Source organism: Rhodococcus sp. H29-C3 (assembly GCF_030063405.1).
GTDB lineage: Bacteria > Actinomycetota > Actinomycetes > Mycobacteriales > Mycobacteriaceae > Rhodococcoides.
This window is the reverse complement of sequence record NZ_JASITC010000007.1, coordinates 170032-219374: the sequence shown is the minus strand read 5'-3', so window position 1 is coordinate 219374 and position 49343 is coordinate 170032. Positions and strand designations below refer to the sequence as shown.

Annotated in this window: 41 protein-coding genes and 1 pseudogene (1 of these 42 running past the window's edge); 24 read left to right on the top strand and 18 right to left on the bottom strand. The window is 61.7% G+C overall.

Annotated features, from left to right (window positions below):
- Positions 1-316: 316 nt before the first annotated feature.
- From QMK32_RS17500 to QMK32_RS17485, 4 genes are all read right to left on the bottom strand, one after another.
- A complete protein-coding gene (locus tag QMK32_RS17500) occupies positions 317-703 on the bottom strand; it encodes a hypothetical protein (protein WP_283476411.1) in 387 nt (128 codons plus the stop codon).
- Between the two features lie 239 nt (positions 704-942).
- Positions 943-3321 (bottom strand): PEP/pyruvate-binding domain-containing protein, encoded by a 2379-nt coding sequence (locus tag QMK32_RS17495; protein ID WP_283476410.1) that lies wholly within the window; start codon positions 3319-3321, stop codon positions 943-945.
- Complete coding sequence (locus QMK32_RS17490; protein ID WP_283476409.1) at positions 3318-4316, bottom strand: TIGR03617 family F420-dependent LLM class oxidoreductase; 999 nt, start codon at positions 4314-4316, stop codon at positions 3318-3320. Before QMK32_RS17490 ends, QMK32_RS17495 begins: the two co-directional genes overlap by 4 nt.
- Before the next feature lie 9 nt (positions 4317-4325).
- Positions 4326-5441: an Rv3169 family protein gene (locus QMK32_RS17485; protein ID WP_283476407.1), complete on the bottom strand. Its 1116-nt coding sequence runs from the start codon at positions 5439-5441 to the stop codon at positions 4326-4328.
- A gap of 49 nt (positions 5442-5490) precedes the next feature.
- Between QMK32_RS17485 and QMK32_RS17480 the strand changes: the two genes are divergently transcribed.
- Complete coding sequence (locus tag QMK32_RS17480; protein WP_283476406.1) at positions 5491-6099, top strand: TetR-like C-terminal domain-containing protein; 609 nt, start codon at positions 5491-5493, stop codon at positions 6097-6099.
- 96 nt (positions 6100-6195) lie between these two features.
- On the opposite strand, the gene casG is transcribed toward QMK32_RS17480, so the two are convergent.
- From casG to QMK32_RS17460, 4 genes are all read right to left on the bottom strand, one after another.
- Positions 6196-7848, bottom strand: a complete 1653-nt coding sequence (gene casG / locus QMK32_RS17475; protein ID WP_349307570.1) for a steroid-24-oyl-CoA synthetase — start codon at positions 7846-7848, stop codon at positions 6196-6198.
- Between the two features lie 198 nt (positions 7849-8046).
- A complete protein-coding gene (locus tag QMK32_RS17470; protein WP_283476403.1) occupies positions 8047-9567 on the bottom strand; it encodes an acyl-CoA carboxylase subunit beta in 1521 nt (506 codons plus the stop codon).
- A 134-nt stretch (positions 9568-9701) separates the two neighbouring features.
- Positions 9702-10289, bottom strand: coding sequence for a TIGR03086 family metal-binding protein (locus QMK32_RS17465; protein ID WP_283476401.1), 588 nt, complete (start codon positions 10287-10289; stop codon positions 9702-9704).
- 290 nt (positions 10290-10579) lie between these two features.
- Entirely contained in the window at positions 10580-11308 is a 729-nt protein-coding gene (locus tag QMK32_RS17460) for a dienelactone hydrolase family protein (protein WP_283476399.1), read from the bottom strand.
- Positions 11309-11572: 264 nt separating this feature from the next.
- Between QMK32_RS17460 and QMK32_RS17455 the strand changes: the two genes are divergently transcribed.
- Complete coding sequence (locus QMK32_RS17455) at positions 11573-12175, top strand: dihydrofolate reductase family protein (RefSeq protein ID WP_283476397.1); 603 nt, start codon at positions 11573-11575, stop codon at positions 12173-12175.
- A 45-nt stretch (positions 12176-12220) separates the two neighbouring features.
- Here QMK32_RS17455 and QMK32_RS17450 read toward each other — a convergent pair whose 3' ends face one another.
- Both QMK32_RS17450 and QMK32_RS17445 read right to left on the bottom strand, forming a co-directional pair.
- The gene (locus QMK32_RS17450; RefSeq protein ID WP_283476395.1) at positions 12221-13381 is read right to left on the bottom strand and encodes an Rv3169 family protein; all 1161 of its coding nucleotides are present in this window, start codon (positions 13379-13381) and stop codon (positions 12221-12223) included.
- Complete coding sequence (locus tag QMK32_RS17445; protein WP_283476394.1) at positions 13378-14565, bottom strand: phosphotransferase family protein; 1188 nt, start codon at positions 14563-14565, stop codon at positions 13378-13380. The genes QMK32_RS17450 and QMK32_RS17445 overlap by 4 nt, the downstream gene beginning before the upstream one ends.
- A 122-nt stretch (positions 14566-14687) precedes the next feature.
- Between QMK32_RS17445 and QMK32_RS17440 the strand changes: the two genes are divergently transcribed.
- From QMK32_RS17440 to helR, 3 genes and pseudogenes are all read left to right on the top strand, one after another.
- Positions 14688-15338, top strand: coding sequence for a TetR/AcrR family transcriptional regulator (locus tag QMK32_RS17440; protein ID WP_283476393.1), 651 nt, complete (start codon positions 14688-14690; stop codon positions 15336-15338).
- Positions 15339-15670: 332 nt separating this feature from the next.
- The gene (locus tag QMK32_RS17435; protein WP_269305887.1) at positions 15671-16258 is read left to right on the top strand and encodes an FKBP-type peptidyl-prolyl cis-trans isomerase; all 588 of its coding nucleotides are present in this window, start codon (positions 15671-15673) and stop codon (positions 16256-16258) included.
- Positions 16259-16595: 337 nt separating this feature from the next.
- Positions 16596-18464: pseudogene (helR, locus tag QMK32_RS17430) on the top strand (RNA polymerase recycling motor ATPase HelR); the annotation flags it as partial.
- Here helR and QMK32_RS17425 read toward each other — a convergent pair.
- Positions 18461-18706, bottom strand: a complete 246-nt coding sequence (locus QMK32_RS17425) for a hypothetical protein (RefSeq protein ID WP_283476390.1) — start codon at positions 18704-18706, stop codon at positions 18461-18463. The pseudogene helR and the gene QMK32_RS17425 sit on opposite strands and share 4 nt — an antisense overlap.
- A gap of 102 nt (positions 18707-18808) precedes the next feature.
- Here QMK32_RS17425 and QMK32_RS17420 point away from each other — a divergent pair, with 102 nt between their 5' ends.
- Together QMK32_RS17420 and QMK32_RS17415 are read left to right on the top strand one after the other, a co-directional pair.
- Positions 18809-19606: a HugZ family pyridoxamine 5'-phosphate oxidase gene (locus QMK32_RS17420; RefSeq protein ID WP_502943666.1), complete on the top strand. Its 798-nt coding sequence runs from the start codon at positions 18809-18811 to the stop codon at positions 19604-19606.
- Between the two features lie 198 nt (positions 19607-19804).
- Positions 19805-21193, top strand: a complete 1389-nt coding sequence (locus QMK32_RS17415; RefSeq protein ID WP_283476388.1) for an NAD(P)/FAD-dependent oxidoreductase — start codon at positions 19805-19807, stop codon at positions 21191-21193.
- A 28-nt stretch (positions 21194-21221) separates the two neighbouring features.
- Here the strand turns inward: QMK32_RS17415 and QMK32_RS17410 are convergent, their stop codons facing one another.
- From QMK32_RS17410 to QMK32_RS17400, 3 genes are all read right to left on the bottom strand, one after another.
- The gene (locus QMK32_RS17410; RefSeq protein WP_283476387.1) at positions 21222-21605 is read right to left on the bottom strand and encodes an ArsR/SmtB family transcription factor; all 384 of its coding nucleotides are present in this window, start codon (positions 21603-21605) and stop codon (positions 21222-21224) included.
- Positions 21606-21704: 99 nt separating this feature from the next.
- The gene (locus tag QMK32_RS17405; protein WP_269306090.1) at positions 21705-22106 is read right to left on the bottom strand and encodes a PaaI family thioesterase; all 402 of its coding nucleotides are present in this window, start codon (positions 22104-22106) and stop codon (positions 21705-21707) included.
- Between the two features lie 289 nt (positions 22107-22395).
- Entirely contained in the window at positions 22396-23157 is a 762-nt protein-coding gene (locus QMK32_RS17400; protein ID WP_502943665.1) for a hypothetical protein, read from the bottom strand.
- A gap of 200 nt (positions 23158-23357) precedes the next feature.
- Between QMK32_RS17400 and QMK32_RS17395 the strand changes: the two genes are divergently transcribed.
- From QMK32_RS17395 to QMK32_RS17385, 3 genes are all read left to right on the top strand, one after another.
- Complete coding sequence (locus tag QMK32_RS17395) at positions 23358-24833, top strand: iron chelate uptake ABC transporter family permease subunit (RefSeq protein WP_283476386.1); 1476 nt, start codon at positions 23358-23360, stop codon at positions 24831-24833.
- Positions 24834-24937: 104 nt separating this feature from the next.
- Positions 24938-25933, top strand: a complete 996-nt coding sequence (locus tag QMK32_RS17390) for a FecCD family ABC transporter permease (protein WP_502943663.1) — start codon at positions 24938-24940, stop codon at positions 25931-25933.
- Positions 25930-26796: an ABC transporter ATP-binding protein gene (locus QMK32_RS17385; protein ID WP_269305895.1), complete on the top strand. Its 867-nt coding sequence runs from the start codon at positions 25930-25932 to the stop codon at positions 26794-26796. Before QMK32_RS17390 ends, QMK32_RS17385 begins: the two co-directional genes overlap by 4 nt.
- Here QMK32_RS17385 and QMK32_RS17380 read toward each other — a convergent pair.
- On the bottom strand, positions 26793-29327 hold the full coding sequence (locus QMK32_RS17380) for a bifunctional lysylphosphatidylglycerol flippase/synthetase MprF (RefSeq protein WP_283476428.1): 2535 nt from the start codon (positions 29325-29327) through the stop codon (positions 26793-26795). The genes QMK32_RS17385 and QMK32_RS17380 overlap by 4 nt on opposite strands.
- Before the next feature lie 104 nt (positions 29328-29431).
- Positions 29432-30733 carry an alpha/beta hydrolase gene (locus QMK32_RS17375; RefSeq protein ID WP_283476384.1) on the bottom strand — a complete coding sequence of 434 codons (1302 nt, stop codon included), beginning with the start codon at positions 30731-30733 and terminating at the stop codon, positions 29432-29434.
- 197 nt (positions 30734-30930) lie between these two features.
- On the opposite strand from QMK32_RS17375, the gene QMK32_RS17370 reads away from it, so the two are divergent.
- From QMK32_RS17370 to gnd, 4 genes are all read left to right on the top strand, one after another.
- A complete protein-coding gene (locus QMK32_RS17370; RefSeq protein WP_269305897.1) occupies positions 30931-31347 on the top strand; it encodes a BlaI/MecI/CopY family transcriptional regulator in 417 nt (138 codons plus the stop codon).
- Positions 31348-31373: 26 nt separating this feature from the next.
- Entirely contained in the window at positions 31374-32336 is a 963-nt protein-coding gene (locus tag QMK32_RS17365; RefSeq protein WP_269305898.1) for a M56 family metallopeptidase, read from the top strand.
- Positions 32337-32615: 279 nt separating this feature from the next.
- A complete protein-coding gene (locus QMK32_RS17360) occupies positions 32616-34277 on the top strand; it encodes a DEAD/DEAH box helicase (protein WP_502943662.1) in 1662 nt (553 codons plus the stop codon).
- Between the two features lie 195 nt (positions 34278-34472).
- Positions 34473-35924 (top strand): NADP-dependent phosphogluconate dehydrogenase, encoded by a 1452-nt coding sequence (gene gnd, locus QMK32_RS17355; protein ID WP_283476380.1) that lies wholly within the window; start codon positions 34473-34475, stop codon positions 35922-35924.
- Between the two features lie 90 nt (positions 35925-36014).
- Here gnd and QMK32_RS17350 read toward each other — a convergent pair whose 3' ends face one another.
- Positions 36015-36515, bottom strand: coding sequence for a DUF4262 domain-containing protein (locus QMK32_RS17350; RefSeq protein WP_283476379.1), 501 nt, complete (start codon positions 36513-36515; stop codon positions 36015-36017).
- Positions 36516-36653: 138 nt separating this feature from the next.
- On the opposite strand from QMK32_RS17350, the gene QMK32_RS17345 reads away from it, so the two are divergent.
- The 10 genes from QMK32_RS17345 (at position 36654) to QMK32_RS17300 (ending at position 49192) form a co-directional block, all read left to right on the top strand.
- Complete coding sequence (locus QMK32_RS17345) at positions 36654-37949, top strand: DEAD/DEAH box helicase (RefSeq protein ID WP_283476378.1); 1296 nt, start codon at positions 36654-36656, stop codon at positions 37947-37949.
- A complete protein-coding gene (locus tag QMK32_RS17340) occupies positions 37946-38812 on the top strand; it encodes a DMT family transporter (RefSeq protein WP_283476377.1) in 867 nt (288 codons plus the stop codon). The genes QMK32_RS17345 and QMK32_RS17340 overlap by 4 nt, the downstream gene beginning before the upstream one ends.
- An 18-nt stretch (positions 38813-38830) precedes the next feature.
- Positions 38831-40267, top strand: coding sequence for a GuaB1 family IMP dehydrogenase-related protein (locus QMK32_RS17335; RefSeq protein WP_283476376.1), 1437 nt, complete (start codon positions 38831-38833; stop codon positions 40265-40267).
- Between the two features lie 124 nt (positions 40268-40391).
- Positions 40392-40610, top strand: a complete 219-nt coding sequence (locus QMK32_RS17330; protein ID WP_269305904.1) for a hypothetical protein — start codon at positions 40392-40394, stop codon at positions 40608-40610.
- Between the two features lie 3 nt (positions 40611-40613).
- Entirely contained in the window at positions 40614-41996 is a 1383-nt protein-coding gene (locus QMK32_RS17325) for a hemolysin family protein (RefSeq protein WP_283476375.1), read from the top strand.
- Complete coding sequence (locus QMK32_RS17320) at positions 41989-43110, top strand: hemolysin family protein (protein WP_269305906.1); 1122 nt, start codon at positions 41989-41991, stop codon at positions 43108-43110. The genes QMK32_RS17325 and QMK32_RS17320 overlap by 8 nt, the downstream gene beginning before the upstream one ends.
- A gap of 20 nt (positions 43111-43130) precedes the next feature.
- Positions 43131-44060: a 3-methyladenine DNA glycosylase gene (locus QMK32_RS17315; RefSeq protein ID WP_283476372.1), complete on the top strand. Its 930-nt coding sequence runs from the start codon at positions 43131-43133 to the stop codon at positions 44058-44060.
- 63 nt (positions 44061-44123) lie between these two features.
- Complete coding sequence (locus QMK32_RS17310; protein ID WP_283476371.1) at positions 44124-46298, top strand: malate synthase G; 2175 nt, start codon at positions 44124-44126, stop codon at positions 46296-46298.
- A 20-nt stretch (positions 46299-46318) separates the two neighbouring features.
- Entirely contained in the window at positions 46319-48049 is a 1731-nt protein-coding gene (locus QMK32_RS17305; RefSeq protein WP_283476369.1) for a substrate-binding domain-containing protein, read from the top strand.
- A 3-nt stretch (positions 48050-48052) separates the two neighbouring features.
- On the top strand, positions 48053-49192 hold the full coding sequence (locus QMK32_RS17300) for a metallophosphoesterase (protein WP_283476368.1): 1140 nt from the start codon (positions 48053-48055) through the stop codon (positions 49190-49192).
- 2 nt (positions 49193-49194) lie between these two features.
- On the opposite strand, the gene gcvP is transcribed toward QMK32_RS17300, so the two are convergent.
- Positions 49195-49343 carry the end of an aminomethyl-transferring glycine dehydrogenase gene (gcvP, locus tag QMK32_RS17295; RefSeq protein ID WP_283476366.1) on the bottom strand. 2752 nt of this gene lie beyond the right edge of the window, so the window shows 149 of its 2901 coding nt (coding positions 2753-2901); the start codon falls outside the window, past its right edge — the gene reads right to left on this strand; it ends in the stop codon at positions 49195-49197.

The following is a 49343-nucleotide window of genomic DNA, read 5'->3' as shown; positions in this document are numbered from 1 at the left end:
ACACTATCGAACCGCGGTAAGAGTTCGCGCATTTTCGAAGCATGCGATCGCTGCCCGACATGCCCAGTTTCGTCCCACCTCGGACCGACGAATAAGTCCAGCCGCTATAGCGGACTTACCCAGTGATATGTTGGATGTTGTCCCCCGTCGAGAACTTTTCCACTTCGTGTACCAGTCGATACAACTCGCGCACTCTGCGTGACACATGCAGACCCGTCAGCCGACGGTCGGCGGACCATCGGTGTGTGGCCGCTGCGCGATGGTTATACCAGGCACCGGGTCAGTCGGCGCAACGAATCGATTCGCTGCGCCTGTTTCACTGCGGCCGTTCGGGGTCCGTCGGGTTCTTCATTCTGGGCCGCAGATTGTAGCCGCCGTACCACTGGTGCACTGCTTGCTTGCTCATGCCGAGAACGTCGCCGATCTTCGACCACGGCACCGGCGGGCTTGCACTGCGCAGTCGCTCGATGATGGCGTAGCGGTCGGCGATCATCGTCGAAGCCAGGAACGCGTTGATCTCGAGCGCATCGAAATCAGAGACGGCCTCAATGCGACGCCGCTCGGCGTCGGTGATCCACTTTTCAGCATCCTTACGCCCCAGATTGCGTACACCTTCAGCGAGCTCGACCGCTGCGAGGGCGGCGTTGTATTCGTCGTACATCGCGGACAGTTCGGCCGCGGTGAGTTTCTTCATGGAATTCATATCGTCAACATATCTTGACGACTTACATTCGCCAAAACATCTTGACGTCGGCAAGCAAAAAGGATCTCTCACTGGAGCGGCACGGCCGCTTCCTACGGGACGAGATAGCCGGTCCTGGGAAAACCTGGTGCCCCGAGCATCGGAACCCGCGTGCAGGCACCGAATTACCAACCTACGCCACTGGTGTGGCGGGCAATCGAAGTCACCCACTGGCCGTCCACACGTAACCGAGGGTGGGGTCAGGGATGATCGAGTTTGGTGACCAGACCTCGGTCCCCGTCCACACGAACCCGGTCGCCGGTCTCGAGCACCTGCGTTGCCACCAAGGTATTGACGACGCACGGTAGCCCGTACTCCCTCGCCACCACAGCGCCGTGAGAAACGGAGCTGCCGATATCGGTGACCAGCGCGGCGATGACGGTGAAGTACGGCGTCCATCCCACGTCGGTGACCGGGGCGACAAGAATTTCACCACGCTGCACTTCACGCGCATCGACTATCGACTTCGCAACACGCACAAAGCCTTCGACCGTACCCCGACTGGCGGGCCGTCCGACGATCTCGTCGTCGGTGAAGCTGCGCTCCGTCCGAGCAATGAGAGGCGACGGCCTCCCCACAGACACATCGTCGAACTCGAGGAACCCCTGGAACGCGAGTGCTTCACGACGCTGGAGACCGCGCAGCACGAGATCGGCAACGTCGTGCGGACCGACGATGTGGTTCAATTCTGTGCGGTCGAAGAAGAACACCAGATCAGGGTCGGGTAGCCGTCCAGTACAGGCCAGCAACTCCCCAAGGTGGCGGTAGCCCAGCTTGAGCGCATGGGCCATCAGAGCCATCTTCGATTTCGTCTCCTCGCGTCCCCGCGCGCCGCCCTGCGCCAGGCGGGCGAGAAGTCTGACGGTCGACGATGTGGGCGTCCGAACCCGAGAGAACATCGGTCCGCGAACAGCCTGATCGAGAGATGAGCGCAGCATGACCTGCATCATCGATCCCAGCCCTTCCGGGTCCTCGGCCCAAGATGGGTCTCGCATGCACAGCTCACGGTATCCGCGGTGACCGTAGCGAATCAAGAACTGTCGCAAAGCTATACCGCCGGCGCTGTCTGTAGTCCGCAATCCGTCGACCGCATTGCCCGGCTCCGCGGCCAAGAATCTCGTGGTGGCCTCGTCGTCGGTGGCGACGGTGTTCACTACCGAGTCGAGATGCTCGAGCATGAGCGCGCTCTCGACATCGGAGGCGCCGGCCAGAAGGCGGGTTGCTTCGGCTCTCCCCTCGTCCTCACTGCCTCCCTTCCTGACCGCCTGCTTCATCAGAACGCTTTCGAGGATGTTGGCTGCAACCGCTGCGCGTGACGACGACCTCACATGAGTCAGCGTGACGTCACAGTACTGCTCGACGCCGAATTCCAACTGCCGCATCACGTCCCGTGGTTCGTCACTGGTCGGTACCCGGAATCCGGCGATCTGGTCGCCCAGGCGTCTGATCGCGGGACCGGCGGATAGTGCATACGCGGTGAGCCGGACCGTATTGCCAAGTTTGCGAAAGAAAGGTTTCGTCGGCTTGGGCTTCAATTCGTCGACCACCCGACCGCAGATCGATGTGGAGAACTGCTCCAGCGAATTTCCGAGTAGGCCCGAGCTCAGCGCCGTGCCTTCGGTCAGGTTCAGGAACATGTGTCCATAAAAGTATCCGACCTGAAGCCACGGTTTCTCGTAACTCGGTTGTGCACGCGCGACCACTTGCAGCCTTTGCATCGCGTGGTCGATGGCGTAGCCGGATACCGATGCGGTCAGCGGGCAGAAGGCACCCGGCATCATCTCCCCTATGTTGCAGCGCGTGTACACGTGATCGGCGCCCGCAAGTGGCGAGTCCATCTCGTCGAGTTCACCGGGCAGGCTGGTGATCGGCCTGCCCTGCAGCCACCACAGAGCGCCGGACCGGTCGATCGCCCACTCGAGATCCATAGGCCTCCCCCAGTGTTGCTCAGCGCGTAAAGCATCGGCACGAATGTCGGCGATCTCCCGGGGCGACAGAACCGGCACCTCGCCAACCTCGTGGACGACGGGGATTCCGCGGGAATCCAGGAGTATGTGGTCAGGAGACGCCGTACCGTCGACGAGCGCGTCACCGAGTCCGGCGATGGCGTCGATAACCATGACGTCGCGTCGGCCGGTGGTCGGATCCGCAGTGAACACGACACCGGCGGCGCGCGCGTCGACCATCTGCTGAACCACCAGATGCATGATGGCCGCTGACTCCCCGCTGTAGGACGAGGCTCGTTCGGAATTCACCGAGGCGGTGCACGTGCACACTGCCTCGGTGAAGTCATCGACGGAGTCGACACCGAGCACAGTGTCGTATTGCCCGGCGAAGGACTGCTTGTCACCGTCCTCCCCGACGGCCGACGACCGGACTGCCACGGGGGTCGTGCCGTCGGCAGTCATCTGCAAGAACCGCTGTGCCGCAACAACAACGGAGCCGTCCGAGGAGGCATCGGCGATGACGAATCCCACTGGCACCGATAGGCCGAGACGACGCAGTTCAGCGAGCCCAGCGGCCTTACCGCCGTAGCGGTCGTCGCTGACGTCATCGAACTCGACAGTTCTCAGCGTCATGGTTTTCCTCCCAACGAGTCTACGATCTCGGCGAGCGCGTCAACCTCGATGGGGCCCGGTTGATACAGGCAGATTCGGTCCGACACGCCGTCGACACGGTCGCGGATGTGCGCGGCAATTTCGGCTGGGGTGCCGCAGGCGGCGATGGTGTGCAGTATTTGATCATCGATCAATGTAGCCATCTCCTGCCACCGGCCCTGCTTGGACATAGTGTTGAGTTCCGGCTGAAGATCGCCCCAGCCGTGGGCGTCGAGCACCGGCCGGTAGGCCGGGGTGGAACCGTAAAACGCCAACAGCATTCGAGTCGAGGCATGGTCGTCGTCTCTTCCGGTGTCGACCGACACGATGATCTCGGGCACCACCTCGAAGTCATCCTCGCTGCGGCCGGCAGCAGCGAGCCCTTCACGTACAGCCGGCATCGTCCTCTCGTGAAGGAACCGCTTCGACCCGAAAGGCATCACCAACAGACCGTCGGCCACTTCTGCGGTGGCTTTCGTCAACCGAGGCCCGAGTGCGCCGAGGTAGATCGGCGGCGGACCGAACGGGTTCGGACCCGGTACGAAGGTCGGCGTCATCAAGGTGTGTCGGTAGTATTCACCGCGGAAGTCCAGGCGTTCACCGTCATTCCACGTTGCGAAGATCGCTCGCAGCGCCCCCACCATTTCCTTGATCCGCGCGACCGGCCGATCGAACTCGGCCCCATAGCGCTTCTCGATCTGCGCGCGCACCTGCGTGCCGAGCCCTAGGATGAAACGCCCCTCACTGAGTAGTTGCAGATCGTTGGCTTGGTGGGCGAGCTGAATCGGGTTGCGGGGAAACGCGATCGCGACGTTCGACATCACGTCGAGACCCTTCACCGACGAAGCCAGCACCAGAGGGGTGAACACGTCGAAAGGTCCTTCGAAGGTGAACACACCGCATGCACCGGCTTCCTGCAACACTTGTGCGCGCTCGACCGCGTCAGTGGGCCCGAACAGCGCTGTCATGATTTTCATTGACGTCGCCTAGTTCGCTACGTCTGTCCAGTCGGAAAAACCTGACGGGTGGTGCGGGCCGATCACCCCGTGCTCGAACAAACCCGCGCCCTCACGGGTAGTCCCATCTGCTTCCGTGCACACGGCATGGCCGACATGGTCGATGAGACTGAACGGCGCGCGGGCGATCACCTCTGGGTCCGACAGGTCGAAGCTGACGCGTTCGGCGAACGGCCCGTCCTTCCAGCTGCCGTGTGACCACGAGGAGTCCCCACCGTAGCCCGACCCGAAAGCGATGGGCGCAAACAGCTTCGATTCGACGTCCAGTCGGATTTGGTCTCCGGCGCGATTCATGAACTCGACTTGGACGCCCTTCGGAATCCTCGTCCCGGACAGATAATCGACGGTGGCGCGCACTCCGTCGAAATGTTCGACGCGGCCGTCTCGCCAGCGTCGCGTGCAGTCGTACAGGTTGCGATGGCCATCGGGGTCCTCTTGCAGGATCAGGAACAGTTGGTAGTCGTCGAAGGCCAGCGGAAGGTAGAGCCACCACAGTCCGCGGAAAGTGGCGTCCGGACGACCGGACGGCTCGGTCTCACCGACAGGCCGGATCCCCCAGGATCGGTCGCGACTGGCCACACTGCTGTCATGATCGACTTCCAACCGTTCGCCGTCGACATCGATCCAGCCTTGCCAGGAGCCGACCTGCGCGAAGCGGCACGCCTGCAACGTCACTCGCCGCTCGGTGAGCATCTCGTGCGGCTTTTCCAGGGCAGCAGGGAAGAGCCCGCGCCACGTGAGATCTGCGGAAATGCCCTCAGTCGGCGCCAGTGTCAGGTGCATCTCCTGCAACGGCTCGATGACGTCGAGACGGTAGCCGTTGACGTTCTGGTGAAGGCGGTCATCGTCGATGCTGTCGCTGAGATGTACTGCGGTCTGAGTCTCGCCGCGCCGCACGACGAAGTAGGCGTCCTTGACGCCCAGTCGCGGGTAGTAGCCGATTCCGGTCAGAGCCATGAAGCGGCCACTTCGGTCGAGCACGTTGAAGTACGAGCGATCGTAGAAGTTTCGATCGGATGTGGCCGGCCAGGTCATCGGCGCAGGGGTTTGGTGAATTGGATATTCGTCGAGCGGGCTCAGTTTCACAAGTCTCCCTCAAATACGATACGCACTGTATTGGAACTATGCTGAAGTCATGACAGCAGGAAACCGCATGGAAGGCAATAGCGCAGCGCAGATCGCACCGGGTCGTCCGCGCGACGGCAGGATCGATGCCGCGATCATTGCGGCGACCCGCGAATTGATACTCGAGACGGGCTATTCCGCGTTGTCACTGTCGGCGATCGCCGCCCAAGCCGGGACCACCACTGCTGCCATCTACCGGCGGTGGTCGGGCAAGGCACAGCTTGTCCACGAGGCAGTGCTACCCGCCGAATCCATCCCCCCGCCGAACGGTTCCGGCGATATTCGTCAGGATATTCGGGCGTTGGTCGAAACGATCCGCACGATGTTCGACGCTCCTGAGGTGCGTATGGCGTTGCCGGGTCTGATTGCTGACACTGTCGCCAACCCTGAAGTGCACAGCACGATGATCACCCGGTTGGCCGGCAATCTGACAGCTTTCGAATCTCGCTTCCGTCAGGAGCGCCGAGGCGATGACGAGCTACCGATGCTCGCCGAGGTTGTGGCGGGCACTGCGATCTTCCGCATCCTCATTCGCCGCGACTCCGCTCTAGACGAGACTTGGGTGGACGAGATGACCGAGATGATCACCGAGCGCTGGCCCTCCGGCGAGACGTCCTAGCCGCTGGTGTCGGCAGGTCGTCGCTCGATGGTCAGCGGTTGGCCATCGAGCGACTGCACAGGCTGCGTCGGACGCGCCCTATCGAGTCGAGAATCCTTATATCGTGGACGGCGCAAACGCCTCCAGCCCGCGCCGCACGATTTTGCCTGTGGCGTTGCGCGGCAACTCGACCTGAGTGAGAACCCAGCGAGTTGGGACCTTGTAGCGCGCAATGCGATCGGACATGAACGCCTTCAGGTCTGCTTCCGTCGTGTCGGTCGCTGTCACAACTACGGCAACCACCTCTTGACCAAAGTCTTCGTGCGGCGCGCCCAACACTGCGCATTCCTGCACAGCGGGGTGCTCCGCGAGTGCGGCTTCGACCTCAGCTGGATAGATGTTCTCGCCGCCTCGGATGATGAGGTCGGATCTTCGACTGCGCAGTCGGAGATGCCCGTCGAGCATCACTCCGATGTCCCCCGTGTGCAGCCATCCGTCAGCATCGATAGCAGCATCTGTCGCCACGGCGTTGTTCCAGTACCCCAGCATTACCAATGGGCCTCTCAAGCAGATTTCGCCTTCGACACCGTCCGTCACCTGGATTCCGCTGATCTCCTGGATCTGCACCTGCATGGTCATAACCGGGGTGCCTACAGAGTCCTCGTAGAGCGCTATGTCGGCGGCGGTCGCGATCGTCGCCGCTGAACTGGATTCGGTGAGCCCGTAGGTGGTACCCAGCGATTTCGCTGCGTCAGGAAGAACTTTGCGAAGCGCAGTTTTCAGTGACGGAGAGGACGGTGCCGACCCCAGGGAAATAGTGGTGAGAGAGGACAGGTCGTAGCCCGAAAGATCACTGTGCTGGACCAGGCGGTTGGCCATGGTCGGAACCATTCCCCACTGGGTCACATGCTCCGTTTCGACCAGTTGGAGTGCCTTGTTTATGTCGAACCTTCCAAGGTAGATCACCACCGCATCCCCGAAGACCAATCGGGGCACCACTAGATTGTGCAGTGACATCATGTGGAACAGCGGCGCGGCGAGAAGTACGCGGCGTTGTTCCGGACGCGAAATTCCCATCTCGGTCGCTGCCGCGTCATTGACGGCGAAGTAGTCGGCCGCAGCAATCACGTTGCGGTGCGAATGTGTAGCTCCCTTCGCCCTACCTGTGGTGCCACTCGTGAAAATGATGATGGCGGGGTCGTCCTCTTCGACCACAGCAGGCGGCAGCTCGGCACCCGAGAATTCGAGGCTGAGTCGAGGAATGTCCTCCTCGATCGTCAGCACGGGAATTTTCGGATCATCGAGCATTGCTCGACGTTTTTCATCGGCTACGACGAGCATGGGTGTGCAGAGTTCGATGGCATCCGCGGTTTCGCGCGCCGACCACATCGAGTTCATCCCGACGGCTATCGCGCCAAGTGCGGTTACAGCCCAGAACGAGAGAACCCATTCCGCGCTGTTGGCCGCCAAGAGCGCCACTCTGTCGCCCTTGCCGACCCCGTACTTCTCCTGCAGTGCCCGACTCAGCGAAGCCACCCGGTCATGGTGCGCGGAAAACGTCAACCGACCGTTACCGCATATCAGGTACTCGCGATCACCGTAGGCCGCCGACGCAGTGAGAGCCTCGCTCAGCGATCGCGCCCGGTTTTTGAACACCTGCATTCGATGCCCGCGAACGTCCTCGTAGACAAGCTCGAATTGCCGCCCCGGGGCGGTGACCGCCGCAAGTGCCTGCGTTCGTCGCTCTTGGATGGTCAACTCTGTAGTCATCATTCGTCCTCTTTTGAGATGTTCACGCTCGATCCAACGACCGATTGTCTGATAACGCCCGGTCCATCGACTGGATCCGTATTCCGCCAAACAAAATTCACTCGCACCTCGTGTATGTATATCAACAGCCATCACCGGCGACCGACCGTCACACGCGGCACGGGCGAAATTCACCTCGTGCTAGTTCGGCCACTTCGCTCAGGGCAGATAGCCGATGTGCCGAATTGGTTCGACCGGTGCGGGCTCACGACCTCGGGCCATTCGCAGACCTCCCAGCAATGCGTTGCGCAACTGGCGCGGATCGATAACCTCGTCGTAGGTGACCGTGCCGGCCAAACGCCAGGGGCCCGAGTTTTCGTTCTCGATCAGTGCCGCTCGTGTCTGCTCATCTTCCTTGGCAGTATCGCCGCCGATACCGGCCGGAATCCCACCGAGCATGGCACCGGGAAAAGCCAGCGAAACAGTTTGCCCGCCGAACGCGTTCTGCCCCATCACCGAACTGCCGAAACCGAAGGCCTTACGCACAGTCACATGCAGCTTTGGAACCTGCGCACGATGCTGAGCGGCGAACATCCGGGCCGAGGCCCGGAGGATTCCGGCGCGCTCCGACACGCTTCCGGCCAGTACGCCCGGATTATCCGCCAGCTGCACCAGTGGTAGGTGGAATGCGCTGGTCATCGAAATGAATCGAGCCGCTTTCTCTGCGGCCGCCCTGTCGATCGCACCGGCAAGTACCAGTGGCTGGTTGGCGACGATCGTTACCACCTGTCCGCCGATGCGGGCAAGGGCTGTGATGATCGAACCACCATGCTCGGGCTGGATCTCCAACAGTGATCCAGCGTCTACAAGCCGCTCCAGCACTTCCCGCATGTCGTAGCTTTTCCGCGGATTCGGCGGGATGATGTCCAACAAGTCATCGAGATCGCGCTCGTCGAGATCGTGCCCGGATACCGCTGTCGTCGCGGGCGGTCGATTCCAAGCGCTGCTCGGGAAATACGACAAATAGCGTCGTACCAGCGCGAGTGCCTCTTCCACGTCCGCAACAACGTTGTGGACGACTCCACTCTCCACCGCGTGTACTGCGGGCCCACCTAGATCGCTCTTGGTGACCTGCTCGCCTGTCGACGCCCGGACCAGTGGAGGACCCGCGGTGAACAGCGCGGCATCCGCGTCGACCATCACCACGAAGTCAGACAGGGGCGCGGTCAGCGCCCCATGCCCGGCGGACGGGCCGGTAACCACCGCCACAGTGGGAACCAATCCAGCCAATTCGCTCATCGCCTGTAGATCATTGGGTGCCGGTCGGTGCGGGAAGAGTCCGTTGACGGCTCGGTGCCCCGCACCCTCGAGCATCATGACCAAAGGAAGACGCTCCTGCTTTGCGAGCACTGCGATTCGAGCGCGCTTCGTGGCGGCGGCGGTGCCAATGGAACCACCGCTGACCGAGAAGTCTTCGGACCCGACCAAAAGAGGCCGGCCATCGATCAAGCCAGAGCCTGCGACGAAAGCGTCCGCGGGAGTGGATCCGTCGCCGGCGAGGGTGCCGATTTCGATGAAGCTACCCGAATCGAGCAGTTCCTCGATTCGGGTGCGGGCGTCGACTCGACCGGCGGCGCGGTGGCGGGCGAGTTTCTCGGGACCGCCCATGGACCGTGCAGCTTCATGGCGTCCGGCCAGCGATTGCAGGAGCGGGGCCCAATCCTGGCGGTTCTGAGACATTACGCCCAACTCCCGTCGACCACTTCACACATGGTTCCATCCTCTCAGCGAAACCCCTATTTCCCGCTATCGGGGTTCACCATTCGGGTGAGTGTCGTCCACGAACGGACCATCGAGATAGGCTCCACAGATGGTCAGCGACCCGGCAACGAAATATTAGGCCACTTCGGATCTCGCCCGATGAAGCCGGCCAGTCGCGTCACCGGGTCTGCGTCGGCAGCCACGGCGACAGCTGGACCGTATTGGCCGGAGGACCGCAGTAGGTCTTCTATTCCGGCCATACCGTCGAGCAACTGTGCGGCGAATGCAGGGTCTAGGTTCGGCGATCGACCGATGGCGGTTGCCAGGTCCCAGGTATGCATGAAGATATCCGAGGTGTAGAACTGGTCGATCGCGTCGGCGAGTCGGTGGGTGCCTACCATCGGGTGGCTGAATTCGCTCTCGTCGGTGGCTTCGGCGAGCAGGGCCTGCACACCCTCGACGTGCGCCTGCCAAGCGGCTGCAGGATCGGACTGTGTATCCGGTCCAGGTGGTAATTCCTGCCCGCCTGCACTGAGGAAGTCAGTGAACCAGTTGACCAGGTGCGCAACGATGTCGCGGACGACCCAGCCCTCGACCGGAGTGGGCAAATCCCAATCATGCACCAGTGCAACGTTTTCAGTGAAGGCGGCAGCTATCGCTCGGTGTCGATCGGCGGGGGGCAGATCAGCGAGGGGCGTCATCGAGTTCATCGCGCGCCAACGACCGCATCGAGCTTGCCGAAACAATCCCCCGATGACCGGACGGGACTCTCGAACCCCACCGTCGTGAGTGAGGCACGATCAGGCCTGTCCTCGAAGGTGTACGGCAGCAGTGTGTTCATGATGAGGTGCCCTTTCGTTGGTTCGACAAGTGTGCATCCCCGGCCTACTGGTCGCCAAGCATGAGGTCATGGCAAGCGAGGAAAACCCCATCCCGCACCCGTTCCCGGCACCTGGTCACGGGCGTAGCTACAGGTGCCGGGAACGGCCGATCAACTCGAGTGGCGGGCGAAGAACCGGGCCCCACCGGTGACCTCGGATTGTGGTACTCCAGCATGCCCGCCCATGTTCGCGTGCAACGCCTTTTCCTCGGAGCCGAAGGCGTCGAACAGATTCAAACTAGCCTGCCGGTCGTTCGTTTCATCGTCCCACTGCAGGAGAACCTGTAGCGGAATGGTGACCTGACGGGCCTCGTCGAGCGTGGCGGCGGGCACGAAACTACCCGCGAACAACACGGCGGCAGTGATACGCGGCTCGACCACCGCCAACCGGATACCGATGGCTATCGGTCCTCCCGAGAACCCGACCGGTCCGCGAACTTCAGGTAGCGCAAGAAGAGCATCCAAAGCGTCCTGCCACTCCGGGACTGCCTTGTCCACCAGCGGAAGTACAAGCCGATCGACTATCTCGTCGACCGGCTCACCGGTCGCCAGCGCCCGCCGCAGATCACTGCGGGCCTGCTCCGCGGCGGCGGAACGGGTCCGCTCACCGCCGCCAGGAAGCTCGATGGTGGCCGCGGCAAAGCCGTGCTCCAGAACCGAAGCCCGGGCCCGCCCTGCCAACCGGGAATGCATCGCGTGCAATCCCCCAGGGTGGCCGAGCAAAACCAGCGGCACCGGCCCGGGCGCGGACTCGGGCGCCCAGAGAATGCCGGGGATCCCGTCGAGGGTGAAAGAGCGCTCGACAACGCCGCCGTCAAGCCGTGTAAAAGTGAATTTCATGGTCGAACCTTTCGGGAGTGCTCGCGAACGGCGCTCCCGGACTATCTTTTCGTCCGACCGCAATAAGAGGAAAGAGCACCCATGTCGATACAGCGTTCACAGGTACCACCTCCTTGTTCTCGTGCACGGTCTCCGGCAACGTAGCAGGGCTGATCCGAATCCAGCAACGGGTTTTCTGGCAACTCCATAGCTTGGCTCGACCACAAGCAGATTGCCTTTGCGATGAAGGCGATGAGTTTCGATCGCGGTGGCAGTCTGAACGACATGACTCGAACTACCGCACATGTGTCGATCTCCCTTGACGGCTTCGTCGCCGGCCCTGATCAGGACAAGGACAACCCCTTGGGTGTCGGAGGCCTCCAACTGCACACATGGCATATCGGTGAGGCCACGAACGAGGCCGATGCCGCGCTCACCGCTGAACTACTGCGTCCTCGCGGAGCATTCATCATGGGTCGCAACATGTTTGGTCCCATCCGCGGTGAGTGGGATGAGGACTGGAGCGGGTGGTGGGGTGACAATCCTCCGTACCACGCACCGGTGTTCGTACTCACCCACTATCGACACGATCCAATCGAGATGGCGGGTGGCACCACTTTTCACTTTGTGACCGATGGTTTCGATTCCGCGTACGCCCAGGCCAAGGCCGTGGCCGGCAAAAACGACATCTCCATCGCCGGCGGCGCGTCGACCGTTCGTCAAGCCCTCGCCGCCGGCGTGATCGACGAACTCGTCCTCGACATCACACCAGTCTTGCTCGGAAGCGGTGAATCACCGTTCGATGGCCTGACAAACTCGAGCCTCGAACCGATCGAAGCCATTCACTCTCCGTTCACGACGCACGTGCGGTATCGCGTAAAGCACTGACCGGGACGTCGACGACGGCTCCGAAGTCGGCCGACGCCCGGATGATCAGATGGCGACGTCACCGACCCCGGTGAACCCGTATTGCTTGTGGGGTCCGATGACCGCTATCTCGAAGAGTCCTGCGCCAGTGCGGGTGACGCCGTCCTCGATGATGGTGAATCGAGCGAGATTGTCGACTGGGCAGAGCATTTTCTTCCAGGGTTCGATCTCGGAGACCTTCTCGCGACACCTCTGGACCACCATCTCGCCCTGCCACATTCCGTGACGCCAATCCTGCTCGAGGCCATACCCGGTGCCGACCCCCAGGTAGTGCGGAAGCACTGGTTCGCATGTGACGGTGAGGACGTGATCCGGCTGGCCGGGCGAACCCGGTCTGCGGAAGTACAGTGTCCCGGTCTCGACTTCGCGGGTACCTGGAACGAAGTTCAACTCGTGATCCGGTCGGCCCAGCCATTCCCGCTCCCGGGTTCGATCGGCGAACACCCGCGTCGAGTCCTCGACGATTCGCCGACCGTGCCGGTCCTCCTGAATGACCGTGACGATAGAGAAATCTTCGAACTGCATGATCGAATAGATCCAAAAGAAGTTCTGCTCGGCAGCAATGGCTGGATCGGCCTTGCGTCCAGGTGGTTCCGCTTCGCCCACTGGCCGTACGCCCCAGGAACGATCACGGTTGCCGCGCCACGTGTCCGGCGTGACGGACATGGCCTCGCCGTCGAGCGTCAGTGTCCCCGCCCACGTCCCGGTTTGGACGAACCGCTGGGTGTCGAAGGTGACCCGCTCGAGTTGCCGATGGAAGTGCCTCGCCTCGAGGTTCGCCGGCACGTCGGACTCGAATTCGAGATCGAAACTGAGATCGGGGGCCTCCGGACTCGGTTCGAGAACGACTCGCAGACGGTGCAATCCCTCGATGATCTCGATGCGCAACGGCCCGACGGACAGATCCATGCGGTCCTCCCCCAGTGCTCGGGAAGCTCGAAAGACGAGGTGATCATCTCCGCGTCGCAGCACCGCGAACCCGTCGCACACACCGAGATTGGGATACTGACCAAGTCCGATGATGAGGAACAGTGGATCGGCCCCGTCGACCCCGGCGTGACAATTGAAGTAGTACCGGTCGTAAAAATTGCGGTCCGGAGTGCCGACATGTCGGATCGGCTCGGCGATCTGGTGGACTGGGTAGTCGTCGAGCGGAGATAGAGTCATAGCGCGGCTCCTGCCGTGACGACGGCCCAGTAGGTGCCGTCGAGCATGGCTTCGAGACTCGCTCGGTGCATGATCATGTCATCTGGGTTCTCCGGTAGCTGAGCTTGACCGAAAGCGACGGCACGGCTCTGTACTCGAAACATGATGACGGCGTGACGAACAGCCGCGTACAGCGTGTAGAAGTCGAGATCGGCCGGTCGGTGCCCGGTCAGCTCCCGATACGTGTCGGCGACGTCCTCGCGACGGAGAAGGTCCGGTAGCCCGGGGAGCCCGGCCATCGTGGCGAGATCCTCGAAGAACCTGTGCAAGTAGATCATCCAGCCGAGGTCCAACTCGCGCGGACCGAGCGTGGCCATCTCCCAATCGAGTACCGCTGCAGGCCGGAAGTCCTGGTACATGACGTTGCCTATGCGGGAGTCGCCCCAACACAGCACCGCCGGTCGGTCGTCGGTGGGCAGGTTCGCCTCGATCCAGTCGAGTCCGCGTTCGATCAGCGGAGACAGTGGTCCGTCAGCGGTGGCCCACTCGTAGTAGCGCCGTTGACCCGCCACATGCGCACGCAACGCCGCCTCTCCGGAGGGCTCTTCGTCGCTGTCGGTACATCTCAAACTCGGGCAGACGCGGTGGGGCTCGGCGATGGCATGCAGGTCGACGAGAACCTGGATAGAGGAAAGCTGGAGTCGGGAACGTTCTTCCACCGTCCCCTCGGACAGCCAGGATCCGAAGTTGTACGGCATCACGTCGGGAGGGACGTCGCCCTTGATCCGCTCCATGACGAAGAATTCGCCACCGAGTACCTCAGGCGAGGACTCCGACCAGTAGACACGGGGAATCGGCACCGACGTGTGTTCCGCAACCGCCCGCATGACATGGAACTGCTGGTCCAAGTTGTAGGTCGGGAAGATCGGCACCCCGATGGCGGCGGGCGCAATCCTCGCTACCAGCTGGTGCTCCGAGCGGCAACCGTCCTCGGTCCACACAGCGTCGAACAGCACCGTCTCGTTGGACATCCCTGTCCCGGCGGGAACTTCGGTCGAGGTCACCTCCGGCTGGGACTCGGCGTCGAGAACTGTGGCCAGCCAGCGCTCGAGTCGCGCCCGCAAGACAGCGGGATCGCTGCGCGACTCAACTGGTCTGGCGAGTTCGGCAAAGTCGGGATCTGCTCCCGTGGTTTCAGAAGTCATAACCACTCCTAGTGGCTTGGGAGACAGTGATGACACGCGCTAGTCGTTACACTTCGTATCGACTGAAGTCGTGACAGAATGTAACGGACGTCACACCGAAACCGCAAGGGGCCCGTAGAAGAATGCCGAAGGAACCCGAGGCCCAGCATCGGCTCGGCCCGCAGCGGAACCCGACGATCGACGCAGCCGTGCTGGATGCCACCCGCCAATTGCTGACTGAGAAGGGCTATGCCGGCACCACGATCGACGCGATCGCCGCCCTCGCGGGCGTCGGACGCCCCGCCATCTATCGTCGTTGGCCTTCGAAGGCCCACATCGTCAACGAGGCCGTCAACCCGGTTCTGGACACCGATCTGGGGGCCGACATCGACTCGACACTCGGCGTCACCGGCACGATGGCCGACCAAGTCCATGCACTGGTGCAGGGCGCGGTCGCACTGTTCGCCTCCCCTGCCACCCGGGCAGCAGTCCCAGGGCTGATGAGCGAGGTGCGTACCGACGGAGCGTTACGTGAAGTACTGGTCGTACGCCAGCTCGCGGGAGTGCGAGCGGAGCTGGAGCGCCGAATGGCGGTGGGCCGCGAACAGGGCGAAATTCGTGCAGGTGTCGACGTGGACACTCTCCTCGACATACTCGCGGGTGCCGCGATCTTCGCGATGTCGGTCCGCGATATAGACGATCCGGGGCCGGTCGCCGACGCGTTGGCCGACATCGTCCTGCACGGCATTCTCCCCCACGAGCAGTCGGAGGACGATACGCGGAATACCGAATAGGCCGGGTCCGATTGCGACCCCGTGCCAGATAGGAATCGCGGCCGCGGATCGACTGTCGCTTCAGCGCACCACAGCGGCCGGAGCCGTCCCGGTACAGCCAGGGCTGCGAGCGTCTCCCCCATCTGCGTTATTTGTTCGACGCCGACAGTGGCTTCCCATCGCCGGTAAACGGCGAGAGCGGACTACTCTGCAGCTCTGGTGGCACGTATTCCTTTGGCTGTCAGCATGATGAACGTCGATCGCTTGTCCCGAGGATTCTCGACGCGCTCGAGATTCGCAGGTGGCGGCGGGGAGCAGCTCTCACGCGCAACGAAGTCTGTAGCGTGGTCGACGTGAATTATTCTCGCGCAACCAAATCCGGCATACTCGCGGCCTGCGCCGCGTCGCTCGCTGTGGTGCTCGCAGCATGCGGCTCCGATTCGACTACCTCATCGGTCAGCGAATCTGCACCTGCATCCACCGCATGCCCGTCCCAAGCGCCCGAGGCCGGCACCACACCCGAATGGACACTTCCCGGATCCACCGGCAGCGTGGCAGTCGCCGGATCAACCGATACGACGGCGCCCCTCGTCGAGGTCACGACACCGTTCGCTGTGACCGAAACCCAGGTACACACCCTGCAGACCGGTGACGGACCGGTCGTGGCCGATGACGCGACGGTCTCGGTCTGCTACATGGGAGTCAACGGCCGCGATGGTTCGGTCTTCGACAGCAGCTACGAACGTGGCGCACCGGTCGAGTTCCCGCTTGCACGAGTCGTACCTGGCTTTCAGAAGGCGATCGCGGGGCAGACTGTCGGGTCGAAGGTTGCCGTCGCGATGACATCCGCCGACGGGTACCCCAGTGGTCAGCCGTCAGCTGGCATCGAGCAAGGCGACACCTTGGTTTTCGCGATCGAAATCATCGACGTCTCGGGCTGATACGCCGTCTCGGCAGATACACCGTCTCGGCAGATACACCGTCTCGTCTGATACATGGGGGCCGGTAGCAAGGCCATTCTCGACCTTCACCGAGCCGCTTACAGCGTGCAGCAGCTTCCCTTCCCTTTTCAACGTATAGCGCACCCGGGGGCTTGTGGCAAGACCCCGGGTGCGGCGCAGAATTACCGGCTGAAGCCGAAAGCTGCAGAAAGGGAGGGAAACTCATGTATCTACCTGTGCCGGATTTACCACCTACTTCGATCCCATCGCGAATCGAGCCGTGGGAGGCGGCAGCGTGAGCCCTGTGACCGAAAGTGCCTTCGATCTCTCGGATCGACTCATCGCCAAAGCCCACCACGCGTTGATCGCCGACTGGCGCTCCCCTTCAGCCGAGCCGTACTTCGGCGCAACACAGGCCAACCCGATGGGGCTGGCGCGTCGGCGTCGGTATCGCTGGACTCGTGGCCGTGTGAGCGACTATTGGGACGAGGTTTTCACTGCTGACGAACTCGAAAGCGAGAATGGGGTGCGCCGGCACGCAGCACTCGACGATCACTCGGCATTCATAGCGAGTCTCGGCAGCGACAGGTCGCACCGGATGCGCGATGTGCTGGGGACGATCCAAGCCGATCAGGATGCGATCATTCGAGCAGGATCGCGCGGTGCGCTCGTCGTCGACGGGGGTCCAGGCACGGGGAAGACGGTCGTCGCTCTACACCGTGCCGCGTACCTTTTGTACGCCGACGCCCTGGTCGGTCGCCATCGAGGTGGTGTGCTGTTCATCGGGCCGCACGAGCCCTACCTGACCTACGTCGCCGACGTCCTACCGAGCCTCGGTGAGGAGGGCGTCCACATCTGCACCTTGCGGGACTTCCTGCCGGAAGGTGGGTCCGCCGCACTCGAGGTAGACGCTTCGATCGCCCGCCTCAAAGCGTCGCGACATCTCGTGACGGCCATCGAGTCGGCCGTCGGATTCTACGAGCAGCCACCGACCACCGGAATGACCGTCGAGACCGACTGGGCCGATCTTTGGATCGGTCCCCAGGACTGGGTCGAAGCGTTCGGTGCACCCGAACCTGGCATTCCGCACAACGAGGCCCGAGAACAAGTCTGGGAGTTGCTTCTCACGATCCTGACCGACAAATACGACGGTGAAGCTTCGGTCACGACTATCCGAAGGTCGTTGCACGAGAACGAAGAGTTGCGTGCTGCTCTGGAGAAGGCGTGGATCTTGGTCGAAGCCGCCGACCTCGTCGCAGATCTGTGGTCGGTACCCGCTTACCTTCGGACATGTGCACCCTCGCTCAGCGAGGACTACATCACAACACTGCAGCGTCCGAACCCCAAGGGTTGGACAGTCTCGGACCTTCCTCTCCTCGATGCCGCGCGTAGGCGCCTCGGCGACCCCAACCTGTCCCTCCGGCGCCGCCGCCGAACTGCAGCCGCAGCGGCCGAACGTAAGCGGATGGACCAGATTTTGGACGAGCTACTTCGATTGGACGACGACGAAGGAATGATCGCCCAGCTTCGCCAAGAGGGCATGCGAGATGCCCTCGTCGACGACGTGGTCCTTGACGATGACGAATTCCTCGACAGCGGTCACGCCGCGTTAGCAGGTCCGTTCGCGCGCATAGTGGTCGACAAAGCTCGAGAACTGACCGATCCGGAGTGGCAGATGTTGTTGTCGCGCTGCCCATCCCGGAGCTTCACCATCGTCGGAGATCGCGCCCAAGCTCGCCGAGGGTTCACGGAGTCGTGGCAGGAGCGGCTGCGACGAGTCGAGTTCGAACACGTCGAGGTGGCGTCGCTGACCATCAACTAGCGAACACCCGAGGAAATCATGACGGAAGCCGAACCGATCATTCGAACCGTTCTGCCGGACGCCAACGTGCCGACCTCCATTCGTCGGAGCGGCATCCCCGTCGTGCACGGACACACGTCAGAGTTGACTTCGATTATCGAGTCATGGTTGGCCCAGCACACCGAAGGGATCGTCTGCATCATCAGCGTCGATGCCACCGGCAGTATCGAACTCCGGGCGAATTGACGCGTTCGCGTGCTGACTCCAGAAATGTCCAAGGGCCTCGAATCTGATCTCGTGATTCTGATCGACCCCGACGCATTCGGTACAGACACAGAGGGAGCGGTAGACCGCTATGTCGCGATGACGCGTGCGACGCAAAAGTTGGTCGTGCTCGTGAGCTAGCCGTCGTGTTCGCTCTTACGTCGTCGAGCCCGCAAGCGACCGAACTTGATGCCGAAGGCCCCCAGAATCACCAACCACCCGAGTGCGAGGACACAAAGCCCCACCGTGGTCGCGGACATGGTCTTGTGGTCATCTGCATATACATATCCGACACCCGCCCATATCGCAGCTACCACAACGAACAACCCCATCGCAGCCACCACAGCCCGGACCGTTCGGTTCGTGCGCATTACCTTGATCACCGGAAGAGTATGCCCGCGATTCGCGCGGCGAAACGAATTTTCCGAGTCGCCTGGGCCACACGAACGTTCACGATGACCGAGCACGCTACGTAGACTGCGATGATGGCACTCGATCATGGCGATCCCGGCGACGCTCCTTCCGTCCCTCCCCCATTTGGCGCCTTCGAGCCTGCCCGACGGATGTCGGCAGCCGAAGAGGCTCGAACCGTCGCAGCATCGACCAACACAGGCACCCTCGCAAGTTTGACTGTCGAGGGCGACCCGTGGGCGTCTTACATCACCTATGGCCTAATGGGAGGCTCACCGGTTCTGTGTGTTTCGAACATGGCCGAGCACGGACGGAACCTCGATCACGACCCTAGGGCGAGTTTGTCGGTGGTCTCCCCGGCATCGGTCACCGATCCGCTCGCGACGTCGAGGATCACCTTGGCAGGCGTGGTGGAACGACCATCTGGAGATGAGATGGCCGCTGCGCGGCAGGCGCATCTATCGGCTGTCCCCGCCGCCAAGTACTACATCGACTACAGCGACTTCTCGGTGTGGATTCTGCGTGTGAATCGAGTCCGCTGGGTAGGCGGATACGGCCGGATGGATTCTGCACTCGGTGACGACTACTCATATGCGACAGCAGACCCGGTGGCAACGCAGGCCGCCGGTGCGCTCACACACTTGAACGAGGATCACGGCGAATCGTTACTGGCAATGGCGCGCGCTATCGGCGGCTACCCGGATGCCACGGAAAGTACGGTCATGTCGGCCGACCGGTACGGACTCGACCTCGCCGTGCTCACTCCGCGTGGGAAGGCGACCACTCGCGTTGCATATGCCGAACCGATTACAGCCCTTGCCGACCTACGCGCAGCAACAGTGGAACTGGCACAGCGCGCTCGCGCCCGGTGATCCGATGACGTGCTTCTGAAGCGATACAGAAGCAAGGGTGTCGGGTTTCGCAGTCGACCACTGATCACTTGCCCTGGTCAGTGGCACTAATCGTGATGCCAGCACCCGATTCGGCCTCCGACATGGGAACCTTGCCGAGACACCCCAAACCCGGACCGTTACCGTTGTGGTACATCTCAAATCTCTAGGAGCAGGTTAATGAGCATCCAACCGGTCGAATCGAAGCGTCATCACGTCGTTGTCATCGGTTCCGGATTCGGTGGCTTGTTCGGCGTCAAGGCACTCAAGAAGGCCGACGTCGACGTCACTCTGGTCGCTAAGACCACCCACCACCTATTCCAGCCTCTTCTCTACCAGGTGGCCACCGGCATCCTGTCCGTGGGCGAGATTGCGCCCACGACGAGGGTCATCCTGCGTAAGCAGAAGAATGCTGAAGTACTCCTCGGTGACGTTCTAGCCATCGATCTGACGGCCAAGACCGTCACCTCCAAGCTTCTCGAACGGGTCACCGTCACCCACTTCGACAGCCTCATCGTCGCGGCCGGAGCGCAGCAGTCGTACTTCGGCAACGACCACTTCGCCGAGTTCGCGCCTGGCATGAAGACGATCGACGACGCTCTCGAGCTTCGTGGTCGTATTCTCGGCGCGTTCGAGCAGGCCGAATTGTCGGACGATCAGGAAGAGAAGGACCGTCTGATGACCTTCGTGGTTGTCGGTGCCGGACCGACCGGAGTCGAACTCGCCGGTCAGATAGCAGAATTGGCAGACCGCACCCTCGACGGTGCATTCCGGAACATCGACCCCCGTGATGCGCGTGTCATTCTGCTCGATGCCGCCCCGGCCGTGCTGCCGCCCATGGGCGAAAAGCTCGGCCAGAAAGCCGCAGCACGTCTCGAGAAGCTGGGCGTCGAGATTCAGCTCAACGCCATGGTTACCGACGTGGACAACGACGGCCTGACCGTCAAGGAAAAGGACGGTACGACCCGTCGCATCGACGCACAGTGCAAGGTCTGGTCCGCCGGAGTGCAGGGCAGCCCGCTCGGGAAGCAACTCACTGATCAGTCCGGGTCCGAGACCGATCGTGCGGGGAGGGTCATCGTCGAACCCGACCTGACAGTCAAAGGCCACCCCAATGTTTTCGTGGTCGGCGACCTGATGTCCGTCGAAGATGTTCCCGGTATGGCACAGGGCGCAATCCAGGGGGCCAACTACGCCGCCAAGCAGATCAAGGCGTCACTGACCGGTGCTGATCCTGCAGAGCGTAAGCCGTTCAAATACTTCGACAAGGGGTCCATGGCCACGGTGTCGCGTTTCAACGCCGTCGCCAAGGTCGGAAAGTTCGAGTTCGGCGGCTTCATCGCTTGGGTCATGTGGCTTGCGTTGCACCTGTACTACCTGGTCGGTTACCGCAGCCGCATCACCACGGTCATTTCTTGGTTCGTCACCTTCCTCGGGAAGGGACGTGCGCAGATGGCGTCTACCGAGCAGCAGGTGTTTGCACGATTGGCCATCGAACAATTGAACTCGATGGAATCGAAACGCTCATCGAAGAGGGTTGAAAAGCAAGAGGAGAAAGCCGCAGGCTGACCGCTTTACCGAAGCTGATCACTCGGCGTCATTCGTGCACATCTCGTGCATGGGTGGCGCCGAGTTGGTGCAACATGCCGTGCACGACGTCGTCGTCGAGTCTGTAGGTCATCTTCTTGCCTTCGCGCTGAACGACAACCCATCCCTCGTTGCGAAGAAGGCGTAGTGCGTGCGAGACGGAGGTCGGCGTCATCTCCAGCGCCGACGCCAGGTCAGTGACACAAATACCTGGCGCCCTGTGCATGCACAGCAGAATGCGGAGCCGGGTCGGATCGCCCAACAGGTCGAAGCGTTGGACCCACACCCCGATGTCGTCGACTGCATCGATTGCGGCACGCGCCTGGGTGACGTGTTCGGGATCGAAGGCTCCGGCCCCCGGCGACGACATACCGCTGCCGGCCGTTTCACTCATGATCGCAACGGTAGTGCGTCGAGTCCGAGGAGTGTCATCGACGCGAGAACGCAGCGCAGACACGAGCGTTCGCCCCGCGCCGACAGTCCACCTGCAAGCTCATGTCGCGGCGTTTCCCAGAATTGCCGTGTCGACGATATTGGCGAGTCGAACTTTGCCTTGCGCAACAAGCTTTCCGGCTTCGTCGGATATGTCCACCTGCCAGATCTGCTGAGTGCGGCCCCGATGGACCGGCGTGGCAACGCCGGTGAGTTGTCCCGAACGCGTTGCGCGGAGGAAGTCCGTGTTGTTGTTGACGCCAACGACGTGTCCGCGGTCGCCGAGCCACACGCTTCCGCCGATGCTGGCAAGCGACTCGACCACGGCACAGAGAACCCCACCGTGCATGATCCCGGCTGGTTGGTGCAGCTTGGGTGTCACATCCCAGGAAGCACGGACTCGATCACCGGAGACCTCGAGATACTCGAGTCCCAGGGTGCCGTCGAAACCCTGGGCGACCATCTCGGTGATGTCGGTTGGATCGACATTCGTGTCATAGGTAGTTGTTTCCTTCGGTTCGGTCTGGCTCATCAGGCCCTCCTAGGGTGTCGTGGCCGCGCGTGGCGAGCGGCGTGTGATCTCACCAGGACTACACGAGACCCAGCCGAGAAAAATCGGCGGGCCCCACGTCCGAATGGATGTGGGGCCCGCCGCGGCAAGGACCGGGAGTCACTGCAGCCCTCAGGACTCCGGCGCGGTCCGTTAGTTCAACGTAAGCCTAGGCTATCCTTATTCGATCGGCAAGGGGTAATCACGAGGAGCGCAAGCGAAGTCGCCCGATCGATGCCGGACGAGAACGAACCGGAACACCGGCAGCAACGAAAGCGTCGAGAAGATCCTGACCGCGACGAGCACTCGATACTCCGAGCGATCCAGACAACATGGGCACGTGTGTCGATGCACCGAGCACTGCATCGCCCACCAACGACCAGAAGACCCGCAAGTTGAGGGGCGCACGATCAGCGATCGCCCGGGCAACTACATCGAGGGAAGTGATGCATCGGTGAGCCGTCCAGATCAGCAGTGCTTCCTCGCAGGGGAGAGTGACCGTCCCCGAAGCTCCATCGAGGCTGTCGCCGGGCAAGACTCTCAATACGGGTGAGGTAAGCCCTGCCCAGTCGATTCCGCCGTCGCTGTCCATGTGAATCCACAGATTGTCGATACCCGGATCCCACGCCCGCCCTTGAAGAACCAAAAGCGCGACGACGCGGCCCACGATTGCATGAATCAACGCGGTTGCCACCTGAACAGCTGCCACCTCGGGAGTCTTCACGTCATCGAGGGAGCGAGTGATCATCTGCTCTACTCGACCTCTTTCGAGGCCTGCTGCCAACTGCCACCAGCGACGCTTGGCCTCGTTTGCCATCGATGCAACCGCATACATGCGGGGATAGTCCGAGTTCAACGCACGAAGACCGACGCTGGCCGCGCCCAGTGGACCGACGTCGTCGCTGCACGTAAGCGAACGATGCACATCGGCCCAGGCATCGGACGTCTTTGTTGCAACTGACACCAGAACACTCCCTTGTTCGAAAGATACAACCCTTAGTGATTTGCATTGTAGGTTAGCCTAACCAATACCTCTGGTCGCCAGCGCGTCTTCATCATTTTTCGCCTGTACGGATTGGCTAGCCTTCCCGGACGCACGGATCGAGGAAGGGTTCCGTAACCTAAGCAGCGGTACTTCAAACAAAGTGAGGAGTCACAACAACTGTGACGACGGCCCCATCGCTCGGATCGAAAACTCCCCGTCAACCATCGGACGTCGAATTTTCGAGAGAGGAGATCCCACGCGGCCCTGCCCCGTGGTTTCTTCGCGTCGTGGCAGCGATCGTCGACCTTGCGATCGTGTTGCTACCTGTGGGCATCGGGTGGTCGATCGTCGATTCTCTCCGCGACGGTAATGGTGGTGGTGAGGCGGACAGGTTCGTCTTCGGAGCCATCTCGGTGATCGTTGCAATCGGGCTGCTGCTGTGGAATCAGGGTTTTCGCACCGGGCGCGACGGTCAGAGCACTGGCAGGCGATGGACCGGACTCGTAGTCCGCGACTCCTCGACCGGAAGACCGATCGGTGTCCGTCGGGGACTCTGCAGGCAGTTCGCTCTCGGCCGCTCGAGCACTGAGGTGGTACGCGACAAGACCGCATACGCCGAAAAGTTCGCACCCGTCACGCGCGACACCTCGGTGCAGGCCATCCGTAGACGTAGGCTGATCGGACTTCTCGTTCTGACCGTCGCGCTGGCAGCGGCGATTCTCGCGAGCATCGCCATCGGAGCGAGGCCGCTGACATTCGAGGAGATCGGCAATGCACTGGTGCATTCGACTGGCACCGATACCGACATCATCGTTCGTACTCTGCGCCTCCCGCGCACCCTCCTAGCGCTTGTCGTCGGAATCGCGCTCGGGATCGCCGGAGCCTTGATTCAAGGCCACACCAGGAACCCCCTGGCCGACGCCGGGTTGCTGGGTCTGAATGCCGGCGCAGCCTTCTTCGTCGTGCTCGCCATCTACCTGTTCGGATTCAACTCCCCCAGCCAGTATCTCTGGTTCGCCTTTGCCGGTTCGGCGCTAGCGAGCGTCGTGGTATTCGGGTTGTCCTCGATCGGGAATGGGAAGGCGAATCCGCTCAATCTTGCGCTCGCGGGTGCCGCGGTCGCGTTCTTCCTGGCAGCCATGACCAATGCAGTGGTGCTGATAGACCAAACAACCTTGGACGGTTACCGGTTCTGGTCGGTGGGCTCGGTTGCCGGCCGAGGGCTGGACGTCCTCTGGCAGGTTCTCCCGTTTCTCGTGCTCGGCGTGGTCATCGCTCTCGCCAGTACTCCGGGCCTCAACGTCATGAGCCTCGGCGAGGACGTCGCACGCTCGTTGGGTGTCAACATCGCACTCAGCAGAACTGTCGGCATCATCGCCATTACGCTGCTTACGGGTGCAGCGACGGCTGCGTGCGGACCGATCGCGTTCATCGGACTGGTAGTGCCACACGTTGCCCGCGTCGTCACCGGACCGGACTATCGATGGCTGGTCCCTTACGCAGGTTTGATGGGCGGCGTGATGCTTCTGATTGCAGATGTCATCGGACGCGTTGTCGTGCGCCCCGGCGAACTACAAGTGGGTATCGTCGTCGCACTGTTCGGCGCCCCGTTCTTCATTGCGCTGGTCCGTCGACGAAAGTTGGCGAGCCTGTGACCATAGTGAAATCGAATACCACGTCCGCGGAGGCAACGAGGCTGACAGTTCCGTCCAGGCCTGGATTCCGGATCGGTCGCTTATCGCTGGTACGGCGTCCCTTCATGGTCCTCGTCAATCTTGTTCTGTTGGCGGCATTGTTGTTGGTGGTGTGCTTCAACATCGGACGGGGAGACTTCCCCCTGTCGATAGGGCACGTCATCGACGTGCTGCTCGGTGGCGGCACCCGAATCGAACGATTCATCGTGATGGACTTACGATTGCCGCGCTCTCTTACCGGGGTGCTCGTCGGGATGGCACTCGGTATGTCCGGTGCTGTGACGCAATCCATTTCGCGAAACTCACTGGCAAGTCCAGATATTCTCGGTATCACCGCCGGCGCCAGCGCGGCAGCCGTCGCGCTCATCGTCCTCGGTGGCGGTAGCACCTTCGCCGGCATACTCGCGACCCTCGGGTTGCCGCTCGCTGCGCTCATCGGTGGAATCGCCACCGCGGTGGTCATTTACGCACTCGCATGGAAGCGCGGCGTCCAGGGATTTCGGTTGATACTCGTCGGCATCGCTATCAATGCCATGCTGACAGCGTCGATCGGATGGCTTCTCATCAGTGCCGACATAAACGACGTGTCCCGAGCTCAGCTGTGGCTCAACGGCTCGCTGAACGGTGCAGACTGGAGTTCGGTGTGGCCGGTCCTGGGCGCGGTACTCGTTGTCGGCGGCCTGACCGTCATGTCGACTTTCACCCTCGGCGCTCTCCGCCTCGGCGACGACAACGCCCGATCCCTCGGCGTGCGACTGCAATTGCGTCAGGCAACAATGCTTCTCGCTGCGGTAGCGCTCGCGGCCATCGCGACGGCCGCTGCCGGCCCCATCGGATTCGTGGCGTTGGCAGCCCCCCAGATCGCACTGCGGCTACTGAGAACACCCGGTCCGCCGATCATTGCGTCGGCGATCCTGGGTGGGTTACTCGTCGTCGGCAGCGATCTCATAGCGCGAACGATCCTGCCGGTAGAGCTTCCCGTCGGCATCGTGACCTCCGCACTCGGCGGACCGTTCCTTCTGTACCTTCTAGTCCGAAGTAATCGAAAGGCCTCCGCATGACCGCCACCGATCTGCCACGTCTCGTCGCGGAGGATCTCACCCTCGGATATGGAGACCGCATCGTCGTCGAGAATCTCGGCCTGGAGGTTCGGACCGGTGTGATCACCACGGTGATCGGTCCCAACGGGTGCGGCAAATCAACTTTGTTGCGCGCACTCGGCCGGTTGCTGAAACCGAAGTCGGGCAGGGTGGTCCTCGACGGAAAAGCGATCTCGTCGATGCGCACGAAGGACGTCGCGCGGGTCCTCGGGATGCTGCCTCAGGCACCGGTCGCGCCGGAAGGCTTGACTGTCGCCGACCTCGTCTCACGGGGTCGCCACCCCAATCAGTCCTGGATTCGACAGTGGAGCTCGGACGACGAGTCGGAGGTCGCGAACGCCCTCGAGCTGACCGGAGTCGGTGATCTGGCCGATCGTCCTGTCGACGAACTGTCCGGTGGTCAGCGCCAGCGGGCTTGGATTTCCATGGCACTTGCACAGGGCACGGACATTCTGCTGCTCGACGAACCAACCACTTACCTCGACCTCGCTCACTCGCTGGAGGTTCTCGACTTGATCGACCGACTCCACGAGGACCTGGGCCGCACCGTGATCATGGTGCTTCACGACCTCAACTTGGCCATTCGCTACAGCGACCAGATCATCGTCATGTCACAGGGCAAGATAGTCGAAGCGGGTCGCCCCCAGGACGTAATCTCCGAAAAGCTTCTACTCGACGTGTTCGGCCTCGAAGCGAGGGTGATCGAAGATCCGGTTTCCGATCGCCCCCTCATCGTTCCTATCGGTACTCGACACGTCTACGGCGCCGTAGGCGGCCCACACAGGGAAGCGGTCGTAACGACCTCGTTCTCCTCGGAGAGCTAACGCTCGATCATCGTTCGGACCAGTCGATAGCCCTGCCCCAGCGAGACTTCGGGGAGGTACGCCCGACCGACCGCATTTCCTATGCTCGGCAATGCCGCTGGATCGGCAAAGGTCATATGCATGGACTCGTACCTCGGCTGGAATTTCGATTTGAAGGCGAGCAGAGACCTGAATCCGTACACCGGTTCCAAGGTCCTGCCCAGCACGTCGAGCAAGCGGTCGAGCAGAGTCGAGAAGGTCGACGCATCGGCCGACGTTTCCGCGCCGCGGCCGTCGTCGATCTTGGCCAGGGGTGCACCGGACAGGCTCAAAAATCTCACACCCTCTTGCTCGAGGAGCAGAGCGGCCGATGCAATGAGGAATTCCATCGCAGGTCGAAAACCTTCAGCGCGGCGACGCATGAAATCGAGAGTCCAGCCGACGATCTCGCCGTTCTCGTATACCGGCATCCATGAGGTGATTCCGTGAACGGTCCGATGCTCGTCCACAGCGATCAGGCACCGGACGTGTGGATCGTCGACTTCTTCCAGGCCTCCGAGTGTGAAGCCCATTTCGGGCATCCCTTTATCGGCGACCCATTCCTCCGAGATCGCTGTGATCTGGTCGGTGATGGCAAGTGGAGCTTCGGGGAAGCTGATCCACTCCGCGACCACACCCGCCTTCTTTGCACGATTCAAGGCCGTCCGGACGTCTTGAAATCGTTTACCGGTGAATGCAAGATTCTCGAGGTCGAGAATTGTCTCCTCGCCGACCTGAATGCCACCCCACCCGATGCTGTCGGTGATCTCCCGCACCTGAGGTGTCACGGAGTAGAAGCACGGAATCCATCCGTTCTTCGAAGCAAACTCGGCGAAGTCGACGACGTTGTCGTGCAGTCTTTCTCGTGGCCCTACTGGATCGCCGGTGGTCAGGGCTACGCCGGAAATGACCCGATACGCAACATAGCTCCGCGCATCGGGTGAGAACCAGTACTTGTTGCCACGCCAGGTCGTCATCCACGACAGCGCGCTGCCACTGCTGGTTGTCAGCAATTCCTTGGCCCGTTCGGTGGCGTCGGTATCGACACCGTACGCAGGGGTGAGAAAGGTATTGAGGACGAGTACGCACAGTGCAGCCCAGAACACGACCCCGGTCCATTCGAAGAGCAACGTGGTCGGAATGCTCTCGGGCAAGAACCGTGGCTCGAGCCACTGGAGATACACCGGTGGCACCAACCTCTGCGGGAAGTCCGCGAGCAATCCGAGGATCGAAGGTTCGTTGTCGAATCCCCCGCGCGCCGCGAGGCCGCCCAGAACGTACAGAACAGCCAGACCCACTGCCGATCCGACGACGGCGAAGCCCCATGTGCGGTGCGTCCCCTTCGGCGCTGAGACGTCGAAGAACTTGCGCGTCAACAGTAGAAGAACGAGAACCGCAAGGGGCAGCAGGAACGGAACAATCGTGCGGTACGCCGTCGGCGACTCCAGACCGTAGAAGACCGACTCGTCGTCACCCGATTCCACGAATCTGATCGCAAAGTTGGCCACGGACAGGATCAACAGTACGATCTGGGCGAAAACTGTTGCGGTCCAAGCGAATTTCCGACCTCTCCGCAGCCCGTCTGCCAGAAACAGCAAGAAGATCGATGGCATCAGCGAGAGTATCGTCGGTCCCACTCCACCCAACCGCAACTCCAGAAGGCCGGTACGACATTCCGGATCCGTAGGTGAATCGGCACAGATTTCGCGCACCTCGGCGGCGGTGTACGGAACCCCACGCACGACGTCGCGTAACACCGCGAACGGGCCGACGGCGTCAGGACTCAATGCAGCTATGACCGGACCGAGCGCACTTGCAGCCACGATGAGCGCAACGAGCACACGACCTTCGCGCTGCGTGCCGGCGAGCCTCGGACCCCGCGCAGACCTCCCCACGATCACGGGACCGAGCAGCAATCCGACCACAGCGGACGCGAGGCGAATGACATCCTGCAAATGCCCACTGAACAGCGCCAGCGTGACCAACAACGCGAACAATCCCACGCGGATACGACGTCGCCACAAGGTGTCCATGCGAGCGCTTGCCACCATGACGACACCCACGATCCACGTCGTAGGCCCGATAGCGGTTCCGACATGCAGCCGAAAACCCCAGTCCGCGTCGAACATCTTGGCCAAGGCTGCGACTCCGAGGCCTAGCAATGCACCCAATACCTGAGTGAGTAATGCAGCTATTGCAAACTTGACCGAACCTATCCTCCGTTCGATCGGAGCGGCGGCCACCAGGATCGCAACGATCGCCACCACGTACCCAAGGACACCGGGCGCGACAAGCCCGGAAGTCAACGCTGTCCATACCCGGAACTCCTCGAACGGCATGATCCCGACGGCGAAGTCACGATGAATCATGTTGCGCCCGAGGCTCGCCCCGAGAATGCCGAATATCAAGACAGCGGTCAGCAATCCGAAGCTGACGGGCGCTCCCTTGGCACCGAATACGATCAGCGCCCGCAGTCGCACGAGTTGTCTTATCGCTTTGTGCCACGCGGTCACTGCTCGGAGTCGTCGCCGATCGAACCAAGACGGGGTCGCAGGAGTCGTGTCCGGTGCCGTCGCATCTTTGGATGGGACCTGTTGGTTTCCTTCGGAAATCTTGCTCACGAGATCAGTCCCACTCTCTGCATCAGCCACGGCAATTGCTCTTTGAGACCTTCGGACCAGACGGCGAAACTGTGACCACCCGGCACCTCGGAGTAACGGACATCCATTCCTGCTGCCTGAGCGGCTTCGTACACCGTCTTCTGTCCTGGTTTGTAGTCGTTGTCGTCCGCTCCGACGACGAATGCGCCAACAGAATCGGGAAACTGCCTCGTCTTCAGCAAATCCATCGGATTCACTGCTAGGAATGCGGCCTCGTTCCCCCCGAACACTTCGTTCACTGTTCGGTTTCGATCGCCGAGCGTCGGCTCGAGCTGGCCCGACAGATCGAGAAATGTCGGATAGACATCAGGAAAATTTGTTGCCATCTGAAGCGAGCACGTACCGCCGTACGACAATCCACCGATCGTCCAAGTGCGCGGGTTCGAATCGACTTGGAGTCCGGATGTGAACCAATCTGGTACGTCCTTGGCCAGGTACGTCGCAACGTTGCCGAGGGCCGAGTCCACGCAGAGCGGATTGGCAAGGGCCGACCCAGTGGCGTCCGCCACCACGACCACCGGTGCAAGACCGTCGTGATCGCGCGCAAATGCGTCCATCGTTTCGATCAGCTTGCCCCCGTTCAGCCAATCTTCGGGTTCCCCCGGTTGGCCGGCCAGGAGCACCAGAACCGGCAGCAGTGGGCGCGGATCGACAAAATAGGCCGGCGGCAGGTACACCTGTGCATCTCGCGCACTGAATCCCGAGGCAGTTGCCGGAATCGCCACCGAGGTCAGTTTGCCGGCAGTTGGCATGTCGGCCGGAGGACGCCAGGACGTGTCGAGTGGATCGCCGGTGACCACGCCGACTTCTGGACCGGGAAGATCCGCGAGGGAGATCCGATCGGCCGAATCGACCCCGAACACTGTGCCAACAGTGGGATACGCCGAGAACACCAGGTTTACTTGCGTGGACGCCGCAAGAACGACCAATAGCGCAGCGAGAATCGATGTCGCTCTACCCAACAATCCCGACGCCACCATGGTTCTGGGCACCACGAGCAGCAGTGCGGCAGTTCCGATCGCGATCCATAAGTAGATCTCGACCTCGATCGGATCCGGAAACGGCCGCCACACCTTTTCCACGACGTAATAGAGAGAAAACCCGAAGACCGATGCCACGACGAGTGCGATCGGTACTGCTCGCAGGAGATACCACCTGCGCCTCGACGCCAGTAGCCACAAGGCACCGAGGAGGCCGAGGATCGATACCAAGATCGGCGTGGTGCCGCTGATCAGCGAAAGAGACAAGATCGAGTGCACTCCGCCCCCTCCAGCACGTCGAAGACCGGACTCCGATGAAGTTCTGACACCACTGCAGAATAGGCATGTCGGGGTACGAAATTGGGACTGTCGATGAATTCGCCACGCAACAAGTTCGACCACGCTGCAATTCAGATCATAGATTTACTACATGGAGTAGTACGCATTTGTGTCGCACTACCCGTAGACTCGTCAGAATGGCAGGTCTAGGCGAACTCGAACGTGCAGTAATGGATCATCTGTGGGCTTCCACGGAGCCACAGACTGTTCGACAGGTGCACGAAGCGCTCGCCGCACATCGTGAACTGGCGTACACAACGGTGATGACCGTGCTCCAGCGGCTTGCCAAAAAGCAGCTGGTAGTTCAGCAGCGCGATGATCGCGCACACCGCTATGCCCCACTTCACAGCCGCGACGAGTTGGTTGCGAGCCTTATGGTGGACGCTCTAGCGCAAGCACCCAAGTCCGGTGGACGAGCAGCAGCATTGGTTCACTTCGTAGGCCAAGTGGGGGCAGACGAAGCAGCGGCCCTCCGAGAAGCGCTAGCGGCTCTGGAACTGGCACAATCGGATGTACATTCGACGTCACATGTCGGAGCGCCGCAATCCGATTGACCCCTGCCATCGGTTAGTGAGGACCATTGAACTCCACCACTGCGCTGGTTTTCGCGGTACTCGCACTACTTCTTGCAGGTCCCGTTCCTGCTGTGTTCTCTCGTGCAACATGGCCCTACCGCGCGCCGCGTGCAGCTCTTGTCCTATGGCAAGCGATTGCTATCGCTGCGGTGCTCTCGGCGTTCAGCTCGGGTCTGGCCATAGGTGGCCTGTTATTGGTCCCCGGTCCGGACGGCCGTCCAACCACAGCTCCGACTGACGAAATCGAAGCACTTGGCCTGCCACTGTGGATTCTGTACGTGGTGGTGCTGGCAATCACCCTGAGCATCGGTGCGAAACTGATGTTCTCCTTCGTCCAAGTATTCGTGCGAACACGGCGTCGGCGGGCACGCCATCGCATTCTGGTCGACCTGCTCGACCGCAGCAGCGACTCCGATCGGCCGTTCCCAGGCGTGCGAGACGCGGATGTACGTGTCCTCGATGCCGTAGAACCGATCGCTTATTGCCTACCAGGTCTTCGTCAACGGGTGGTGCTCAGCGAGGGCGTGTTGACCAATCTCAACAGGTTCGAGATCAAGGCAATCCTCAGTCACGAACGCTCACACCTACGTTCTCGTCACGATCTCGTCCTCGAGGCGTTCACGGCAGTCAACGAGGCTTTTCCACGCATCGTCCGAAGTCGATCCGCTCTCGGTAGCGTGCAGTTGCTCGTCGAACTGCTGGCCGACGACTCTGCCGTCAAGGTCACCGGGCCGACACCGCTGGCTCGGGCACTCGTGACGTGTGCCGGATCGACCGCTCCGCGTGGTGCACTTGCGGCAGGCGGCCCGAGCACCCTGATCAGAGTGCGACGTCTCGGTGGTCCTCGTACCGATATCCGCATCAGCATTTCGGCGTACCTTGCCGCCGCGATCATTTTGGTTCTGCCGACTATTTTCGTCGCGATGCCGTGGCTCGACGAGCTCGGTCGGCTACTCGGCTCGAGTTAGCCGTGTCGTTCGCTCTCGGGAGTAGGACAGCTCACATATTTCGAGTCGATGAATCGAAGACCGGTCGCGTACAGTAGTCCTAGGTCGCCATCGCGGCCTAGTAATTCGATAAGGCACAAACAGCCCCACTCTGCGCGAAGATCAACTGCGCAAGGATGGCCAGGTGACAGTGCCCTGGCTCGTCTCTATGTGATCTAGCTGTTTTATGTGCCCTTCTCCTGCGGGTCTTTCTCAGCTGTGGCTTCGTGGCGTGCCCGTAATCCGGAGAGGTTCAACTGCGTGACTCACGCTGTTTCGACTAGTACACCAACAACACCCACCGCAGAAGAAGTACCGACCACGGTCGTCACCTTCGCCGAGCTCGGACTCCCCGAGGCGGTAGTGGCCGCTTTGGCCCGCAACTCCATCACCGTGCCTTCGCCGATTCAGGCCAAAGCACTCCCCGATGCGATTGCCGGGAAGAATGTCCTCGGACGTGCACAGACCGGCTCGGGCAAGACCCTGGCCTTCGGTCTACCAATTCTTGCTCGCCTCGCACAGCACACAGACAGGCCAGCCGCCAAGCGTCCTCGTGCGCTGGTGCTGGTTCCGACCCGTGAGCTTGCTTTCCAGGTCGTGGACTCCCTGCTCCCCTACGCCAATGCGCAGGGTCTTCGGTTGCTTGCTGCGGTTGGCGGCACGCCGTTCAACAAGCAGGTCGAGCAGCTTCGCCGAGGAGTCGATGTTCTCGTCGCGACACCAGGGCGTCTTGCCGATCACCTACGCCAGAGCACCTGTATTCTCGACTCGATCGAGATCACTGCCCTCGACGAAGCCGACCAGATGGCCGACATGGGATTCCTTCCCGAGGTGCGTGCCGTTCTGGCGGACACTCCGGCCGATGGACAGCGAATGCTGTTCTCCGCCACCCTCGATCGTGAAGTCCAGTCACTCGTTCGCCAGTTCCTTCCTGATCACGTCGAGCACTCGACGCAGGACGGCAAGGCCAGCGTCAACACGATGGATCACTACATGCTGATGGTCGATCGCGGCCAAAAGGATGTAGTTCTCTCCGAGATCGGTGCGCGCGAGGGCAGGACGATCATGTTCGCTCGGACCAAACTTGGATGCGACGGCATCACCGACCGCCTCCGCGCTCTTGGCATCGCCGCAGAGTCTCTCCACGGCGGCAAGGCCCAGAACCAGCGCACCCGCGTCCTCGAGCGATTCAAGGCCGGGCGCACGCCTGTTCTGGTCGCAACGGACGTCGCGGCCCGTGGAATTCACGTCGACGGAATCGATCTGGTCGTTCACGTCGATCCGCCCGCAGATCACAAGGACTACCTTCACCGCGCGGGCCGTACCGCCCGTGCAGGCGAAAAGGGCACAGTCGTTGCGATCGTCCTGCCGAACCAGCGTCGACAGGTTCAGCGTCTGACCGGAATGGCTGGAGTCAAGGCAACTTCGGTCAACGTCGCACCAGGCTCGGCCGAGCTCAACAGCATTACCGGAGCGAAGAAGCCCACGGGCGACCCATTGCGCGCCGAAAGCAGTGCGCCGAGGGACCGGCGCGACAGCCGCCCTCGCTCGGGTGGCTACCAGGGCGATCGGTCGAGTTCGGGCGGCTACCAGGGCGACCGACCCCGCACCGGCGGATACCAGGGCGACCGACCCCGCACCGGCGGCTACCAGGGCGACCGACCCCGCACCGGCGGATACCAGGGCGACCGACCCCGCACCGGCGGATACCAGGGCGACCGACCGAGTTCGGGCGGCTACCAAGGTGACCGACCCCGCACCGGCGGCTACCAGGGCGACCGACCGAGTTCGGGCGGCTACCAGGGCGACCGCCCCCGCACGCAGTCGACATTCGTCTGCGAAGAGTCGAAGACAAGCGGATTTCGTAGCCGCACCGATCGCCGCTCGTACGACGGCTTCGATGGGCCTGCGCGCGATCACTGATAGTTGATCGGTTCAGTTCAGTCGACGGTTCAGTTCATTCGATAATGGAGGGCACTGCTTCGCAAGAAGCAGTGCCCTCCATTTTTGGTTGCTGCACCCGTCTGAGCTCTGTCGGGCACCAAATTTCGCTGACTCGATCGACGCGATGCGCGTGCCTGGCTTTCGTTTGTGCGCTCGGCAAGGAAAGCTGTACTCATGACCTCAGCAGTGGACTCGTCAGAACTCGCCCAGATCGGTGTCACCGGCCTTGCAGTGATGGGCTCGAACATCGCCAGGAACTTCGCGCATCACGGACACACGGTTGCGCTTCACAATCGCAGCATTTCCAAAACGGATGCACTCATCGAAGCGCACGGTAGCGAAGGCAAGTTCATTCGCACTGAGACGATCGAAGAATTCGTCGCCGCACTGCAGAAGCCTCGCCGAGTCTTGATCATGGTCAAAGCCGGTGAGCCGACCGACGCTGTGATCGAAGAACTTGCCGGTGCCATGGAACAGGGCGACATCATCATCGACGGCGGAAACGCACTATATACAGACACGATCAGACGCGAAGCTTCACTGAAGGAGCGTGGACTGCTGTTCGTCGGCGCGGGAATCTCCGGTGGCGAAGAAGGCGCACTCAACGGTCCGTCGATCATGCCCGGTGGTCCAGTCGAGTCCTACAAGGCACTCGGCCCGCTCCTCGAATCCATTGCGGCACAGGTCGATGGAACACCGTGTTGCACGCACATCGGCCCGGACGGTTCCGGGCACTTCGTCAAGATGGTGCACAACGGCATCGAGTACGCCGACATGCAGTTGATCGGCGAGGCGTACAACCTTTTCCGTGACGCGCTGGACTACTCACCCGCCCAGGTTGCGGACGTATTCACCGAGTGGAACAAGGGTGACCTCGAAAGCTACCTCGTCGAGATCACAGCAGAGGTCCTTCGACAGGTCGACGCGAAAACAGGCCAGCCGTTGGTCGACGTCATCGTCGACGCAGCCGAGCAGAAGGGCACCGGCCGGTGGACGGTCAAGGCCGCTCTCGACCTCGGTGTGCCGGTGACCGGGATCGCCGAAGCCGTGTTTGCACGCGCACTCTCCGGCTCGCGCGCGCAGCGCGAGGCGGCTGTCGGGTTGGCGTCGGGCGTACTCGCAGACAAGCCGACTGATGCCGAGCAGTTCACGCACGACATCAGTCGGGCGTTGTACGCGTCCAAGATCGTTGCGTACGCGCAGGGTTTCGATCAGATCGCGGCTGGCAGCACCGAGTACGACTGGAACCTCCACCCGGGTGATCTCGCCACGATCTGGCGCGGAGGCTGCATCATCCGTGCGCGCTTCCTCAACCGAATCAAAGATGCGTACGAAGACAATTCCTCGCTTCCGAGCTTGATTCTCGCGCCGTACTTCCGTGACGCGATCGAAGACGCAATCGACAGCTGGCGTCGAGTCGTCATCACCGCGGCGTCACTCGGCATTCCGGTGCCCGCGTTCGCCTCTTCTCTGGCGTATTACGACGCACTTCGCGCCGAGCGGCTCCCCGCCGCATTGACGCAGGGCCAGCGAGATTTCTTCGGCGCGCACACCTACGAGCGCATCGATTCCGAGGGCAAGTTCCACACGCTCTGGAGCGGTGACCGAAGCGAAGTTCAAGCCTGAATCAAACCGAACACGGCCGTAGGGTGCGATGGCAACCACTTGTCGATGGTTGCCATCGCACCGTCGCCCAACATGATCCGAATGTCGGATTCAGTCGTACAGACCCCAGCCCAACGGTGTTCCGAGGATGGGTTGCACGATCGTCGACGACACGTCGCCTTCCCATGGCAAGTCCCCCTGGGAGTCACGCCACACGGCCTGGACCGCGCGGATCCGATCTGATCGGTACACCTCCGAGGCCATGAGGAGCCACTCGTCGCAGTACGTCACGTCGACGAAGTGGAATTCGAAACCAGCTGCCGTGCACTCCATGCCGGACTCGAACGCCCGACCTCCGAGTATCACCCGCCTCGCCAGCGTGTTCAACGCGGCGGCAGATTCCCCGGGTGATCGCCCCGTCACGATCAACTCGGGGTGTCCGAGGGCCGTCAAACCGACTGTGTAGCAGAAAGCCGGTTCGATCACCCCAGCATTGTCCGGATCGAAGTTCGAATTCACCTCCGAATTTACATACTGCAAAGCCCAGCCGTGGCGGTCCACCAGGCCGTGCACGTTTCGCACGTAGTCCGCCATCGACTGCCCGTCACACATCGCACACATAGCTCCCCCAAGCTTGTCGAGATCCAGCAGCGAACAAGCCGGCCGGATCTACTGCATCGAACGTATGTTCGTATCGAGAATGATTGCCTATGGCACCGACAGAAACTCCCCGGGCGGTACTGTTCTGCTATGCCCCGTTCCGAAACGTCGTTCGCCGATTTGGGGCTCCGACCTGTCCTGGTCCACGCTCTGCGTCGGATCGGTATCGATGTTCCTTTCGACATTCAGACGGCAGCGATCCCCGACGCCCTTGCCGGACAAGACATTCTCGGTCGCGCTCCGACCGGATCAGGGAAGACCCTTGCCTTCGGATTGCCGATGCTCCAGCGACTGTCGGGTGCGAGCAGCCGACCGAAGTGTCCCCGCGGGTTGGTACTGGTCCCGACACGCGAGCTGGCCTTGCAAATCGAACGGGCGCTGGAGGAACCGGCACTCGCGTTGGGCGTCCGAGTAATGGGAATCGTCGGCGGGGTGCCGATCAAGCGCCAATCCGAACGCCTCATGCGCGGTGTCGACGTCGTTGTGGCTACCCCAGGACGTCTCGAAGATCTCATCCAGCACGCTGCTGTCTCGCTCGCAGACATCGACATCACCGTGGTGGACGAAGCTGACCGGATGGCCGATCTCGGCTTTCTGCCCCAGGTGCGAAAGCTTGTGGACCGCACCCCGAGAGGTGGACAGCGCATGCTGTTCTCAGCGACCCTCGATGGAGATGTCGACGACCTGGTGCAGCGGTACTTCGACTCCCCCGCTATTCACTCCGCCGAGCCACCCCCACTCGCCCAGGCGACAATGCGGCACCTCTTCTTCCGAGTGGCCGACACCGACAAGAATTCGATTGCACTGCGAATCGCGGCGCGAACAGGGCGAACTATGATCTTTCTGCGCACCAAGCATGCAGTGGATCGATTCACCGCGTCCCTGCGCGAAGTGGGCGTGCCTGCACTGGCCTTGCACGGTGACAAATCTCAGGCCAATCGAACGAGAACTCTCGCTGCATTCGCGGATGGTTCCGTTCCTGTCCTGGTCGCCACCGACGTCGCGGCCCGCGGCCTGCACGTCGACGGAATCACCTTGGTCGTGCACGTGGACCCGCCGGCCGATGCGAAGGATTACACGCATCGCGCCGGACGTACGGCGCGTGCAGGCGAGATCGGCACCGTCGTCACGCTTGTCACCGAAAGCCAAAAATCGCACGTCGCGACGCTTGCAGCCGAGGCTGGAATCATGGCCGAGTTCACCGATGTGACGGCGTCGAGTCCAGCACTGTCCAAAGCCACGGGTGCGCAGGCACCTCCGGGATCACCGATCGTCGAAGTGACACCGACAGTCGACCAGAGCGGGCGCACACGCGAGGTCGATCGCCGAAAACGCTCGGCGCCTCGGCGTACCCGGGACAAGCCAGGTCGATCGGGTCGACGATGAACGGACTTCCGATATTGTCGATCGTGCTGGCACTGATTGCCGCCTTCCTGTTCGCTTGCGCATCGGTCGCCCAACAAAGTGCCGCCGCAGCTGTGCCCGAGGGCCAATCGCTGATCACCACGCTCCTCCGAAGCCCACGGTGGTGGGCCGGTCTCTGCGGCGACGTCGGGGGTTACGGATTTCAGGTTGCCGCACTGTGGGCCGGCTCGGTCCTCATCGTGCAACCGTTGATCGTCTCCATGCTGTTGTTCGCATTGCCTCTGTCGGCCAAATTCGCCGGCTACCGGATGACCCGTTCGTCATGGGTCTGGGCGGTGGCGCTGGCGATAGCTCTCATCGTGTTCATCGTCGTCGGTGACCCGACGGAGGGAAACTCCGATGCGCCGTTCTCCGAGTGGATGATTCCGTTGGCTATTGCATCGGGCCTCGTGTTGGCCGCCACACTTGCTGGATTGTTGTCGACCAACCCGGGTTGGCGGGCCCTGCTTCTGGGCGCGGCCGGAGGCTTGCTCTTCGGGATGGCCGTGGCGTTGACGAAGTACGTCACCGATCTTCTAGGAACCGATCTTGCCAAAGCAGTTACTGCCTGGCAGACGTACGCACTCGTCGGGTGCGGAATCCTCGGCTTCTACCTCCAGCAGCGCGCCTTTCAGTCCGGCCCGTTGTCTGCTTCACTTCCGGCTATCACCATCGGAGAACCTTTCGGAGCCGCGTTTCTCGGAATCACCGTCCTGGACGAACGCATTCGCGACGACGCGTTCTCCTTGGTGGTCATAGCGGTCTGCGTGACAGTGATGGTCGTTGCAACAGTTGCCCTCTCGCGAGCGCAAGCAAAGGTCACCGGACACCCTGTTGCGCAATAACGGGTACGCTGACCCAACGTGCAGTTCCTCGATGGCCAACATCCGCCCCATGACCTGACGTACGACGATGTTTTCCTCGTCCCGAACCGAACCGATGTCACTTCCAGATTCGATGTCGATCTCTCCACAGTCGACGGATCCGGCACGACCATCCCTATCGTCGTCTCGAACATGACCGCCGTCTCGGGCCGCAGAATGGCCGAAACTGTTGCTCGCAGGGGTGGCATTGCCGTTCTTCCTCAGGATCTACCGACCGCAGCCGTGGCCGAGACCGTCGCGTTCGTCAAGAGCCGGGATCTGATCGCAGACACTCCGGTCGTACTCGGGCCGGATGCGTCGGTGTCGGACGCCCTCGCTTTGATGCACAAGAGGGCCCACGGCGCGGTAGTCGTCGTGGAAGGCGGCCGACCCATCGGCGTCGTCACCGAGTCGACCTGCGCGGATGTCGACCGGTTCGCCAGACTGCAATCGGTCGCCGCGACGGACTTCGTCACGGTGCCGTCCGACGCGTCCCCTCGAGCGATCTTCGATGCGTTGGACGCCGCTCATGAGGGACTTGCCGTTCTGATCGAACCGGATGGGGCACTCGCCGGTGTCCTGACGCGCACCGGGGCAATCCGTACCGGCATCTACGCGCCTGCTCTGGACAGTTCAAGGCGGCTGCGCGTCGCGGCCGCTGTCGGAATCAACGGCGATGTCGCGGCGAAGGCTCAGGCGCTCGTCGAGGCGGGCGCTGACCTACTCGTGATCGACACTGCCCACGGTCACCAGAAGAAGATGCTCGACGCTTTGGCTTCGGTCCGGTCCCTCGATCTCGGTGTTCCACTCGCGGCAGGCAATGTCGTTTCCGCTACAGCCACTCGAGATCTCGTGGCCGCCGGCGCGAACATCGTCAAGGTCGGCGTCGGGCCCGGGGCGATGTGCACGACCCGGATGATGACCGGAGTCGGCCGACCACAGTTCTCGGCCGTCGCCGAGTGTTCGGCGGCTGCCGCCGAATTGGGTGCCTCGGTGTGGGCCGACGGCGGGGTTCGCCATCCGCGAGATGTCGCGCTTGCGTTGGCAGCGGGTGCGGCGAACGTGATGATCGGGTCATGGTTCGCCGGTACTTACGAGTCACCGGGCGATCTTCGGGTCGATTCAGCGGGCAACGCGTACAAGGAGAGCTTCGGAATGGCGTCCAAGCGCGCCGTCGCTGCACGCACGTTGGCCGACAGTGCGTTCGATCGAGCTAGGAAGGCACTGTTCGAAGAGGGAATCTCCAGTTCGCGAATGCGCTTGGACCCGGATCGCCCCGGCGTCGAGGATCTCATCGACTACATCTGTTCCGGAGTTCGAAGTACATGTACCTATGCAGGTGCCCGCACCCTTCCCGAACTTCATGAGCGCGCCGTGCTCGGTGTGCAGTCGGCGGCCGGTTTCGCCGAAGGTCGCCCGCTTCCATCCGGGTGGTGACCTGTGACGGCGGTCGGTCCGGCCCAGGATCCAATCTCCTGCCCGACTGCCGGTAGAATGATGGCTCACGCTTACAACTCACTTCCGCCGATCGATTCGTAGCGGAACAACAGAAGGGAACCAGGTGCCTGAGGCACCCGTCATCACCAGCACCGAGACTGCGCCGACCGAGTCCGGTGACGAGGGCTCCACTTCGGAGGGCTCCTCTATCGAGCCGGGAGACAAACCCGGCGGACCACCATCGTTCCAGCTAGCTCCACACCGCGGCGGGGTTGTATCCGGCCGCGTCTCTGTTGCTTCCGGTCAGGGCGCGATGCTCCTCTCGGAACTTCGGCGGCGGTAGCGGATGGACATAGTCATCAGCCTCGCGGGCCTCATCGGGTTCGTGGCTCTTACCGCAGGTACCGCGTTGTTCGTGGCAGCCGAATTCTCTTTGACAGCTCTCGAGAAGAGCACGGTCGACTCGTCCGTAAGCACCGTCGGGGATGCGCGCTCACGTCAGGTCCAACGTGCACACCGAACGCTGTCGTTCCAGCTCTCCGGGGCCCAGCTCGGAATCACCATCACCACACTCATCACCGGCTATCTCGCCGAACCTGTCCTCGCCGGCTTCTTCGTCCCGGTTCTGACTGCACTGGGTGCATCTACCTCGGTTGCATCTGCTGTGTCGTTGGCCGCGGCGCTGATCATCGCGACATCGTTTTCGATGATCTTCGGTGAACTTGTTCCGAAGAACATCGCAATCGCGATGCCGATGGGAACCGCGAGGGCGACGGCTGGCGCGATGTCCGGGTTCTCGATGGTATTTCGGTGGGCGATCAACGGACTCAACGGCGCTGCCAATTGGTTGGTCCGCAGACTCGGACTCGAACCCGCAGAAGAATTACGCTCGGCAAGATCAGCGAGTGAGCTGGGGTCACTCGTGCGCACGTCTGCGCGGCAAGGATCCCTGGATGAGGGCACGGCCAGACTCGTCGGCCGATCACTGAAGTTCGGCGAGCGATCCGCGGAGGAACTGATGACACCCCGGGTCAAAGTCGAGTCTCTGTCGATATCCGACTCGGTATCCGACCTTATCGAAACTGCAGCTAGAACTGGCTTTTCGCGTTTCCCGGTAGTCGACGGAGACCTCGACGACACTATTGGTGTCGTACACATCAAGCACGCTTTCACAGTGCCGATAGGCAAACGTGCTGGGACTCGCCTTGACTCTCTCGCGCAGGATGTGCCGGTCGTGCCGTCGAGTCTCGACGGTGACTCGGTGATGGAGCGCGTTCGTTCCGACGGCATGCAAGTTGCCCTTGTAGTCGATGAATACGGTGGCACAGCAGGCTTGGTGACCATGGAAGACCTGATCGAAGAGATCATCGGCGACGTCAGGGACGAACATGACGAGCCCGAGATCGACGTCCAGCGGTTCGGGGACAGTTGGCTGTGCTCGGGACTGCTCCGAATCGACGAAGTGGCCGCCGCGACCGGGTACCGGGCGCCGGAAGGCGAGTACGACACCATCGGCGGACTCGTATTGACCGAGCTGGGACGTATTCCTGTCGAAGGCGACCGCGTGATCATGCCCGATCCACCGGAGGAAGACCCTGTCGATACGCACGGTGGATGGGCGGGCCGAGTCACCAGAATGGATGGCAGACGGATCGATCGAGTGATGTTGCAACCGGTCGGCCCCGACGTGATAGAGCAGATCCGATCGGAGGTCAGGGCTCGTGGGTGATTACCTGTCCGTACTTCTCGCCGTCCTCCTCCTCGGCGGCAATGCCTTTTTCGTGGGCGCCGAGTTCTCACTGATTTCGGCGCGCCGTGACCGACTGGAGTCGTTGCTGGCGCAGGGAAAGAAGAAGGCGAAATCGGTAATCGAGGCCAGTCAGAATCTGTCCCTCATGCTTGCCGCGGCACAGCTGGGAATCACGATCTGTTCCATCCTCCTCGGCCGCGTCGGCGAGCCTGCGGTGGCACATCTGATCGAGAAGCCACTCGAACTGGTCGGAATCCCGGAAGGCCTGCTGCACCCGATAGCTTTCGCCATTGCACTGGCGCTGGTCGTGGTGTTGCACATCCTTATCGGCGAAATGGTTCCGAAGAACATCGCGATCGCAGGCCCGGAGAAGACGGCAATGTTGCTCGTCCCGATCCATCTGATGTTCATCAAGCTCGCCAAACCGCTCATCTCGTTTTACAACATGTGTGCCAACCTCACGTTGCGTGCATTGCGCATCGAGCCCAAAGACGAGTTGGATTCGTCTGTGTCCGCCGTCGAGCTCTCACAGATGATCGGCGAGTCACGATCGGAAGGTCTCATCGACGAGGAGGAGCACCGACGCCTCACCCAGGCGCTGGACATCTCCGGGCGCACGGTGGCGGAGGTGCTCATTCCATCCGCCAAGGTCCGCAGCGTGCGTCTCTCCGGCCTCGAACCCGGCTCGGGTCCCACCCTCGGATCCGTCGAAGAGGCGGTGATCGCCACCGGCTTCTCGCGATACCCGGTGCAAGCCGAGGATGGATCGATGGTCGGGTATCTCCATCTGAAGGACGTTCTGAGCTACATGCTCGACGACGCTGCTGGTCCGGAGACGGTCATACCGCGTTCCGAGGTCCGAAGGCTGCCGGTGGTCACCTCCGAGACGATGCTGGACGACGCTTTGACTCGACTTCGGCGGGCCAGCAGCCACTTGGGCGCGGTGAGCGATTCGTCAGGCACGACGATCGGGATCGTGGCACTGGAAGACTTGGTCGAGGAGTTCGTCGGAACCGTCCGTGACGGCACGCACCGGATCGCAGGGCCGTCACCGGGCCAGTCTTTGCCTGCACGTTCCGGTGGCGAGAACTGAAAGATGACGAGCACCGACCGATGATGCAGACCTCAGCGACCGGGATGTCGGTCACGTTGACGGAGCCGGACTGGACCGCCAGACGTGCGGACCACTCGGCTCGGGTGGACCGCTTGATCGGTACATATCTGCACGATCGGGCACAGGGCAATACACATCCGGTGCTCGATTTCTTGTTCACCTACTACAGCTACAAACCCGGCCACCTGAAGCGCTGGAACCCAGGTTTCGAGGTAATCCTGACCGGCGAAGCCGCTCAGGATTACGCGGCGTTCGCGTCCTACGAACCCGTCGACGGACCGGACTCCGGCTATCGGGTACGACGCTCTCTGGTAGAGCAGAGGCGTTCGGCCATCGTGTTCACCCGTGACCTCCTCGAGGCGACCATGACGCGCAAACCCAATCTGGGGTGCTTCGGGCTCCATGAGTGGGCAATGGTCTATCGGGGCGGACAGCCTGCATTGCGGCACGGATCGGTGCCGCTTCGGCTCGGCCACGACGGCACCGATGCGGTGGTGGAGTCGATGAAAATTCGCTGCACACACTACGATGCGTTCAGATTTTTCACCCCAGACGCCGCCACGAAGAATTTTCTCGACCTGTCCCCGACGAGTAGGACCGAACGAGAGCAGCCGGGTTGTGTGCACGCGAGCATGGATCTGTACAAGTGGAGTTACAAACTCTCACCGTTGATCGACTCGGACCTTGTGCTCGACTGCTTCGAACTTGCACTCGATGCACGGGCGATCGATATGCGCGCCAGCCCATACGACCTCTCCGACTATGGCCTATCGCCTATCGCGATCGAAACACCGTCCGGTCGGTCAGAATATGTGCGCGCGCAAACCGACCTGTCGGCCAGGGCTGCCCCTCTCCGCTCGGCGCTGGCGATGCGATGCCAAAATCTACTGGTGAGCGGCGGGTACGGTGGCCGACTTACTGCCAAGTAACATTTAGGCCGATGTCGCTTTACCGCCCTTCTGGGCGCCCAGACCGGAAAGAGTGAGGAATTCATGACTGAGCGAGTTCGTGTCGGTGGTCTTCAAGTCGCCAAGGTGCTGTACGACTTCGTACAGAACGAGGCACTTCCGGGTACAGGTGTGCAATCGGAGGCGTTCTGGTCCGGTGCTGAAGCGGTAATCGCCGATCTCTCCCCCAAGAACAAGGCGCTCCTGGCCGTTCGTGAAGAGATTCAGGGCAAGGTCGACGCCTGGCACGGTGAGCATGCCGGAAACGACTACGACCGTGCGGCGTACAAGACGTTCCTGAAGGAAATCGGCTACCTCGTCGACGAGCCCGCTGACTTCGACATCGCCACCACCGGTGTCGACACGGAAATTACGTCGACGGCCGGACCACAGCTCGTCGTTCCCGTTCTCAACGCGCGATTCGCAATCAACGCATCGAATGCGCGTTGGGGCTCGTTGTACGACGCGTTGTACGGCACAGATGCCATCCCCGAAACGGACGGCGCCGAGAAGGGCACCTCCTACAACAAGGTGCGCGGCGACAAGGTCATCGCCTTTGCGCGCGATTTCCTCGACGAGGCAGCCCCACTGGCGTCCGGGTCACATGTCGGATCGACCGGATACGTCGTCGATGCGGTTTCGTTGACAGTCACCCTCGCCGACGGAACCACCACCGGCCTCGAGGATCCGGCGCAGCTACTCGGATACCACGGGACGCCGGATGCACCCACAGCAATTCTGTTCGTACACAACGGCTTGCATTTCGAGATTCAGATCGACCCTACGAGCCCGATCGGTGCTACCGACGCGGCGGGCGTGAAGGACGTGCTGCTCGAATCGGCAGTCACGACCATCATGGATTTCGAGGACTCGGTCGCAGCCGTGGACGCCGACGACAAGGTTCTCGGCTACCGGAACTGGCTCGGATTGATGAGAGGCGATCTTTCCGAGGATGTTTCCAAGGGTGGGAAGACGTTCACTCGCGTTCTGAACTCTGATCGCACGTACACCGGAGTCGACGGGTCACCTGTCACCCTGCACGGACGCTCACTGTTGTTCGTCCGCAACGTCGGACATCTGATGACCTCGGATGCCATTCTCGACGCCGACGGCAACGAAGTTCCCGAGGGCATCCTCGATGCGCTGTTCACCTCGCTCACCGGAATGCACTCGTTGACCGCAGACAACCTCCTCTCGAACAGCCGAACCGGTTCGCTGTACATCGTCAAGCCGAAGATGCACGGACCCGATGAGGTTGCGTTCACAGCGGAACTCTTCGGCCGCGTCGAGCAGGTGCTCGGGTTGCCGGAGAACACGCTCAAAGTGGGCATCATGGACGAAGAGCGTCGCACCACGGTCAACTTGAAGGCCTCGATCCTGGCAGCCAAGGAGCGGGTCGTTTTCATCAACACCGGCTTCCTCGACCGCACCGGCGACGAGATCCATACCTCGATGGAGGCAGGCGCAATGGTCCCCAAGGGCGAGATGAAGGCCCAGAAGTGGATTTCGGCGTACGAGGACTTCAACGTCGATACGGGCCTCGCGGCAGGAATGAAGGGTAAGGCTCAGATCGGCAAGGGCATGTGGGCAATGCCCGATCTCATGCACGACATGCTCGAGCAGAAGATCAACCACCCGAAGGCCGGCGCCAACACCGCATGGGTTCCCTCCCCCACCGCGGCCACTTTGCACGCATTGCATTACCACAAGGTCGACGTCTTCGCCCGCCAGCTCGAGTTGGCACAGGCCAAGCGCGCGACCGTCGACGAGATCCTCGAGATTCCGCTCGCCCCCGCCACCGACTGGAGCGAAGAGCAGAAGCAGAAGGAAATCGACAACAGTGCACAGTCGATTCTCGGCTACGTCGTGCGGTGGATCGATCACGGAGTCGGTTGCTCCAAGGTGCCCGACATCAACGACATTGCCTTGATGGAAGATCGAGCGACGCTGAGGATTTCGAGCCAGTTCATTGCGAACTGGCTGCGCCACGGCATCGTCACCGAGGATCAAGTCCGTGCGAGCCTCGAACGCATGGCCCCCATCGTCGATCGCCAGAATGCGTCCGACCCTACGTACAAGAACCTGGCTCCGGACTTCGATACCAATATCGCGTTCCAGGCCGCCAGCGAGCTGATTTTTCAAGGGGCCAAGCAGCCGAGCGGATACACCGAGCCGATTCTGCATCGACGCAGACGCGAGTACAAGGCCGCGGGCAACTGACGGTCTCGTAACCTTCGCGCGTGGGTGAACATCGCAACTCCGGTGGGATACGGAGTATCAGCAAAGGCCCAGTGTTCACGGTGGGCGCCATCATTGTGGTGGTGCTCGCCGTGTTCGGGTGGTTCGAATTGCGTGATCGGATAGCCGATCAGGGTGCTGCAGCGGCGGAGACCTGCGTAGAAGGTGCCGAGACTTTGTCGGTCACGGTCGATCCCGATATTGCTTCACAGGTCACCGACCTTGCGACACGGTTCGCCACCACCGGGCCCGTCGTTCGTGATCACTGTATTTCTGTCGCCGTGGAGGTGGCAGATTCGACTGCCATCGCCCGCGCGCTGGCAGCAGGAGAGCAGAGTTGGGAACCCTCTGCACTCGGTCCGATCCCAGCGCTGTGGATACCACGTTCTTCCAACTCGGTCACTGCGCTTCCAGCTGGAACCGTCGACGGGACGCCGAAGACGATTGCCAGCACCCCTGTTGTGCTCGCGAGTCCTCCTCAGTTGACGGCCGCACTGGACGCGAAGGGTGTCGGTTGGGCCGATCTCCCTGCACTGCAAAGCAATCCGGAGTCGTTGCTCGGCCTCACTCTTCCAGGATGGGGTGGGCTACGGTTGCAACTCCCCGTCGGACCGGATTCCGATGCGACGACAGCCGTTCTCGCTGCCGTCGCATCGTCGGCAACGACTTCCTCCGATGTGCCGACGACAACACTGCAACTACCCCTGAAGTCGCCGACGCGGTCTGCGTTGGCCGCCCTGGCGACCACAGATCGGGGGGTTGAGGCGGCGGTACCCGATTCAACGGATATGGCGTTGTCCAGGTTGGCAGGAGGGCTATCACCCGATGCCGACATCCATTCGGTTCCGGTGACCGAACAACAACTCGGCACGTCCGGTCAGAGTGAACTGACGGGATATGCACCACCCGGTTCGACGGTGTCCATCGACTATCCGTCGGTCATCATGTCCGGGCCTTGGATGAACGAGACGCTCAAGCGTGCCGGCGGCCAGTTCGTCGAGTTCATCTTGCAAGCGGAGAACTCGAAGATCTTCACCGACGCGGGATACGACCCCCCTGGATCGTCATCTCTCGGCGCCCCAACCGGACCCGACGTCCGCGCAGCATTGCTCGACGCTGTGACCAATCCTGCAACAGAGCGTCGCTCGACAGTTGTCGTGGATGTATCGACATCGATGGACACCGAAGAAGGTGGTCGATCGCGTCTGCAGAACGTCGCATCTGCACTCACCGCACAGTTCGACGCAGTCATCGATTCGACTGAACTGGGTTTGTGGTCCGACAGCAAGGACCTGGACGAAGACAGTCCGTATCGGATATTGGTTCCCACCGGCACGGTGTCCGAACAGCTTCCTGCCGGTAGCAGACGGCAAGCTCTCATTGCTGCTGCACAGAGCCTGAAACCCGAGAACGTAGCCTCGACCTACCCGTCGATAACCGCGGCATACCGTGCGGCACTCGAAGGTTTCGTCCCGGGACGACCGAACAGCATCGTCCTCGTCACCGACGGCCCGAAGGACGATCCGGCAGAGTCGTCCGAGAGTGTGTTGGCCGATATCACCAAGCTTGTCGATCCGGCCCGACCTGTAGCGGTCGATGTCGTATCGATCGGAACCAATGCCGATACTGAGGCCTTGGAGGCGGTGTCCACGGTTACCGGCGGCACGTTCACCTCTGTTTCGTCGTCGGACGGATCCGACCTAGCTGCACTTCTCGGAAAGTTCTTGTACTGAGACATGACTCGACTTATTGCATTCGGCATCTTCCTCGCGTTGGTATGTCTGGTGATTCATCTCCGTTTCGTGCGGGGTACTCGACTCCCCCGACCCTATTCTTTGGTCGCAGATGCCGTTCTCGCAATCATGTGGGTTCTGGCCCTCGTGGGTATCGGTTCGGGCGAGTTGTTCGATCCGAGTTGGGCTCGCTTGCCAGGATTCCTAGGACTCACCTGGCTTGCTGTGATTCTGTATCTCGTACTGGGCACCCTGCTCGTCGGGGTTGTCACTCTAGGGATCCGGATCGTGTCATCGCTGCGCGGACGCGAGTCCGGTGCTATCCGGTTTCGGGTGAACAGACTTGGTTCTGCACTGGTTGCCGCCGCGTCCGTCGTCGCAGTCGCATATGGAGTATTCGAAGCAAGCGAACCTCGGATAACGAATACGACGGTTGCCCTCGAGCGACTTCCTACGGAATTCGACGGGCTGCGAGTCGCGTTGGTGTCCGATCTCCATGTCGGACCGGCCCGCGGGGAATCCTTCGTTCGAAAGGTCGTCGACGATATCAATGCGCAGGGCCCGGACCTCATCTTGTTGGACGGCGATCTCATCGATGGGACAGTTGATCTCGTCGGCTCCGATCTGGACCCGCTCCGCGAATTGTCGGCGCCGCTCGGCGTCTTCGGAGTTAGTGGCAACCATGAGTTCTACGCCGACGACGGCGGTAAGTGGCTCGACCTATGGTCGACTCTGGGGATCACTGTGTTGCGAAACGACCGCCAGGAAGTGACGCGCGACGGGGTAAGCATCGACATCGCCGGCATCAACGATGCGACAGCACCCGCACCTTACGAACCCGATCTGAGCGCTGCCCTAAAAGGGCGTGAGTCCGATCGATTCGTCCTTCTCCTGGCTCACCAACCCAAGCAGGCAAACGAGGCTTCCGACATGGGAGTCGACATGCAAGTGTCCGGACACACCCACGCGGGTCAGATTTGGCCGCTGCGCTACCTTGTGCCGCTACAGCAGCCGAGCGTCGAGGGACTGGACAGGATCGGCGGCACAACCCTGTTCACCACGCGCGGCGCCGGAGCGTGGGGTCCTCCGGTACGAGTTGCAGCACCGCCGGAAATCTCGATGCTGCAACTCGTCGGGGCATAGATTCAGGCGAAGGCCTCGATTGGCGGGCAAGAGCACACCAGGTTTCGATCTCCGTGTGCCCCATCGATTCTTCGCACTGACGGCCAGACCTTCGCCCTTCCGTTCACTGCGTCGGGGAACACTGCCTCAGCCCTCGAATACGGGTGATTCC

Excerpts from the sequence above, each read along its gene's own strand:
- QMK32_RS17500 (WP_283476411.1), bottom strand. The coding sequence starts at position 703 with ATGAATTCCATGAAGAAACTCACCGCGGCCGAACTGTCCGCGATGTAC.
- QMK32_RS17495 (WP_283476410.1), bottom strand. The coding sequence starts at position 3,321 with ATGACGCTGAGAACTGTCGAGTTCGATGACGTCAGCGACGACCGCTAC.
- QMK32_RS17490 (WP_283476409.1), bottom strand. The coding sequence starts at position 4,316 with ATGAAAATCATGACAGCGCTGTTCGGGCCCACTGACGCGGTCGAGCGC.
- QMK32_RS17480 (WP_283476406.1), top strand. The coding sequence starts at position 5,491 with ATGACAGCAGGAAACCGCATGGAAGGCAATAGCGCAGCGCAGATCGCA.
- casG (WP_349307570.1), bottom strand. The coding sequence starts at position 7,848 with ATGACTACAGAGTTGACCATCCAAGAGCGACGAACGCAGGCACTTGCG.
- QMK32_RS17470 (WP_283476403.1), bottom strand. The coding sequence starts at position 9,567 with ATGTCTCAGAACCGCCAGGATTGGGCCCCGCTCCTGCAATCGCTGGCC.
- QMK32_RS17465 (WP_283476401.1), bottom strand. The coding sequence starts at position 10,289 with ATGACGCCCCTCGCTGATCTGCCCCCCGCCGATCGACACCGAGCGATA.
- QMK32_RS17460 (WP_283476399.1), bottom strand. The coding sequence starts at position 11,308 with ATGAAATTCACTTTTACACGGCTTGACGGCGGCGTTGTCGAGCGCTCT.
- QMK32_RS17455 (WP_283476397.1), top strand. The coding sequence starts at position 11,573 with ATGACTCGAACTACCGCACATGTGTCGATCTCCCTTGACGGCTTCGTC.
- QMK32_RS17450 (WP_283476395.1), bottom strand. The coding sequence starts at position 13,381 with ATGACTCTATCTCCGCTCGACGACTACCCAGTCCACCAGATCGCCGAG.
- QMK32_RS17445 (WP_283476394.1), bottom strand. The coding sequence starts at position 14,565 with ATGACTTCTGAAACCACGGGAGCAGATCCCGACTTTGCCGAACTCGCC.
- QMK32_RS17440 (WP_283476393.1), top strand. The coding sequence starts at position 14,688 with ATGCCGAAGGAACCCGAGGCCCAGCATCGGCTCGGCCCGCAGCGGAAC.
- QMK32_RS17420 (WP_502943666.1), top strand. The coding sequence starts at position 18,809 with ATGGCACTCGATCATGGCGATCCCGGCGACGCTCCTTCCGTCCCTCCC.
- QMK32_RS17415 (WP_283476388.1), top strand. The coding sequence starts at position 19,805 with ATGAGCATCCAACCGGTCGAATCGAAGCGTCATCACGTCGTTGTCATC.
- QMK32_RS17410 (WP_283476387.1), bottom strand. The coding sequence starts at position 21,605 with ATGAGTGAAACGGCCGGCAGCGGTATGTCGTCGCCGGGGGCCGGAGCC.
- QMK32_RS17405 (WP_269306090.1), bottom strand. The coding sequence starts at position 22,106 with ATGGTCGCCCAGGGTTTCGACGGCACCCTGGGACTCGAGTATCTCGAG.
- QMK32_RS17390 (WP_502943663.1), top strand. The coding sequence starts at position 24,938 with ATGGTCCTCGTCAATCTTGTTCTGTTGGCGGCATTGTTGTTGGTGGTG.
- QMK32_RS17385 (WP_269305895.1), top strand. The coding sequence starts at position 25,930 with ATGACCGCCACCGATCTGCCACGTCTCGTCGCGGAGGATCTCACCCTC.
- QMK32_RS17370 (WP_269305897.1), top strand. The coding sequence starts at position 30,931 with ATGGCAGGTCTAGGCGAACTCGAACGTGCAGTAATGGATCATCTGTGG.
- gnd (WP_283476380.1), top strand. The coding sequence starts at position 34,473 with ATGACCTCAGCAGTGGACTCGTCAGAACTCGCCCAGATCGGTGTCACC.
- QMK32_RS17350 (WP_283476379.1), bottom strand. The coding sequence starts at position 36,515 with ATGTGTGACGGGCAGTCGATGGCGGACTACGTGCGAAACGTGCACGGC.
- QMK32_RS17345 (WP_283476378.1), top strand. The coding sequence starts at position 36,654 with ATGCCCCGTTCCGAAACGTCGTTCGCCGATTTGGGGCTCCGACCTGTC.
- QMK32_RS17340 (WP_283476377.1), top strand. The coding sequence starts at position 37,946 with ATGAACGGACTTCCGATATTGTCGATCGTGCTGGCACTGATTGCCGCC.
- QMK32_RS17325 (WP_283476375.1), top strand. The coding sequence starts at position 40,614 with ATGGACATAGTCATCAGCCTCGCGGGCCTCATCGGGTTCGTGGCTCTT.
- QMK32_RS17315 (WP_283476372.1), top strand. The coding sequence starts at position 43,131 with ATGATGCAGACCTCAGCGACCGGGATGTCGGTCACGTTGACGGAGCCG.
- QMK32_RS17310 (WP_283476371.1), top strand. The coding sequence starts at position 44,124 with ATGACTGAGCGAGTTCGTGTCGGTGGTCTTCAAGTCGCCAAGGTGCTG.
- QMK32_RS17300 (WP_283476368.1), top strand. The coding sequence starts at position 48,053 with ATGACTCGACTTATTGCATTCGGCATCTTCCTCGCGTTGGTATGTCTG.